The organism is Enterococcus sp. DIV0436a, assembly GCF_051711605.1.
Classification (GTDB): domain Bacteria; phylum Bacillota; class Bacilli; order Lactobacillales; family Enterococcaceae; genus Enterococcus_B; species Enterococcus_B faecium.
In genome coordinates, this window is sequence record NZ_JBIONA010000001.1 from 2,138,186 (window position 1) to 2,195,856 (window position 57,671).

Annotated in this window: 58 protein-coding genes, 1 pseudogene and 1 other annotated feature (2 of these 60 running past the window's edge); of the genes and pseudogenes, 11 read left to right on the plus strand and 48 right to left on the minus strand. The window is 38.7% G+C overall.

Features of this window, described 5'->3' with window-relative positions; genetic code table 11:
* The 9 genes from rsmI to dnaX all read right to left on the minus strand — a co-directional run.
* Positions 1 to 681, minus strand: partial view of a 16S rRNA (cytidine(1402)-2'-O)-methyltransferase gene (gene rsmI, locus IGL15_RS10565; RefSeq protein ID WP_002298874.1) — the 5' portion only. Its footprint begins 192 nt before the window's first position; 681 of the gene's 873 nt are visible here — the first part of the coding sequence; its start codon is at positions 679 to 681; its stop codon lies off the left edge, out of view.
* Positions 682 to 749: 68 nt separating this feature from the next.
* Complete coding sequence (locus tag IGL15_RS10570) at positions 750 to 1,097, minus strand: DNA replication initiation control protein YabA (RefSeq protein WP_002288076.1); 348 nt, start codon at positions 1,095 to 1,097, stop codon at positions 750 to 752.
* Positions 1,090 to 1,914 (minus strand): PSP1 domain-containing protein, encoded by an 825-nt coding sequence (locus IGL15_RS10575; protein WP_002298875.1) that lies wholly within the window; start codon positions 1,912 to 1,914, stop codon positions 1,090 to 1,092. The genes IGL15_RS10570 and IGL15_RS10575 overlap by 8 nt, the downstream gene beginning before the upstream one ends.
* 35 nt (positions 1,915 to 1,949) lie before the next feature.
* On the minus strand, positions 1,950 to 2,888 hold the full coding sequence (gene holB / locus IGL15_RS10580; RefSeq protein WP_104765214.1) for a DNA polymerase III subunit delta': 939 nt from the start codon (positions 2,886 to 2,888) through the stop codon (positions 1,950 to 1,952).
* Positions 2,889 to 2,901: 13 nt separating this feature from the next.
* Positions 2,902 to 3,231: a cyclic-di-AMP receptor gene (locus tag IGL15_RS10585; protein WP_002292340.1), complete on the minus strand. Its 330-nt coding sequence runs from the start codon at positions 3,229 to 3,231 to the stop codon at positions 2,902 to 2,904.
* A gap of 14 nt (positions 3,232 to 3,245) precedes the next feature.
* Positions 3,246 to 3,890: a dTMP kinase gene (gene tmk / locus IGL15_RS10590; protein WP_002294039.1), complete on the minus strand. Its 645-nt coding sequence runs from the start codon at positions 3,888 to 3,890 to the stop codon at positions 3,246 to 3,248.
* Positions 3,891 to 3,953: 63 nt separating this feature from the next.
* Complete coding sequence (gene recR / locus IGL15_RS10595; protein WP_002296223.1) at positions 3,954 to 4,550, minus strand: recombination mediator RecR; 597 nt, start codon at positions 4,548 to 4,550, stop codon at positions 3,954 to 3,956.
* A gap of 24 nt (positions 4,551 to 4,574) precedes the next feature.
* Positions 4,575 to 4,889: a YbaB/EbfC family nucleoid-associated protein gene (locus IGL15_RS10600; RefSeq protein WP_002292337.1), complete on the minus strand. Its 315-nt coding sequence runs from the start codon at positions 4,887 to 4,889 to the stop codon at positions 4,575 to 4,577.
* 19 nt (positions 4,890 to 4,908) lie between these two features.
* The gene (gene dnaX, locus IGL15_RS10605) at positions 4,909 to 6,654 is read right to left on the minus strand and encodes a DNA polymerase III subunit gamma/tau (protein WP_002294042.1); all 1,746 of its coding nucleotides are present in this window, start codon (positions 6,652 to 6,654) and stop codon (positions 4,909 to 4,911) included.
* A gap of 214 nt (positions 6,655 to 6,868) precedes the next feature.
* Here dnaX and IGL15_RS10610 point away from each other — a divergent pair, with 214 nt between their 5' ends.
* The 3 genes from IGL15_RS10610 to IGL15_RS10620 are packed head-to-tail and all read left to right on the plus strand — an operon-like array spanning position 6,869 to position 10,119.
* The gene (locus IGL15_RS10610) at positions 6,869 to 8,116 is read left to right on the plus strand and encodes an SPFH domain-containing protein (protein WP_002294044.1); all 1,248 of its coding nucleotides are present in this window, start codon (positions 6,869 to 6,871) and stop codon (positions 8,114 to 8,116) included.
* Positions 8,117 to 8,140: 24 nt separating this feature from the next.
* On the plus strand, positions 8,141 to 9,325 hold the full coding sequence (locus IGL15_RS10615) for a hypothetical protein (protein WP_002298878.1): 1,185 nt from the start codon (positions 8,141 to 8,143) through the stop codon (positions 9,323 to 9,325).
* Positions 9,322 to 10,119 carry a TPM domain-containing protein gene (locus tag IGL15_RS10620; protein ID WP_002289232.1) on the plus strand — a complete coding sequence of 266 codons (798 nt, stop codon included), beginning with the start codon at positions 9,322 to 9,324 and terminating at the stop codon, positions 10,117 to 10,119. Before IGL15_RS10615 ends, IGL15_RS10620 begins: the two co-directional genes overlap by 4 nt.
* 443 nt (positions 10,120 to 10,562) lie before the next feature.
* Here IGL15_RS10620 and IGL15_RS10625 read toward each other — a convergent pair whose 3' ends face one another.
* Positions 10,563 to 11,219 (minus strand): Crp/Fnr family transcriptional regulator, encoded by a 657-nt coding sequence (locus IGL15_RS10625; protein ID WP_002289231.1) that lies wholly within the window; start codon positions 11,217 to 11,219, stop codon positions 10,563 to 10,565.
* 192 nt (positions 11,220 to 11,411) lie between these two features.
* On the opposite strand from IGL15_RS10625, the gene IGL15_RS10630 reads away from it, so the two are divergent.
* Both IGL15_RS10630 and IGL15_RS10635 read left to right on the plus strand, forming a co-directional pair.
* Positions 11,412 to 11,690: a hypothetical protein gene (locus IGL15_RS10630; RefSeq protein WP_002289230.1), complete on the plus strand. Its 279-nt coding sequence runs from the start codon at positions 11,412 to 11,414 to the stop codon at positions 11,688 to 11,690.
* 18 nt (positions 11,691 to 11,708) lie between these two features.
* Positions 11,709 to 12,917, plus strand: coding sequence for an MFS transporter (locus tag IGL15_RS10635; RefSeq protein WP_002294047.1), 1,209 nt, complete (start codon positions 11,709 to 11,711; stop codon positions 12,915 to 12,917).
* Between the two features lie 147 nt (positions 12,918 to 13,064).
* On the opposite strand, the gene IGL15_RS10640 is transcribed toward IGL15_RS10635, so the two are convergent.
* The 12 genes from IGL15_RS10640 to vanR form a co-directional block, all read right to left on the minus strand.
* Complete coding sequence (locus tag IGL15_RS10640; protein ID WP_002289228.1) at positions 13,065 to 13,430, minus strand: DUF2512 family protein; 366 nt, start codon at positions 13,428 to 13,430, stop codon at positions 13,065 to 13,067.
* A 146-nt stretch (positions 13,431 to 13,576) separates the two neighbouring features.
* Positions 13,577 to 14,350 carry a DeoR/GlpR family DNA-binding transcription regulator gene (locus IGL15_RS10645; RefSeq protein WP_002299683.1) on the minus strand — a complete coding sequence of 258 codons (774 nt, stop codon included), beginning with the start codon at positions 14,348 to 14,350 and terminating at the stop codon, positions 13,577 to 13,579.
* 173 nt (positions 14,351 to 14,523) lie between these two features.
* Positions 14,524 to 15,384: a ketose-bisphosphate aldolase gene (locus tag IGL15_RS10650; protein ID WP_002299682.1), complete on the minus strand. Its 861-nt coding sequence runs from the start codon at positions 15,382 to 15,384 to the stop codon at positions 14,524 to 14,526.
* A complete protein-coding gene (locus tag IGL15_RS10655) occupies positions 15,384 to 16,802 on the minus strand; it encodes a PTS fructose transporter subunit IIC (protein ID WP_104765215.1) in 1,419 nt (472 codons plus the stop codon). Before IGL15_RS10655 ends, IGL15_RS10650 begins: the two co-directional genes overlap by 1 nt.
* Before the next feature lie 56 nt (positions 16,803 to 16,858).
* Positions 16,859 to 17,308, minus strand: a complete 450-nt coding sequence (locus IGL15_RS10660) for a PTS sugar transporter subunit IIA (protein ID WP_002296225.1) — start codon at positions 17,306 to 17,308, stop codon at positions 16,859 to 16,861.
* Positions 17,309 to 17,754: 446 nt separating this feature from the next.
* A complete protein-coding gene (locus IGL15_RS10665) occupies positions 17,755 to 18,018 on the minus strand; it encodes a type B 50S ribosomal protein L31 (protein WP_002290330.1) in 264 nt (87 codons plus the stop codon).
* A 98-nt stretch (positions 18,019 to 18,116) separates the two neighbouring features.
* On the minus strand, positions 18,117 to 19,412 hold the full coding sequence (gene rho, locus IGL15_RS10670; protein ID WP_002290332.1) for a transcription termination factor Rho: 1,296 nt from the start codon (positions 19,410 to 19,412) through the stop codon (positions 18,117 to 18,119).
* Positions 19,409 to 20,680 (minus strand): UDP-N-acetylglucosamine 1-carboxyvinyltransferase, encoded by a 1,272-nt coding sequence (locus IGL15_RS10675; protein ID WP_002299679.1) that lies wholly within the window; start codon positions 20,678 to 20,680, stop codon positions 19,409 to 19,411. Before IGL15_RS10675 ends, rho begins: the two co-directional genes overlap by 4 nt.
* Positions 20,681 to 20,831: 151 nt before the next feature.
* A complete protein-coding gene (ddcY, locus tag IGL15_RS10680; RefSeq protein ID WP_002301484.1) occupies positions 20,832 to 21,494 on the minus strand; it encodes a D-alanyl-D-alanine carboxypeptidase DdcY in 663 nt (220 codons plus the stop codon).
* Positions 21,495 to 21,597: 103 nt separating this feature from the next.
* A complete protein-coding gene (locus IGL15_RS10685; RefSeq protein ID WP_370570027.1) occupies positions 21,598 to 22,470 on the minus strand; it encodes a sensor histidine kinase in 873 nt (290 codons plus the stop codon).
* 47 nt (positions 22,471 to 22,517) lie between these two features.
* The gene (locus tag IGL15_RS10690; RefSeq protein ID WP_002301489.1) at positions 22,518 to 22,712 is read right to left on the minus strand and encodes a hypothetical protein; all 195 of its coding nucleotides are present in this window, start codon (positions 22,710 to 22,712) and stop codon (positions 22,518 to 22,520) included.
* Positions 22,705 to 23,406 (minus strand): VanR-ABDEGLN family response regulator transcription factor, encoded by a 702-nt coding sequence (gene vanR, locus IGL15_RS10695; protein ID WP_002299676.1) that lies wholly within the window; start codon positions 23,404 to 23,406, stop codon positions 22,705 to 22,707. Before vanR ends, IGL15_RS10690 begins: the two co-directional genes overlap by 8 nt.
* Before the next feature lie 333 nt (positions 23,407 to 23,739).
* Here vanR and IGL15_RS10700 point away from each other — a divergent pair, with 333 nt between their 5' ends.
* Positions 23,740 to 24,912 carry an IS256-like element IS1542 family transposase gene (locus IGL15_RS10700; protein ID WP_010726261.1) on the plus strand — a complete coding sequence of 391 codons (1,173 nt, stop codon included), beginning with the start codon at positions 23,740 to 23,742 and terminating at the stop codon, positions 24,910 to 24,912.
* A gap of 294 nt (positions 24,913 to 25,206) precedes the next feature.
* On the opposite strand, the gene IGL15_RS10705 is transcribed toward IGL15_RS10700, so the two are convergent.
* Positions 25,207 to 26,076, minus strand: coding sequence for a class II fructose-bisphosphate aldolase (locus IGL15_RS10705; protein WP_002294057.1), 870 nt, complete (start codon positions 26,074 to 26,076; stop codon positions 25,207 to 25,209).
* A 102-nt stretch (positions 26,077 to 26,178) separates the two neighbouring features.
* Here IGL15_RS10705 and IGL15_RS10710 point away from each other — a divergent pair, with 102 nt between their 5' ends.
* Positions 26,179 to 26,391 carry a hypothetical protein gene (locus IGL15_RS10710; protein WP_002294058.1) on the plus strand — a complete coding sequence of 71 codons (213 nt, stop codon included), beginning with the start codon at positions 26,179 to 26,181 and terminating at the stop codon, positions 26,389 to 26,391.
* On the opposite strand, the gene IGL15_RS10715 is transcribed toward IGL15_RS10710, so the two are convergent.
* The 8 genes from IGL15_RS10715 to IGL15_RS10750 form a co-directional block, all read right to left on the minus strand.
* Positions 26,368 to 27,978, minus strand: a complete 1,611-nt coding sequence (locus IGL15_RS10715) for a CTP synthase (RefSeq protein WP_002286999.1) — start codon at positions 27,976 to 27,978, stop codon at positions 26,368 to 26,370. The two genes, IGL15_RS10710 and IGL15_RS10715, sit on opposite strands and share 24 nt — an antisense overlap.
* A gap of 221 nt (positions 27,979 to 28,199) precedes the next feature.
* Complete coding sequence (locus IGL15_RS10720) at positions 28,200 to 28,445, minus strand: hypothetical protein (protein ID WP_002326505.1); 246 nt, start codon at positions 28,443 to 28,445, stop codon at positions 28,200 to 28,202.
* 725 nt (positions 28,446 to 29,170) lie between these two features.
* The gene (glnA, locus tag IGL15_RS10725; RefSeq protein ID WP_104765587.1) at positions 29,171 to 30,511 is read right to left on the minus strand and encodes a type I glutamate--ammonia ligase; all 1,341 of its coding nucleotides are present in this window, start codon (positions 30,509 to 30,511) and stop codon (positions 29,171 to 29,173) included.
* Positions 30,512 to 30,538: 27 nt separating this feature from the next.
* Entirely contained in the window at positions 30,539 to 30,931 is a 393-nt protein-coding gene (locus tag IGL15_RS10730; RefSeq protein WP_002299672.1) for a MerR family transcriptional regulator, read from the minus strand.
* Positions 30,932 to 31,160: 229 nt separating this feature from the next.
* Positions 31,161 to 32,390 (minus strand): GTPase HflX, encoded by a 1,230-nt coding sequence (gene hflX / locus IGL15_RS10735; RefSeq protein ID WP_104765588.1) that lies wholly within the window; start codon positions 32,388 to 32,390, stop codon positions 31,161 to 31,163.
* A 1-nt stretch (position 32,391) separates the two neighbouring features.
* The gene (gene miaA, locus IGL15_RS10740; RefSeq protein WP_002324581.1) at positions 32,392 to 33,309 is read right to left on the minus strand and encodes a tRNA (adenosine(37)-N6)-dimethylallyltransferase MiaA; all 918 of its coding nucleotides are present in this window, start codon (positions 33,307 to 33,309) and stop codon (positions 32,392 to 32,394) included.
* 3 nt (positions 33,310 to 33,312) lie between these two features.
* The gene (locus IGL15_RS10745; RefSeq protein WP_086324953.1) at positions 33,313 to 34,050 is read right to left on the minus strand and encodes a glycerophosphodiester phosphodiesterase; all 738 of its coding nucleotides are present in this window, start codon (positions 34,048 to 34,050) and stop codon (positions 33,313 to 33,315) included.
* Between the two features lie 90 nt (positions 34,051 to 34,140).
* Complete coding sequence (locus tag IGL15_RS10750) at positions 34,141 to 34,668, minus strand: hypothetical protein (RefSeq protein ID WP_002289403.1); 528 nt, start codon at positions 34,666 to 34,668, stop codon at positions 34,141 to 34,143.
* A gap of 179 nt (positions 34,669 to 34,847) precedes the next feature.
* Here IGL15_RS10750 and clpP point away from each other — a divergent pair, with 179 nt between their 5' ends.
* Positions 34,848 to 35,441 carry an ATP-dependent Clp endopeptidase proteolytic subunit ClpP gene (gene clpP / locus IGL15_RS10755; protein WP_002289402.1) on the plus strand — a complete coding sequence of 198 codons (594 nt, stop codon included), beginning with the start codon at positions 34,848 to 34,850 and terminating at the stop codon, positions 35,439 to 35,441.
* A gap of 103 nt (positions 35,442 to 35,544) precedes the next feature.
* Here clpP and IGL15_RS10760 read toward each other — a convergent pair whose 3' ends face one another.
* The 4 genes from IGL15_RS10760 to efrA form a co-directional block, all read right to left on the minus strand.
* Positions 35,545 to 36,030: a gamma carbonic anhydrase family protein gene (locus tag IGL15_RS10760; protein WP_002319637.1), complete on the minus strand. Its 486-nt coding sequence runs from the start codon at positions 36,028 to 36,030 to the stop codon at positions 35,545 to 35,547.
* A 151-nt stretch (positions 36,031 to 36,181) separates the two neighbouring features.
* Positions 36,182 to 36,379: a hypothetical protein gene (locus tag IGL15_RS10765; protein ID WP_002296291.1), complete on the minus strand. Its 198-nt coding sequence runs from the start codon at positions 36,377 to 36,379 to the stop codon at positions 36,182 to 36,184.
* Positions 36,380 to 36,473: 94 nt separating this feature from the next.
* Positions 36,474 to 38,234, minus strand: coding sequence for a multidrug efflux ABC transporter subunit EfrB (efrB, locus tag IGL15_RS10770; protein ID WP_002299665.1), 1,761 nt, complete (start codon positions 38,232 to 38,234; stop codon positions 36,474 to 36,476).
* Entirely contained in the window at positions 38,231 to 39,961 is a 1,731-nt protein-coding gene (efrA, locus tag IGL15_RS10775) for a multidrug efflux ABC transporter subunit EfrA (RefSeq protein WP_002299664.1), read from the minus strand. The genes efrB and efrA overlap by 4 nt, the downstream gene beginning before the upstream one ends.
* A gap of 392 nt (positions 39,962 to 40,353) precedes the next feature.
* Here efrA and IGL15_RS10780 point away from each other — a divergent pair, with 392 nt between their 5' ends.
* Complete coding sequence (locus IGL15_RS10780) at positions 40,354 to 40,566, plus strand: DNA-directed RNA polymerase subunit epsilon (RefSeq protein ID WP_002287947.1); 213 nt, start codon at positions 40,354 to 40,356, stop codon at positions 40,564 to 40,566.
* Between the two features lies 1 nt (position 40,567).
* Complete coding sequence (rnjA, locus tag IGL15_RS10785) at positions 40,568 to 42,247, plus strand: ribonuclease J1 (RefSeq protein ID WP_002287948.1); 1,680 nt, start codon at positions 40,568 to 40,570, stop codon at positions 42,245 to 42,247.
* Positions 42,248 to 42,500: 253 nt separating this feature from the next.
* Here the strand turns inward: rnjA and IGL15_RS10790 are convergent, their stop codons facing one another.
* The 10 genes and pseudogenes from IGL15_RS10790 to IGL15_RS10835 all read right to left on the minus strand — a co-directional run.
* Positions 42,501 to 42,701 (minus strand): cold-shock protein, encoded by a 201-nt coding sequence (locus tag IGL15_RS10790; protein WP_002294067.1) that lies wholly within the window; start codon positions 42,699 to 42,701, stop codon positions 42,501 to 42,503.
* A gap of 149 nt (positions 42,702 to 42,850) precedes the next feature.
* Positions 42,851 to 43,543 carry a RadC family protein gene (radC, locus tag IGL15_RS10795; RefSeq protein WP_104765671.1) on the minus strand — a complete coding sequence of 231 codons (693 nt, stop codon included), beginning with the start codon at positions 43,541 to 43,543 and terminating at the stop codon, positions 42,851 to 42,853.
* Between the two features lie 54 nt (positions 43,544 to 43,597).
* Positions 43,598 to 44,251: an HAD family hydrolase gene (locus tag IGL15_RS10800; protein ID WP_002287951.1), complete on the minus strand. Its 654-nt coding sequence runs from the start codon at positions 44,249 to 44,251 to the stop codon at positions 43,598 to 43,600.
* On the minus strand, positions 44,241 to 45,554 hold the full coding sequence (locus tag IGL15_RS10805; RefSeq protein ID WP_002294071.1) for a bifunctional folylpolyglutamate synthase/dihydrofolate synthase: 1,314 nt from the start codon (positions 45,552 to 45,554) through the stop codon (positions 44,241 to 44,243). The genes IGL15_RS10800 and IGL15_RS10805 overlap by 11 nt, the downstream gene beginning before the upstream one ends.
* Before the next feature lie 309 nt (positions 45,555 to 45,863).
* Complete coding sequence (locus IGL15_RS10810; RefSeq protein ID WP_002298863.1) at positions 45,864 to 48,509, minus strand: valine--tRNA ligase; 2,646 nt, start codon at positions 48,507 to 48,509, stop codon at positions 45,864 to 45,866.
* A 47-nt stretch (positions 48,510 to 48,556) separates the two neighbouring features.
* Positions 48,557 to 48,773 (minus strand) — a binding site (T-box leader).
* Between the two features lie 128 nt (positions 48,774 to 48,901).
* Entirely contained in the window at positions 48,902 to 49,549 is a 648-nt protein-coding gene (locus IGL15_RS10815; RefSeq protein ID WP_002287954.1) for a redox-sensing transcriptional repressor Rex, read from the minus strand.
* Positions 49,550 to 50,044: 495 nt separating this feature from the next.
* Positions 50,045 to 51,256: a tRNA uracil 4-sulfurtransferase ThiI gene (gene thiI, locus IGL15_RS10820; RefSeq protein WP_002287955.1), complete on the minus strand. Its 1,212-nt coding sequence runs from the start codon at positions 51,254 to 51,256 to the stop codon at positions 50,045 to 50,047.
* Between the two features lie 15 nt (positions 51,257 to 51,271).
* Positions 51,272 to 52,414, minus strand: coding sequence for a cysteine desulfurase family protein (locus IGL15_RS10825; RefSeq protein WP_002294077.1), 1,143 nt, complete (start codon positions 52,412 to 52,414; stop codon positions 51,272 to 51,274).
* Positions 52,415 to 52,579: 165 nt separating this feature from the next.
* Positions 52,580 to 54,301, minus strand: a complete 1,722-nt coding sequence (locus IGL15_RS10830; RefSeq protein ID WP_002287957.1) for a septation ring formation regulator EzrA — start codon at positions 54,299 to 54,301, stop codon at positions 52,580 to 52,582.
* 198 nt (positions 54,302 to 54,499) lie between these two features.
* Positions 54,500 to 54,649 (minus strand): annotated as a pseudogene (locus IGL15_RS10835) (HAD family hydrolase); the annotation flags it as partial.
* 96 nt (positions 54,650 to 54,745) lie between these two features.
* Here IGL15_RS10835 and IGL15_RS10840 point away from each other — a divergent pair.
* Positions 54,746 to 55,918, plus strand: a complete 1,173-nt coding sequence (locus IGL15_RS10840; RefSeq protein ID WP_000195429.1) for an IS256-like element IS256 family transposase — start codon at positions 54,746 to 54,748, stop codon at positions 55,916 to 55,918.
* Here IGL15_RS10840 and IGL15_RS10845 read toward each other — a convergent pair.
* The 3 genes in view from IGL15_RS10845 to IGL15_RS10855 are tightly spaced (at most 33 nt apart) and all read right to left on the minus strand, a layout consistent with a single transcriptional unit that may run on beyond the window.
* Positions 55,889 to 56,392, minus strand: coding sequence for an HAD family hydrolase (locus IGL15_RS10845; protein WP_438767600.1), 504 nt, complete (start codon positions 56,390 to 56,392; stop codon positions 55,889 to 55,891). The genes IGL15_RS10840 and IGL15_RS10845 overlap by 30 nt on opposite strands.
* Before the next feature lie 25 nt (positions 56,393 to 56,417).
* On the minus strand, positions 56,418 to 57,257 hold the full coding sequence (locus tag IGL15_RS10850; RefSeq protein WP_104765560.1) for a Cof-type HAD-IIB family hydrolase: 840 nt from the start codon (positions 57,255 to 57,257) through the stop codon (positions 56,418 to 56,420).
* A 33-nt stretch (positions 57,258 to 57,290) separates the two neighbouring features.
* On the minus strand, positions 57,291 to 57,671 hold the 3' portion of the coding sequence (locus IGL15_RS10855) for a DUF72 domain-containing protein (protein ID WP_002287960.1). 453 nt of this gene lie beyond the right edge of the window; only the last 381 of its 834 coding nucleotides appear in the window; its start codon lies off the right edge, out of view; it ends in the stop codon at positions 57,291 to 57,293.

Here is a 57,671-nt window from a genome sequence, read left to right on the forward strand (position 1 = left end):
ACATTCACCCTTTACTGGATGTTCTTCGATATAAGCGAGTAGCTCTTCCGTACTTCCTCTAAGGTATTCTTCATGGACCTTTGTCAATTCCCGACACAAAACGACTTGGCGATTTCCAAAAATTTCTAAGAAATTCGTCAATGTAGCAGTGATCCGATAAGGTGACTCATAAAAAATCAGCGTAGCTGTCTGTTCTTTTAGCTTTTTCAATGTTTCTTTCTGTTCTTTTTTCTTACGTGGAAGGAAGCCATAAAATAAAAATGGTTGAGGCATTAGCCCTGAAGCAATCAAAGCCGTCATCCCAGCTGTAGGTCCTGGGATAGAGATCACAGAAATCCCTTCTTTTATGCAGGCTAAAACTAGCTCATGTCCAGGATCGCTGATGGAAGGCATTCCTGCGTCACTGACTTGAGCAATCGTTTTTCCTTCTTTTAACAAAGCAATCAATTGAGGGACACGTTCTTTATAATTATGTTCATGTAAACTTTTTTGGGGTGTATGGATTTCAAAATGATTCAATAACTTTTGTGTATTACGCGTATCCTCACTTGCGATAAGATCGGATTCTTGCAGCATACGAACACTTCTGTAGCTCATATCTTCTAAATTTCCAATTGGCGTCGGTACAAGATATAAATCCCCATATACCGGATTTCCCTTGAAACTTTTTTGATTATACATCTGTCACAATCTCCTTAATAAAAAGACTGGAGCAGTATTTCTCCGCTCCAGTCTCCTCTTGTTATTGGTCATCGACCGCTTTCGCGATAGATCACTTCTAGACAAAACGCACAAGGCTCGTCATTGTCCCTTCTTGATCCATATAAATCGTAGCAGACATGGAATCCTTCTTCATAAATTTTTTCAAGATTCATACGAGACTTAGAAAGTTCCTGCTTCACATTTTCAGCTGGAGCTTGTGCAACTTGGTTCAATTCCCGCAGGTGTTCCCGCAGACGTTGATTTTCCATCTCCAAAGTTGTATTTTTTTCTACGATCTCATGCAAAGCATGCTTCATTTCAACAAGTTCTGTTAATGTATTTCTCAACTCTGATTCTAATTGATTCAATCCGTCGTATAATGATCTCTTATCCATTCATCTCACCTACTTGGATAAATTCTTTCAATTCATCCCATTCATATTCGACAGGATTTTCCCGTCCAGTCAGCCGAATACTAACGATACGGCTAAGCAGATTCAACCCTACGACTTTCCCTTTACCATCAGGTGTAGCAATTACTTTTCCAAAGTCAGGGAGTTCTTTTTTCGCTGTCTCGTATTCTTCGCTCTCATATTGCAGACAGCACATCAAGCGTCCGCATAAACCGGAAATTTTTGTTGGATTCAAAGATAAACTTTGATCTTTTGCCATTTTGATTGATACAGGCACGAAATCGCCTAAAAAAGAAGAACAGCATAATGGACGCCCACATGGACCAATTCCGCCTATTATCTTTGCTTCATCGCGGACACCAATTTGTCGAAGCTCAATACGAGTACGAAATACAGCGGCCAGATCTTTTACCAATTCTCTAAAGTCAATTCGCCCGTCCGCCGTGAAAGAAAAAATCAATTTATTTCGATCAAATGTGTATTCAGCTTTGACCATTTTCATTTCCAACTCACGCAACTGCACTTTTTCTTTTGCGATTTTCAATGCATCATGAGCATCTTTTTTGTTTTTTTTGTCTTTTTCTAATTCAGCTTGTGACGCTTTATGCAAGATCGGACGGATAGCTTCAGGAAGGTCATTGGGATCAATCTCTTTTTTAGGAAGGACAACAGTAGCAATATGTAAGGATTGCTGAGATTCGACTAATACCTTGTCATTATAAACATATTCAGAGTCTCCTGGTGCAAAATAATAGATATGACCTGCATCTCTATATCGGACACCTACTACTTCTACCATTTCCATCCTCCTTGATCATCATCCTTTGCGGCAAGCTAAAAAATCGTATGCAAAACGAACTGTTCCGCAACAGCCTGAAAACTGACATTGCTGCGTATTTTCTGCTCTGCGATCAATATCCGTTCAATTATCTGGTTTATCTGTTTCACTTTGCCATATTCGCCGTTTGCTACTGCTTGACGCTGTGCTTCCTGATAATAAAACATCAAGACAGATAATCCTGTAAACTGTTGTGTTTTTTCTTTAAATGATTTTATCAATTTTTTTTGGACATAGATAAAGGCTTGAGTATCTTGCTTTTGCAAGTAAACGAACCATTGATAAATCAAGTCCTTAGCATCATTAAACCATTCATCTTGAGAGATTTCAACTGCTTTTCCTAAACTGTTTGTTAAGAAAGCCAAAAGTTTTGCTTTTTCCAATGGAATCTGCTCTTCTTGCAATCGATGGATCAGTGCTTCTTTCGAAAGTTCTTGAAAATGCAGAACTTGACAACGAGATTGAATAGTAGGGAGAATTCTTCCTACTGCATCTGTTTCTAACACCGCTAAAAAATCTCCAGGGGGCTCTTCCAAGAATTTCAACAAACTGTTTGCCGCACTGCTATTCATTTTTTCAGCTTCTTTGATCAAAAAAACTTTTTTTCTTGATTCGTAACCGCTGCGACTGAATTCCGTCTGCAAACGTCTGATCTGATCGACTTTGATGGTTTGTCCTTCCGGTTCAATAACCAAAACATCTGGATGTTCTTTCTTTTCGATCCGCTGACAATTGTTGCATTTTCCACAAGGCAGATTGTCTTTCATTTGGGTACAGAACAGGTGCTGTGCAAGCCATATACCTACTTCATGTTTTCCTGTTCCTTTCTCCCCTTCAAAAAGATAAGCATGAGCGATACGCCCATGCTCAAAACTCCGTTGAAGCTGCTGATACACGATCGGTTGCATTTGAGCCAAGTTTATTTCTTGATTCATAGCTCAGCTCCTCCTAAAATTGATGGAATCCTTCAACAGGTAAGACGAAGACTGTGGCACCGCCTACTTCTACTTCTACTGGATAAGGGACGCCCCCATCCATCGAAATATCCAGTGTAACAGGTGTAGATACAAATTGCTTTCTTGATTCACACGTTTTTTTGATGATTTCCAATGCTTCTTCTACACGGTCATCTTCAATACCCACGATAAACGTACTGTTTCCAGCCTTAAGGAAGCCGCCTGTCGATGATAGTTTTGTGGCACGGATATTTGCATCAATCAATTCATTTGATAAACGGTTGCTGTCTTTGTCTTGGATAATCGCTAAAATAATTTTCATAAACGTTCACCTTCCTAGTTTTCAAAAAATTGCGGATACTGTTCAATAATTGTATGATAACTTGTTTGCAGCACTTCTTCAAAGCTTTTTCTTGCATCAACTTTGTGGATTCTTTCCGGATTCTCTTCTGCCAGCTTTAAGTAAGCATGACGTACACGCTGGTGGAATTCCAAACCTTCCGAATCTAAACGGTCGATTTGATTTTGTCTGTTTTTCTTGATTCTTCTTAATCCGGTGTCTGAATCTACGTCAAGATAAAGGGTAAAATCCGGCGTAGTACCTTCTGTAGCAAACTCATTCAACCGAGCAATCTCGGTAACGCCGATGCGTCGGCCTGCACCTTGATAAGCAAGAGAACTGTCGACAAATCTATCGCATAAAACGATTTTCCCTTTTGCCAGAGCAGGCAGAACCTTTTCGACTAGATGTTGTCTTCTTGCTGCTGCATAAAGCAGTGCTTCCGTACGTTCATCCATCCGATCATTTTTTGGATCAAGGATCACTGCTCGGATCTCTTCAGCAATCGGAATGCCTCCTGGTTCTCTTGTTTGAATGATTTCTGTTTTTGCTACTTCTTTCAAAAGAGGGTAAAGTTCATTCAAGATGCTGGTTTTTCCTGCACCATCAGGCCCCTCGATTGTAATAAATAGTCCGTTCACATTGTTGCCCCCATCTCTTGTGCTGCTTTTATATTGTATCTGAAAAAACACTTAATTAGAAATTTATAACTCACGTCTTCCTTCGACAGCTTTCAATAAAGTAACTTCATCTGCATACTCGATATCAGAGCCTACAGACAGACCATGTGCTAGACGAGTCACTTTGATACCTGCGGGTTTGATCAGACGTGAGAGATACATAGCTGTTGCTTCTCCCTCTGTTGTTGCATTTGTTGCGATAATCACTTCTTTTACATCTGCATCATGCAGCCGCTGCAACAGAGAAGAAATATTGATGTCTTCTGGACCTGTCCCTTCCATCGGTGATAACACACCATGGAGAACATGATAAAGTCCGTGATATTCTCGCATTTTTTCCATTGCCATTACATCTTTCGGCTCTTCGACCACTAGGATAACGCTTCGATCACGTGAAGGATTTCTACATATTTCGCAGGGATCTTCTTCTGTGATGTTTCCGCAGATACTACAAAAATGCAAATCGCGTTTTACACTTAACAAAGATTTAGCAAATTCATTTACTACTTCATCTTTCATATCGATCGTATAAAAGGCGAGTCTTGTCGCTGTTTTCTGACCGATTCCTGGAAGTTTCATGTAGCTGTCGATCAGTTTCGCAATTGGTTCTGGATATTGCATATTCATTACTCCTTCAGTTTAAAACTAAAATCCTGGCAAACCTTTTGCGTATTTCCCTAATTTTTTCTCAGTTTCCACATCAATTTGTGCGATCGCATCATTGACTGCCATTACGACAAGATCCTGAAGCATCTCGATATCATCAGGATCAACGACTTCTTCATTGATTTGGATATCTTTCATGCGACGATCGCCTGTAAAAACCGCTTTGACCAATTCATTGGTGGCTTTACCTGTAAACTCTGTTTTATTTAGCAGCTCTTGTGCTTCTGCCATTTCTTTTTGCATTTTTTGTACTTGTTTCATCATGCCTTGCATATTGCCCATTCCACGCATCATAATTATCTACTCCTTTTTATTAATCATCTACCACTGTAACAGCTTCGGAGCCAAACAGTTCCTCTGCTTTTACTACAAGTGTTTCTTCTGGTACTTCTTGTTCTTGAGGAAGCAACTCGATTTCTCCTTCTGAGTCTTCAGAAGCAAAAGAGTTTTCTGTTCCCTCTTCTTGTGCCTGCGTCAAATAATTTCTTCGAAGTTCTGGCCAGCTTTCTCTTGTAATATAAACAGGATCAGGCGCATAATCTTTGATCATTCGGCTTAAGTTGTTGTGTACCGAAAGCTGCAATTCTTCGTCATTTGCTGCTCTTTGACAAACAATCTCATAATCAAACGCAATCACTAGTCCTGTAGGTCCAGCTGCAACTGGTTCGCTTGCTTTAAGCATTGCTCGCTGAGTGACAGATAGACTCATCAGCAAGTCTTCCCATACTTCTTTTACTTGGTTCAGATGCTGTCTTGTCGCTTCCCGCAGAACTTTATATACTCGTTCCGTCGGTACACGATAGGTACTTGTCTGTTTTTTATGATTTGTTTGCTGTACCGGCTGTACTTTTGTATTCTCAATTCCTGTATTACTGCGTAGTTCCTTGATTTCGTTTCTTAGTTCCTTAATCTCTTGTTGTAGCTGTTTTACTATCTGATCATCTGCAAATGCTACATCTGCTGAAGGAACAGAAGCAGACGGTAGCTGTGCAAGTTTGACTGTAGCGACTTCCAAATAAATAGCGGCACTATTGGTAAAACGAATTTCATTTTGAGTATCGCTCAAAATCTTTATCATTGAAAACAGCTGATCCGCTGAAACAGTTTGTGCCAATTCTGTAAATGTACTTCTGATCGTACTCGATTGTTCCTCAACTAGGTTAGGTGCTTGCTGATACATCAGCAAGTCACGGCAGTATTGTAACATATCCTCTAGAAAGCGACGTGATTCTTTGCCGGCTGCGAGAATTTGGTTCAATGTTTCCAATGCTTCTGGTACTTCTTTTTTCACGCAAGCACTCAAGTAACTGTCCATCATTTCGTCAGTTAAGCTACCTGTCACTTGCATGGCATCATCTAAAGTAATTGTTCCTTCACTAAACGAGATTGCCTGATCAAGAATACTCAATGCATCCCGCATCCCGCCTTCTGCAGAACGGGCAATCACATTCAATGCAGCTGGTTCATAGCTGATAGTCGATTCTTTCAAGATAAATTCAAGATGTTCGACAATATCTGCCGTATTGATCCGTTTAAAATCAAATCGCTGAGTCCGTGAAATGATCGTAGCTGGTATTTTGTGAGGTTCGGTCGTTGCTAAGATGAATATGACACTTTCTTTTGGCTCTTCCAATGTTTTCAACAAGGCATTGAAAGCTCCTGTTGAAAGCATATGTACCTCATCAATAATGTACACTTTGTACGCTGCCTTTGTAGGCGCATAATTTGCCCGATCACGGATAAATCGGATTTCTTCGACTCCGTTATTGCTGGCAGCATCGATTTCGATCACATCTTCTTGCGTACCAGCAGTAATTGATCGACACATTTCGCATTCGTTGCATGGCTCACCGTCTTTACTGTTCGGACAGTTGATTGCTTTTGCGAAAATCTTTGCTGCACTCGTCTTTCCGGTTCCTCTGGGTCCTGTAAACAAGTAGGCATGTGAGGTTTTGTGGGAAACAATAGCATTTTTTAGTGTCTGTGTCACAGCTTTTTGTCCAACGATGTCTTCGAAACGCTGCGAACGCCAGACTCGATAAAGTGCTTGATATGCCATAAGGATCCCCCTTTTTTAAAAAATTCACTATCTCTTATTATACGTGATATTAGGTAAAAAAACTACTATCCTTCTCGGCTTTTTCAGGTATTTAAACAATACGCAATTTTCCATTTCAATTCCGTCTCTAGTCCGAGAAGTTTCACATCTTCCTATGGTATAATAAATAAACAATAATTGTTTGGCATTAGCTGAATCAGAGGAGGAATTTTTTATGGGTCTTATCAAAGCAGCAACAAGTATGGTTGGCGGCGGTCTGGCAGATCAATGGCTAGAAGTCATCGAACCAGACAATATGAGTGATACAACGGTCATGACAAAAGGTGTCAAAGTCCGCAAAGATGACAAACGTGGCTCCAATCGTAAAGGAACAGAAGATGTTTTAACAGACGGAACAGTCGTCCATGTCTATCCAAACATGATGATGCTTTTGGTCGATGGTGGAAAAATCATCGATTATACCGCTGAGGAAGGTTATTACACCATTAAAAATGACGCAGCTCCTTCCATGTTCAACGGAACACTGAAAGAAGCAATTGCTGAAACTTTTGACCGATTTAAATTTGGCGGCGTCACACCGCAGAAACAACAAGTTTTTTATATCAATCTCCAAGAAATAAAGGGAATCAAATTCGGTACAAGCGCGCCGTTGAACTACTTTGACAATTTCTATAACGCAGAATTATTCTTACGGGCACATGGCACTTATTCTATTCATGTCGTTGACCCGATTTTATTTTATACAAACGCAATCCCTAAAAACAAAACACAAGTGGAAATCAATGATATCAATGAGCAGTATTTAGCTGAATTCCTAACAGCGCTGCAATCAGCAATCAATCAGATGTCTGCAGATGGTCAACGGATTTCTTATGTACCATCTAAGAGTTTGGAATTAAGCAAATACATGGATACTGCATTGGATGATTCTTGGCGTGAATTACGTGGGATGGAGATTGTTTCTGTGGCTGTAGCCAGCATTTCTTACACCGATGATTCTGTGAAACTGATCAATATGCGTAACGAAGGGGCGATGCTAGGTGATCCTAGCGTACGTGAAGGATACGTGCAAGGTTCCATTGCACGTGGTATGGAAGCAGCCGGAAAAAATGAAGCAGGAGCAATGACCGGCTTTATGGGTGTAGGTATGGGAATGAATGCAAATGGTTCTTATCTTTCTCAAGCAGCTCAAAATAACCAAGAACAAATCAAACAACAAGCAGAAAAACAAAATCAACAAACTGCACAAGGAAATGCGGATACTTGGACATGTCCAGTTTGCGGGACAGAAAATTCCGGAAAATTCTGTTCCAACTGCGGAGCTGCCAAACCTGTAGAAAACGTTCAGCCTAAGCTACAAATGCGATGCAGTGAATGCAATGAGATCGTGGATCTTTCCAACGGCATCCCTAAATTCTGTCCAAACTGTGGTAAACCGTTTAAAGGAATCCCCGTTGATTAATTTATTTAGAAAGGTGTGCAGCTGATGGATGTTCTTACACATAAATGTCCTAATTGCGGCGGTCCGTTGACTTTTGATCCCAAAGACCAAAAATTTCATTGCGAATACTGCCTGAATATCTATACAGAAGAAGAAGTCAGCCAATATGAGCAAAAGCAAAAAGAAGCGCGTATGGCTGGCGAAGAAAGCAAAGAAGAACCTTCACCTACCGAAGATTTTACTTTTACAGCCCAAGAACAGCTTGCCGATATGAATGAAGCCGAGCGCAAAGCGGTTGACGAGGCAGGCGGTTTTTCAGATACAGCGGACGAATCTGCAGATAATACCGCAGCGATGGATCTTTTTCTTTGTCCCAACTGTGGTGCAGAGATCGTGACTGATGCGACAACTGCTGCGACTTATTGTTACTACTGCCATAATCCCGTCGTACTATCGGGACGTTTAAGCGGAGAATTCTTGCCAAATAAAGTACTTCCTTTTGCTGTCGAGAAAGAAGAAGCAATCAACAGATTTCTCGCTTGGACCAAGAAAAAATGGTTTGTTCCCAAAGCTTTTTTCAATAAGGATCAAATCGATAAGTTGACAGGTGTGTATTTCCCTTATTGGGCTACAGATGCTGAAGTAGATGGTGCCATGCAGGCGAATGGTACAGTTATCCGCATATGGCGGATAGGTGACATCGAATACACAGAAACGAAGCAATTTGCTGTTTCAAGAGCAGGCAAGCTTTCTTTTAAAGAACTAGTAAAAAATGCCTTATCAAAAAATACGCAACAAAAGATGGTCGAAGGCGTGCAACCTTTCCCGTTAGATAAAGCAATTGATTTTAAAAGCCAGTATTTAGCCGGGTTCCAAGCAGAAAAAAGAGATATCGAATATGAGGCAATCAAATCACAGATTCAATCTGAATTAAAAGACTATTCAGAGAAGCTGTTAAAAGATACCGCAAATGGATATACAACATTGACCGGTGTGCGAACTTCTGCTTCAATCACAAACGAAGTAAATAATTACGTATTACTGCCGGTATGGCTTGTTACTTATCGAAGCAATGACTCAAGTAAAAAAGTCTACTACTACGCAATGAATGGACAAACAGGAAAGGTCAGCGGTGTCCTGCCGATCAGCCAGAAAAAATTGGGACTGACCGCTCTTGGGATTTTCGCTGGGCTAGCGATCCTCTTTCTGATCGGAGGTTACTTGATATGATGAAAAAATTTTTTTTATTCTTTCTTTTGCTAGTAAGTGTTGGCTGGCCGGTGGCTACTCATGCAGATACAGCTACGGTAAATGATGAGGCTGGGTTATTCACAACAGATCAAATCCAATCTTTGGAACAACAGGCAGAAAAGCTGAATGAAAAAATCAAAGGACGAGTCTTGATCGTAACGACTACATCTAATTCAGAAGAACCAAGAGACTTTGCTGATAATTACTTAAGAGACGCAGTCGGAAATGATCAAAATGGCTCAGTATTGCTATTAGATATGGGACAGCGTGAAATCTACATTTCGACTTCTGGTAATATGATCGATTATTTGACTGACAGCAGAATCGATTCGATCTTAGATGATGTTTATGATCAGATGACAAATGCTGCCTATTACAATGCTGCAAAAGCTTACCTGTCTAAATCAGCAACATATGTGGAAGACGGAGTTCCAGGAGGACATTATCGTGTAGACGAAGAAACTGGCAAAATTACACGCTATAAGGTTTTGACGACAGTAGAAATCATCATTGCTGTTGTTTTGGCTCTTATCCTTAGTCTTGTCTTTTATTTTGTGACTGTTTCGCGTTATCAATTGAAATCAGGCATCTACAAATATCCATTCCGAGAAAAATCCAGTATCAAATTAACTGAAAAAACCGATCGTCTGACAAATTCTTTTGTCACGACAAGAAGAATCCCCAAAAGCCCACCTCCTGGAAGCGGCGGTGGCGGAAGTACTACCCATTCTAGCGGTGGCGGGACTTTTGGCGGTGGCGGCAGAAGTTTCTAAAAATTGCTAAATGAATGTTCGCAAAAAAAGGGCTGTGACAAAAATCGTGTCACAGCCCCTTTTGTTGCAAATAAACGGCGTTCAAAAGCTTACATCTACGGTGATAAGTCCAGCCAAGTTAAAAACATAAGAGACTGTTTTTACTTGGCTCTTCTTATTACTTGATGCAGAACAGCTTTTTCACAACCTCTTCCTTAAACGGTGTTCTCCTACCAACTCCTCGGTCACAAGTCACAATATTCATCAAACATGAAAAGCTGTTTTTTTGAAATTGTTCCTTGTGACTCAGAGTTAAACGGCAGGCTCACAACCTCTTGGTAAACGGTGTTCAATCAGCTGACCCTCGGTATTAGCTCAAAAAAAGGCAAAATATGAGGAACTATTTTCCCGTTTGTTTCTCTAATACTCAGGTCAAAACGCTGATTTCATAACCTCTTTGTTCATCAAAAGATAATATTGTCTTCTAACAAGTCCATATTCAAAATAACGATATGATGGTCTTTAACGGTGATAATACCATCTTTTTTCAGTTGTTTTAAAATTCTGTTCACACTGCTAGCAGTTGAGATGCCACAAAATTTGGCGATTTCTTCATTCGTGATCGAAAAATCGATCAGCATCCCTTCTTCTGTCCGCACACCGAATAAATCATATAATTCGTAAAGTTGCGTACAAACAGCTCCCAGCTTTCCGTTTAATAGCATTTGCTGCATTTTTTTCATCGAATAAAGCAGACGATAGCGGTAATACTCTTTTACATAGTGTTGTAGCTTTGGGTCTTGGTTGATATTTTGCCAAAAGCGCACACGATTGATTCGATAAAACTCTGCATATTCTGATTCAACTCGAATATTATACGGCGAATCGATGAATTGTGAATATTCGTCTTTTAAAAGAGAGACGATTTCAAGATCTTTGATATAGCGAAGGTTAAATTCTCTCCCATCATTTGAAATAACACTTGCTTTTACCGTTCCCTCTTTCAAGATATACGTATGGGAATCTTCCATCCCTTCGAATGTCAAATATTTATGATATCCTTTGCGTATAATCGGAAAATCATTTTTATCCAAATATTCCTTTAAGACTCTACTATCCAATGATGCTCCCCCATCCAAACTTTCATCTAAAAAGATCATACAGTACTTTAAAACTTTTTAAAGTCCAAAGGTATTTTACTAATGATATTAACATTTGTTAAGTACCTTTTTCCATCACTTATGCGATTTTTTTCCTTTTTTTTATTCGTTATACTGCAGAAGTAAAATTTTTTAAGAATAGAGGGAAAAAACATGAATTACTGGATGAACACAATCATTAATCGATTAGAAACAGCATATCAAACAAGATTTGATATGAAAGCTTCTTTAGTCTTTTTAAATGATGCGTATCAAAACTCGATCGAATTGATCAAAGCAGTGGATGAGAATCCAACAAACGAATGCGAAGAATTTTTAAATCTGTTTATGTCTACAAGAGATTTATTTATTCGCCAACTTGTTGATCGCTATCCATCCAATTATCACGATGTAGAAGTTCAAATACAAAAATTAAAAGCATATTCAGCTTAAGGGGAATGTATAACATACATGGAAAAGAAATTATTTAATAAATATTTTATCGGAATCACATTGATCAATTTTATTGTCTACCTGATTTATTATCTGTTGATGGTCATCATGGCAGTCATTGCGCAAGACACCTTACACGCCAGCTTGAGCCAAGCAGGTTTTGCTTCTGGGATCTATATCATCGGAACATTGCTGGCACGCTTATTCATGGGGAAACAGTTAGAACTATTTGGTCGGAAGTTTACCTTAAGAGGCGGCGCGATCTTCTATCTCCTTTCAACATTAGCATATCTTTATACGCCAACTATCGGGGCATTGTATTTAGTTCGATTCTTGAATGGATTCGGCTACGGTACAGTTTCTACAGCTACAAATGCTATCGTTACTGCATATATCCCTGCATCTAAAAAAGGGGAAGGCATCAATTATTATGGATTAAGTACTAGTTTAGCTGCCGCTGTTGGGCCATTTTTAGGAATGATTTTGCTGAATATGACTGATTTTCGTTTCATTATCTGGTTTTCAATTGTACTGGTCTTCTTTGTTACGATTGCCTGCCTTGTCTTTCCTGTAAAAAATATTCCATTATCTGAAGAACAAAAAATATCTCTTCGCTCATGGAATATCAATAGTTTTATTGAAAAGAAAGCACTTTTCATTACAGGAATTGCCTTTTTGATGGGTCTTTCTTATTCAAGTGTTTTATCATTTTTATCTTCTTATACAAAAGTAATCCACTTAGTTGCTGCTGGGTCATTTTTCTTCGTCGTATATGCTTTGGTCATCACATTTACACGTCCATTGACTGGAAGGATTTTCGATGTCAAAGGAGAACAATACGTGATGTATCCTAGCTATTTATTCTTAACAGCAGGATTATTTTTACTGAGTGTAACGACGAATAGTGTGACATTGCTTATCTCTGGAGCATTAGTCGGCCTAGGTTATGGTACGTTTATGTCAAATGGACAGGCTGTTTGTTTAAAAATCGTCCGCGAACATCGAATCAGTATTGCTTTATCTACCTACTTTATTGGTTTAGACCTAGGCTTAGGCGTTGGTCCTTATTTGATGGGGATGCTAAAATCTCTTACTTCATTTAGAGGATTGTATGTGATTGCCGGAGTCATTCCATTGATATGTACAGCACTCTATCTTGTTAATGGCCGAAAACATAGTCATGAAGCAGAGGGCGAATTGATTGAATCATTGAAAAATGAAATTTGATCTTGATGAATAGATAAAAAAAACCGTTCAGATCTGAAAATGATCTGAGCGGTTTTTTGAGTAAAAATAGTTTATGATTATTCTTAATTAAACATCTATTTATTTTTAAAGCTTTCATTTATCGATAAGAATAGTTTAACTGTTGATTTATTCCATTTTCCGTTCATCTGGTACGATGCCTTGACTTAGCAACCACTTGTGGAAGAACCATTCTGCCACACCGATCAATAGAGCAGGAATCAATACTTTCATCCAAATATCGACTGTATCATTCATAAAATATAGATAGAGCCACAAGATAACTGCAGCTGAACCAGCATCTGCGATCGTCGCTGCGATGTTCCCTACTTTACGTAAGATCAACAGATCCCCTAGCACATAGATCATGACTACAATAATTACCCCAACAATTGTTGAATCCATAAAGCTAACACCGTATAAACCTGTCAGCACGACCCACAGAATCGCCCAGATCATGATTGCCTTCACTACCAACGCCTTCACATGTTTCATTTTCTGCACTCCTTTCTCCTGGATAAAAAAGTAAGATTATCTAACAAGATAACCTTTTCATTATTATACCATCGGCTAAGAGAAGCGAGCAAAGATAAGGTCCTATCTAAAAATGAGGAAGCCACTTAGAACATTCACGTAATAATTTATCCATACAGACATTCGATATGGTGTTCCTTTACTTTCGCATACTGTTCTTTTGTCAGTTCTTTACTTGTCACCAGATAATCGATTTCATGAAAAGCAATGGATTGATGCATGAATTTATGTGCAATTTTTTGCTGTGTAACTAAAACGGCAAGCCGGTCTGATTGTTTTCTAAAAGCTTTTTTGACCATTGCCTCTCCTTCATGAGTTTCTGTTACTCCTTGGCTGAAATCTAGCCCGCGACAACTCATTATCGCTAAATCCGCATAATATGACAATGCATCGTTATAGGCTTTTGAACCGTTGATTGTTGCTCGTTTCGGAACAATTGCCCCACCCAATACAGATACTTTTGCCGTTGTGTATTCACTCAACATAGCAGCTGTGACGATGCCATTCGTAATGATCTGCAAACCATCAAATCTTGCTAGGTTTCTGACTAAATGTAAAGAGGTTGTACTGGAATCCAAGAATAAGACCATATCATCTCGAATCAAAGAAGAAGCTGTATCTGCAATCTTACGTTTTTCTGTTTCTTCTTCTAATTTGGTGATCTTCATCAGGTAAGGCACGTCAATTTTTCGATTGTCAACAAGCATGGCGCCACCGCGAACTCTACGGATCAATCCACTTTTTTCCAGAAAAACAAGGTCACGTTTAATCGTGGCTTCGCTATAATTTACTAACTCGATCAAATCGGTGACTCTTGCAAATTGGTTGTTTTTTAGATAATTCACAATCTCCTGCTGTCTATTCTCCACTTCATTCAACATAAAATCACCCCATTTACTTTATATAGTAACAGGAAAAAAGAGGTTGTGACAGAAGTGATTGGCTTCGAGAAATAAGAAGAAATTTTTCGAAAAAACTACTTCTGAACATCGTGTGTGGTTAAGAAGGTATGACAAGACTATTGTCATACCCTCTTGATCATACATTTTTATTTTTAGTATAAGCTAGCCTTGCCTACTGTGTTCAAAATTTCCATTTTATGTTTGACTACTTCTTGTACCTTTTTATTAGCTGCTGGATAAATTTCATTCGGCTCGTACATCGATGGATTTTCACTCAATATTTCTCTCAAAGCATTGAAAAAGACGCTTTTAAGATCTGAGCTCAAATTCACTTTGGCAACTCCGTATTTTACAGCTTCGCTGACTTCTGCGTCCGGATTACCTGAACCGCCATGTAAAACAAATGGAAGATCGATTTGTTGGTTCAATTCTTTCAGTAAGTCGATATTTAATTTTGGAGTTCTGTTTTTCGGATACAAGCCATGCGCTGTTCCAATTGCTACAGCAAGTGTATCGATTCCTGTTTCTTTCACAAAAATCTTCGCTTGATCAGGATCTGTATAAATGATTGTTTCAGCACCTCCTTCAGCAGAACCATTATTCCCAATCGTTCCAAGCTCAGCCTCCACTGAGACATTTACCGCATGAGCTAACGCAACCACTTTTTTCGTAATCTGTACATTGTCGTCGAATGATTTCAAAGACGCATCGATCATCACGGAAGAATAGCCGTTTCGAATCGCCCGTAAGACATCTTCTATCGTACCGCCATGATCCAAGTGGATAACGATCGGCAGTTTACTTGTATAAGCATAGGCTCTTACTGCCGCAACAAACTCAACACTTAAATAGGCGATTTCATCAGGATGAATTTCTAAGATTACTGGTGCTTCTAATCTCTCTGCTTCTTCGATGATTGCTTTCATCATATCATAGCTGCAAATATTGAAGGCTGGTACTGCAAATTGATTCTCTTTAGCCACTTTCAATAACTCTTTCATTGTATATAACATTACGCTTCCACCTCATTTGTTAGATTTTCATTTTTCGTCCACTTGTCTTGTTTTTTCTCTTTCACTGTTTTTTTCAATAGTCCAAGCATAAAGGCTGTAGTGACTGTACCTGATGCAATTGCCAAGACATACATAGGTAAATTGTTCATAACATTTGGAATTAGCATCACCCAAATCCCTCCATGAGGTGCCATTGAAGTAACTCCTACTGCCATGGAAATCCCTGCAGCGACTGCTGAACCTGTCATCAAACTAGGTATCACGCGGATCGGGTCAGATACCGCAAACGGTATAGCACCTTCTGTAATATACGAAGCGCCTAAAATCCAGCATGATTGACCTGAAGTCCGTTCTTCTTTGGTAAATTTATGTTTGAATAATAAAGTGGCTAAAGCAATACCTAGGGGAGGTGTCATTCCTGCAGCCATACAAGCAGCAATCGGTGCATTTACTCCAGCTGACATCAAACCGATCGAGAAAGTCGAAATCGATTTATTGATCGGCCCACCCATATCAGCTGCCATCATGATCCCGATAAGTAATCCGAACAATAGCCCGGATGTATTTCCCAAGCTATTCAGCCAATTTGTCAAAGCATCCAACACCCATGTGATCGGTTGTTCAATCACAAATACCATCAAAAGCCCAATAATTAAGATCGATAAAAGGGGGACGACAATCAGCTGATAAATAGCAGAAAATTCTTTTTTTACGCTGATTTTATTTGCCAGAAAATCACAGATATACCCTGCTAGCACGCCACCAATCATTCCGCCAAGAAAACCTGAACCACCTGTAGAGGCCAGTAATCCGGCAACAATTCCTGGGGCAAAACCTGCTTTTCCAGCAATCGATGTAGCAATCCCCGCGCCTAACGCAGGAACCATCATGGCAAACGCTGTATCTCCTCCGATCCTTGAAAATGCAGCTGCTAACACATTATAGTCTGCTGAGTTGGGATCAGCCGCTGTAATCCCAAAGGCAAAACTCAGTGCGATGATGATTCCGCCTGCGATCACAAATGGAAGCATGTAATTCACACCATTCATGAAATAATTATAGATTGTCGGCTTTTTCTCATTTGCAGCTGGTTCTTTTTCATTAGACACAACGAATACGCCAATATCTCTCAATGCTTCGTCTATTACTACTTGCGGTTCTTTGATTGCTCGGCTTGTAGAGACACGCTTTACTTTTTTCCCGGCAAATCGGTCCAATTCGATTTCTTTATCTACTGCAAGAATGATTGCATCTGCCTCTTTGATTTTTTGTTCAGATAACTGATTTTCTGTTTTTACACCTTGTGTTTCGAATTTTGCTTGATGGTTTAGATTTCTTGCTGTTACTTCTAATTTTTCTGCCGACATATAAGTATGAGCAATTCCAGTTGGACAAGCAGTTACACCAACGATTTTCATGGTTGTTTTCCTCCTTTTTCTTTACTATCGCTACTCGGACAAAGACTCTACTATTTTCATTCTTGACTAATCTGTCTGATGATATCTGCTGGCGTAGTGGCTTCTTTTATTCCCTTTCTAAAATCTGCATTCATCAATCGTCTGGAGAGTGTGCTGAGAATCTCTAGATGCATATCTGCTGATTTTTCAGGAACTACGATGGCAAAAATATATTCAATTGGCATTTCATCTATCCCGCTATAGTCCGTTAATTTGGCTGTATGAAAAAAACACAGTGCTGGTTTTGTCACATATTTGCTTTTTGCATGGGGAATCCCAAATCCATCTTCTATTCCTGTGGAGATCTCCTCCTCTCGTTTGAATAGTGCCTTAACGACTTTTTGAACATTTCTTACCTTATTTGTTTTTTTCAACACATCCCCTATTCGCTCAAATAATGATCCTTTTGAATCTATCGATGGATCGAAAACAATCAGTTCTTCTGCTATCAATTGATCAAACCTCATAAAAAACCTCTCCCCCACAAAAAAAATGTTAACGTTTTCTTGGAACTGAGGTCAGTATAGCATCGCTAGCTGTACCGTTCAATATTATGAATGAACAGAGGAAAAAGACCCATCATCCGCGTGTATAAGTCATTAAAATGAACGATCTAGCTCACAAACAATCGCAAGTCTATAACAAAACAAAAAGCCTTCCTTGAAAGGAAAGCTTAGCTTCTAATTTTAGGTAAATGGTTTTTTACTTCGAAATAACCCCTCTTCATTTCGTTAATATAAGGTGTTTTTATCAAGTGGATAATTAAAACTATATACTAGTTTTTCATTGTTTTGTGCATTATGATCCTACGACTTTTTCAGCATCAAACAAAGTTTTAAATTGGCAAAAAACATAAAAAAACAGACTATCCCTATCAGATAGTCTGCTAAACGTTGAGTTATCAGCGTTTTTATTATTCCGCAGCGTTTGCGTCTTTGAGACCGTATTTTTTGTTGAAACGGTCCACACGTCCGTCTGCTTGTGTGAATTTTTGACGTCCAGTGTAGAATGGATGTGAGTCAGAAGTTACTTCGACACGGATGACTGGGTATGTATTACCGTCTTCCCATTCAACTGTTTCTTGTGAAGTTTTTGTTGAACCTGACAAGAATTTGAAACCAGTTGTTGAATCCATGAATACTACTGGGTGGTAATCTGGATGGATGTTTTCTTTCATGATTTTTTCGCTCCTTTGCCCTGCTCCATTTGCTGAACCAGAGTTGATTTGTCGATTTACAACATTAACATCTTAACATGTTTCAGTCAAGGTTGCAATTATCTTTTCAGATTTCTGGTCGGATTTTTTTTACCAAAGGAGACATCTTGAAATTCTTTGAAAAATTGCTGATTGTTTTTTGTTTTACGCAAAAAGCGGATCAGTTGTTCCGTATATTCTAATGAATCTCCAGTCATATTTTTTCGAAGTTTCCAAATTTCTTCTAATTCTTCACTTGGCATCAATAATTCTTCTTTTCGGGTACCTGATTTTTTGATATCGATGGCTGGGAAGATCCGACGCTCGGATAACTCGCGTGAAAGTTGTAATTCTAGATTTCCAGTTCCCTTGAATTCTTCATAGATCACGTCATCCATACGGCTTCCTGTATCGACTAAAGCGGTCGCTAAAATCGTCAAACTGCCACCTTCTTCGATGTTTCTTGCTGCCCCGAAAAATTTCTTAGGTTTATACAATGCGGCTGGGTCAATCCCGCCACTCAATGTACGTCCGCTTGGTGGAACAACTAAGTTATAAGCTCGAGCAAGTCTAGTAATGCTATCCATCAAGATAACGACATCTCGTTTATCTTCGACTAAACGCATAGCACGCTCCAATACTAATTCAGAAACTCGAGTATGGTTTTGCGGCTGCAGATCAAATGTTGAAGATACCACGTCGCCTTTCACGCTTCGTTCTAAGTCAGTTACTTCTTCCGGTCGTTCATCAATCAGTAGAACGATCAATTCTACTTCCGGATAGTTTTCTGTGATGCCATTCGCGATTTCTTTTAATACAGAAGTTTTCCCTGCTTTTGGCGGTGCGACGATCAATCCACGCTGACCAAAACCGATTGGAGAAAAGATATCGATCATTCGGGTAGATAGTCTTTGCGGTGTTGTTTCCAGTTGAAGCTGTCTTTGCGGATAAAGAGGTGTTAAGGCTGGAAAATGCGGACGTTCTTTTGCTTCTTCCGGATCTTTTCCATTAACGCTTTCCACGTGCATCAAACCATAATAACGTTCCGATTCTTTAGGTGGACGGGCTTTTCCTGCCACTTTGTCCCCATTTCTCAAACTGAATCGTCTGATTTGTGAGGCAGAAATATAGATATCTTCTGCACTTGGTCCATAATTGATTGGCCGTAAAAAACCGTAACCATCTTGACCAACGATATCCAATATTCCTTCCATATAATAAAATCCTTGTTTCTCTGCTTGTGCACGAATCACAGCTAGAGATAATTCCTTTTTGTTCATCTTACTGTAATAAGGAATTTTAAATTCTTTGGCATAACTATAAACTTCTTTTAACGTTTTGTTCTCTAGTTCTGCCATTGTCAAATAATCGCTCATTCAGCTCCCACTTCCTCTATCATTTCAATTGATGCCCCTAAGGCTGTTAGTTTCTCGATAATATGATCATAACCGCGTAAGATATAATCTACATTGTAAATCGTCGTTGTCCCTTCTGCCAATAGTCCAGCAATCACTAAACAAGCACCTGCCCGAAGATCAGAAGCCACGACTTCTGTGCCGTGAAGTTTATTTGGACCATTCACGATGATCATATTTCCTTCCACGGTAATATCAGCGCCCATTCGTGCTAGTTCCGGCACATGATTCACACGTTTCGCATAGATCGTATCGATGATTTCTGAAGTGCCTGTAGTCATCAATAGTAACGCAGTAAGTGGCTGCTGCAGATCTGTGGCAAATCCTGGATAAGGATAGGTCATGATGTTTGCGGGTTTTAATTCTTTCGAGGGGTAAACTTCGATTTCATCTTCGCTGATTTTCATATGGACACCAATTTCCTGCAATTTTGCTATAAAGCTTTCCAAATGTTCAAAGATCACATTTTTCACTTTGATACCATTTCCTACTGCAGCTGCTAATGCTAGATAGGTTCCTGCTTCGATGCGGTCAGGAATCATGAAATGCCGACAGCCATGTAATGTTTCGACTCCTTCGATACGGATCACATCTGTGCCCGCTCCTCGAACTTTTGCCCCCATATTATTCAGTAAAGTTGCCACATCTATGATTTCCGGTTCTCGTGCAGCGTTTTCAATTACTGTCTGTCCTTTTGCTTTTACAGCAGCTAACATCACATTGATCGTTGCTCCGACTGAAACCACGTCCATGAAAATCCGATTGCCACGCAATCCTTTATTTTCTGTCCGTAAATACATGGCACCATGTTCATTTGTCACTTCAGCACCTAGAGCTTCAAATCCTTTGACGTGTAGATCAATCGGTCTAGGGCCTAAATAACAGCCACCTGGCAGGCCTACTACCGCTTCGCCAAATTTACCAAGCAGTGTTCCCATAAAATAATAAGAAGCACGCAAACTATTGATTTTTCCGTGCGGCATCGGAATCGATACGATTTCTCGAGGATCGATTTCTAGTATGTTGTTGGAAAAATGGACAGTTGCGCCCATGATCTCTAAAATTTCAATTAATGAATGAACATCTTGTATGTCCGGCACACCTTCCAAGATCACTGGGGAATCAGCTAAGATTGCAGCTGGAATCAATGCGACTGCACTATTTTTTGCACCGCTGATCGTTACTTCACCAGCTAAAGGTCGGTTTCCTTTGATTACGATTTTTTTCATCTGTTTCCACCTTGTTTATTAATCTTTTTTCATGGATATGCTTGTATTTTATCATAGATAAAAAAAAGAAACGAGCATGGTCTGCCGTTTAAGTAAAAAAAAGATCCCCGACTGAAGCAGATGGATCCGAGATCTTTTCAAAGCGAGGTACTTATTCTGTTTTCCCTAAATATTCTTCCAATGTTATCCCTGCCTCGGTTATTTTTTTTGCTGCTTTTTTACCAACGTATCGATAATGCCATGGTTCGTAACCAACACCCGTAATATGCACTTTGTTTGATGGATAGCGTAAGATAAAACCATATTGATACGCGTTATCTGCTAACCATTCATACACTTCTTTGTCTGTAGAAATACTTGACTCAGCGTTGATATCTACTGCTAATCCTAATTCATGTTCACTTGTGCCTGGTGCAGCTACCCATTTTGCTGCTTCTTCTTTTGCTTTTTGATTGGAATAGCCTTTTTCTTGAAAGGCGGCAATTTTATCTTCCATGATTTTTTCTTGATCTTCTGTCGTTCGAAAACTTGAAACGATTTTCGGATAAATTCCTTCTGCTCTTGCTGCATCAAGCATCAGCTGTAAGTCAGGATATATACGCTTGTCTACTGCTTGATCGTTGGATAGCTTTTGTAACTCCACTGTGTATCCTTGAGGTATTTTATGTTTTGCATTGACTAGTAGTAGATTCCATGAATCCCGTTCTTCTCCACATACTTGGATTTTTTGTGGTGTCTTTCTAAAAAATAGACCTATACTTGCTAATAAGACGATTAATAGGATTACAGCTACTGTCTTATACGATCTTTTCATTATTCTTGTCCTCCAACTAAAAAATCTTTGCTTTTCTTAGTAAGTTTACCAAGTAAAACAAAGACAATTTTCTGTTATTTAACAAGAATCTCTTACGATTTTCCTACGAAAGCGGCAAATCAATTGTGAAGCTTGTCTCTTCATCTTTACTTTGTGCAGTCAATTGGCCAGCATGAAGTTCAATGATTTGTTTGGCAATTGCTAATCCCAGTCCAGCTCCTCCTCGATTTGTTTGTCGTGCGGTGTCTAATCGGAAAAATTGTTCAAAAATCCTAGATAGTTTTTCAGGTGGAATAGTTGGACCTTGATTAGAGAAAATAATCTTAACCCGTTTCTTGTCTTGATCTGTTTTTGCCGAGAGTTTGATCACTGCTCCTTCATAGCTGTAGTTGATTGCGTTTTGTAAGAGATTATCAAAAACGCGCTGCATTTTATCGACATCAAAACGAATCGAAAGATCAGCTTCTAACTCACTTTCTAGAGTCAGCTGCTTGGAAGACAAAAGAGGCAAAAATTCATAACTTAGCTGTTCTAACATCATCTTCAGATGGACTTTTGTCGGCATCAATTCGATATTTGATAAATTGAACCGAGCAATTTCAAAGAACTCGTTGATCAGTTCTTCTAGTCTTTCTGCCTTATCTAAGGAAATTGATAGATAATGTTTTCTTAGTTCAGAAGAAATTTCCTGTTCATCTCGTAACAGTGTAAGATAGCCTATCACTGAAGTCAAAGGCGTCTTCAAGTCATGAGCTAAATAAACGATTAAGTCGTTTTTTCGTTGCTCCGCTTCTTTGGCTTGATGCTGACTCAAAACTACTTCCTGACGAATTTGATTCAATTCCCATTCAAACTCCTGTAGATCTTCAGAAAGTTTGAGAGGTTCTATTTGATTTTGATAAAGTTTCCTTGAAGCTTCAAGTACTTCATCCAACTGTGCCATACTTCTTGACCATGTTCTAAGTAAAATAACCAATCCTCCAGCTAGTAACGCAATCAAAACGACAAAAATATAATTTCTTTCTAGGTTTTTCGCAAATTGATAGAATCTATCCGACCATTCCCACGTATAGAGCCCGAATAAAAAGCGACTAACAAAAAAAACATCATAAAAGCACTGATTGTTGCTACAGTAAAAATACTTAATTGTGTAGCTAATCGTTTCAGCAAGCGTTTTTTTAAACGTGAAGAATTTTTGGCATCACCTGTTTTATTCAACTTTATAGCCCACTCCCCAAACAGTTTTTATAAATTTTGGTTTGCGTGTTGGTTCTTTGAGTTTTTCACGCAAGCGTCCGATATGTGCCATGACTGTATTATTGTTGTCGAGAAATTTTTCTCCCCAAACGGCTTCAAACAGCTGTTCTGCTGGAACGACCTCGCCCTTTCGTTCGGCCAAATACCATAGGATAGCAAACTCCAAGGGTGTTAGAGAGATTGTTTCCCCATAAAGTGTACACGTATGTAGCGTTTGGTTAATGATTAGTCCGTGTATATCAATTTCTTTTATCGATTCTTCTGTCGAATAATCAACTTGAATGTTATATTTCTGAAAACGTCTTAACTGTGTTTTGATTCGCGCAACGACTTCTAAAGGATTGAAAGGCTTTGTGATATAATCATCTGCACCTAAAGTCAGACCAGTTATTTTATCTATGTCTTCTATTTTTGCTGTCAGCATAATCACAGGAAAAAAATGATTTTCTCTGATTTTTTGGACGATTTTAAATCCATCAATGTCTGGAAGCATCACATCTAATACAGCTAAATCAAATGATTCTCTTTCTATGTAGTCCAACGCTTCTTGTCCAAGATAAAATTTCTGTACTTCATATCCGTCATTTTTCAGGTAGACTTCGATCAAATCAGCAATTTCCTGTTCATCGTCTACCAATAATATTTTATCTGGCATCGTATTGTTTCACCACCACTAACAAATTTTCTAAATTATATCATATCCATGTCGACTATTATTAAAAACATTGTGCTATTTAATGTACTTGCCTTCGTATTTTCGTTATGTAATTGTCAATATTCTTTCATTATGTATCTATCTACTCATACGAATTCAGTTATCAATATTTATTTTAACTCATAAACTATAAGTAATCTTCATTTTTCCCTCAAAATTTTCTGATGATTTTCGATAAAGTCCATATAATTGTGTAAAAGATAAAAGGCCATGTAACAGCCCTTTTACGGTACAATGTTTTTAACCACAAAAACATACCCAGGAGGACGTTACATGACCCAAGTACATTTTACACTGAACAACGAAGAGGTTCAAAGTATTATTGAACATTCGGTAAAAGATGATGTTTCTAAAAATATTTTAACCACTGTTTTCAACCAATTGATGGAAAATCAACGAACAGAATATATTCAAGCCGATGACTATGAACGTTCAGAAAGTCGTCAGAGTCAAAGAAATGGCTATTATGAGCGAGACTTTACGACTCGTGTGGGTACACTCGAATTAAAAGTGCCTAGAACACGTGATGGTGAATTTTCACCGACGGTGTTTGAGCGTTATCAGCGAAATGAAAAGGCACTGCTCGCTTCAATGCTTGAGATGTATGTTTCGGGCGTTTCGACACGTAAAGTTTCAAAGATTGTTGAAGAGCTATGTGGAAAATCTGTATCGAAATCTTTTGTTTCTAGCCTGACTGAGCAGTTAGACCCGATGGTCAACGAATGGCAGAACCGTTCACTCTCAGGTACGAATTATCCTTATCTGATGACTGATGTTCTCTACATAAAAGTCCGTGAGGACCATCGAGTGCTTTCTAAAAGCTGCCATATTGCGATCGGGATAACAGAAGGTGGCGACCGTGAAATCATTGGCTTCATGATTCAAAATGAAGAAAGTGATGACACATGGTCCATCTTCTTTGAATACTTAAAAGAACGCGGCCTAAAGGGGACAGAACTCATCATTTCTGATGCCCATAAAGGCCTAGTGTCTGCGATTCGTAAGTCATTTACCAACGCAAGTTGGCAGAAATGCCAGGTCCATTTTTTAAGAAACATCTTCAGTTCCATTCCAAAAAAGAATTCAAAACCGTTTAGAGAAGCAGTAAAAGCGATCTTTAAGTTTACGGATATTGAACTCGCTCGAACAGCTAAGAATGCCTTAGTCGGTGAATATATCGACCAGCCTAAATATACAAAAGCCTGCGAAATATTGGATAATGGCTTCGAAGATGCCTTTCAATACACGGTTATCGGAAATAGTCATAATCGGCTAAAAAGCACCAACCTTCTTGAACGACTGAACCAGGAAGTCCGCAGAAGAGAAAAGATTATTCGGATTTTTCCCAACCGAACGTCTGCCAATCGATTAATTGGAGCTGTCCTTATGGACCTTCATGACGAATGGCTCAGTTCTACAAGAAAATATATTAAGTTTGATCAATGAGAGACCGGTAAAACATTGTATAGTATTTTACACAGGATTATGGACTTGACTTGATTTTCCTACAGATGTTTTTTAACAAAGATTCCTTTTATAAAAGGTTTCTATAACCTTGGAATAATAACTCTCTTATTAATAATTATAACTTTGCCTTTCTAAGGCGAATACCATCTACTAGAAAAAAACCAAATAAATATGTTATTTAAAAACATAAAAAGAACGGGACAAAAATGTCCCGTTCTTTTTCTCACAACCGAATAAACAGTATTTGAGGGCTATTGATGCAGCTAAAACGAATTACGCTTTGTTAGCTGAACCGAACCAGTCGATATGAGATTTAGCATCTTCAACGATTGCTGCTTTACCTGGAGCTAATAATTTACGAGGGTCGAATCCTTTACCTTCTTTATCTTTACCAGCTTCGATATATTTACGAGTAGCTGCAGCAAATGATAATTGGAATTCAGTGTTAACATTTACTTTTGAGATACCCATTGAGATAGCTTTTTCGATTTGATCTTGAGGAATACCTGATCCGCCATGTAATACTAAAGGCATGTCTGGACCTACAGCATCAGCAATTGCTTGTAAGTGGTCAAAAGCTAATCCTTTCCAGTTTTCTGGATATTGACCATGGATGTTACCGATACCGCAAGCTAAGTAGTCGATACCTGTAGCAACCATTTGTTTGCATTCTTCAATATCAGCTAATTCGCCGTTACCGATGATTCCGTCTTCTTCTCCGCCGATTGAACCAACTTCACATTCAACTGAGATACCTTTTGCATGTGCTTTTTCAACAACGTCTTTAGCTAATTTCAAGTTTTCTTCAAATGGTAGATGTGAACCATCGAACATTACTGAAGTATAGCCTAATTCGATACATTCCAAAGCAGCTTCGTAGTCACCATGGTCTAAGTGGATAGCAACTGGAACAGTGATGTTCATTGCTTCAACTAAATCAGTGATTAAATCTTTACAGATTTTGTAACCACCCATGTATTTAGCTGCACCCATTGATGTTTGGATAAGTACTGGTGCTTGTTTTGCTTCAGCCGCTTCAAGGATTGCTTGAGTCCATTCCAAGTTGTTTGTGTTGAATCCGCCGACAGCGTAACCGCCTTTACGAGCAGCTTTTAAAAATTCAGCTCCTGATACTACTGGCATAATAAAATTCCTCCTAAGTTTTGTAAAACTAAATTTGTTAAGACAATTCTTAACCAACGACCCTATTTTACCAAACATTTCGGTAGTTTTCTACTAAAATCAATGAAAATGAAAATTTTCAAGAAGTTTTTTGCAAAAAATAAAATCTCCAATAGCGCTTTAATCGAAAAAAGTCTTTTGCTTTCTATCTTTTTTCCTACAAATAATAACAAATCAGAAAAAGAGAAAAGTGACAAGAAAATTGCTTATCCCCTTCTCTTGCTACTTTTCTCTTTCTATCAAGTTCAAAAATTATTTTGTTTCGTGATCTGCTAATGATGCTCCGACAAATGCTTTGATTAATTTTTGCGGGCGATTTGGACGAGAAATCAATTCTGGGTGGAATTGGCATCCCACAAAGAATTTTTTCTCTGGCAGCTCTACGATTTCTACTAAACGGTTATCTGGTGAGACACCTGAAAAGACTAGCCCTTGTTCTTCAAACAATTGACGATATTTGTTGTTGAACTCATAGCGGTGACGGTGACGTTCTTGCACAACATCGGCTCCATCATATGCTTCAGCCGTCTTCGTTCCTTTTTTGATTTTACATGGGTATAATCCAAGGCGTAAAGTTCCACCCAAATTCTCGATGTTTTCCTGATCAGCCATTAAATCAATAATATTGTTTGCTGTATCTGGATTCGTTTCAGCTGATGACGCATCTTCTAATCCAACGACGTTACGTGCAAATTCGACACAAGCCATCTGCATACCAAGACAAATACCTAAAAACGGAACGTCATTTTCGCGAGCATAACGAATCGCTTCGATTTTCCCTTCTACTCCGCGATCACCAAATCCACCAGGAACCAAGATTCCATCTGCGTCTTTCAAACGTTCTTCTACATTTTCTCTCGTTAATTCTTGTGCTTTGATCCAATCGATCTCGATGTCTGAATTATAGGCGAAACCAGAATGTTTCAATGCTTCAACTACTGAGATATATGCATCTGGTAACTCGACATATTTACCGACAAGCGCAATCCGTACTTTTTTCTTCAAGTTCAAGACACGTTCTTCTAATTCTTTCCATTCTGTCATGTCTGCTTCTGGTGTATCTAGTTTTAAATGGTCGCAAACAATTTGATCCATTCCTTGTGCTTGTAAAACTAATGGGATGGAGTAAAGTGTATCTACATCTGGCGACTCGATAACTGCTTCTGGTTCGACATCACAAAATTGTGCCAATTTATTTTTCACGCTTTGAGAAACAGGTTGCTCTGTACGTACCACCAAAATATTCGGTTGGATACCTAAACCACGTAGCTCTTTTACACTGTGCTGCGTTGGTTTAGTTTTCATTTCTCCAGCAGCTTTCAAGTAAGGAATCAATGTTGTATGGATATACATAACATTATCTGTACCGACATCTGCTTTCATTTGACGAAGTGCTTCAAGGAATGGCAAAGATTCTATATCCCCTACTGTTCCCCCTACTTCTGTAATGATCACATCTGAGTCAGTCATTTTAGCTGCTCGCATGATTTTTTCTTTGATCTCATTTGTAATATGAGGAATAACTTGAACAGTTGCTCCCAAGTATTCGCCCTTACGTTCTTTACGCAAAACTTCAGAATAGATTTTTCCTGTCGTCACGTTGGAGTATTTGTTCAAATTGATGTCAATAAAACGTTCGTAGTGGCCCAGATCCAAATCTGTTTCAGCACCATCATCTGTTACGAATACTTCTCCGTGCTGATATGGGCTCATCGTCCCCGGATCCACGTTGATGTATGGATCAAATTTTTGGATAGTTACTTTTAAGCCGCGGTTTTTCAATAAGCGTCCTAAAGAAGCTGCAACAATCCCTTTTCCGATTGATGAAACGACACCGCCGGTCACAAAAATATATTTTGTCATAAGTTCAAAAACTCCTTTTTAATTTATGTGCAGGAAAAGTCTCAGAAAATAAACAAAGCTCCCTATTCTTCAATAAGAATAGGGAGCCGAAATTTCTGTAAACTTCTGACCCTCTAAAAGGGTGCCCAAGGTGTATAATACAAGCTGACTAAGGGAAAGTCAAGTACTCAAATGAATACTATCCGCTTACAATTTTTTCTTTTTCGATATCCTTTGAGAAATTATTTCTTAAGTCCTTTATGAGTGCAAAAAAAATTTAACCCACATAATAAGCTTGATATAAACATAGCTAACGTTAAACCTAAGCAAATCAGAAAATCGTTACTGAAAAATTTTAAGTGAAACAATAGATAAAAAAATAAAACAAACATTATGATAGATAATATCCCACCTAACAAAGAACTACTTTTTCCTACTTGCAGCAACAGTTTATATAGCTTATCGTAGAAACAATCTTTTTCTTTCACCCTTATTTACCTCCTTTACGTAAAAAACGTAGTCCACAGTTCTCGGATTTTTGGCATATCTTTTCTATTAAATAATATCAAAAACAAAACAGTTCCACTAATTTTTTCAAAGATGACCTTTTTTTCAACAAAAGTGCCTTGTAGGGATTCATTGAAGGTAACGAATCACATAAGTAAAAAATAAGGAGATGCGACAAAAGTCGTGCCTCCTTATTTCTAAATAAACGGTGTTCTCCTGCCAACTCCTCGGTCACAAGTCACAATATCCATCAAACATGAGAAGCTGTTTTTGAAATTGCTCCTTGTGACTCAGAGTTAAACGGCAGGCTTACGACCTCTTGATAAACGGTGTTCAAAAGCCAGTTTCTCGGTATTAAGCCAAATTTATGCAAAAATGTAGAAAGCCATTTTCACAAAATTTTTCTTAATACTCGAAACTAAACGTCTTTTTCAAAACCTCTTGGTAAACGGTGTTCAAAAGCTTGCATCTGCGGTAATAAGTTCAGCCAATTCAAAAACAAGAAAAGCTGTTTTTGCTTGGCTATTCTTATTACTTGTTGCAGGGCAGCTTTTTCACAACCTCTCCACTAAACGGTGTTCAATCAGCTGACCCTCGGTATTAGCTCAAAAAACGGCAAAATATGAGGAACTATTTTTCCGTTAGTTTCTCTAATACTCAGGTCAAAACGCTGATTTCACAACCTCTAATTCACGGTATTCCTGTTTTAATAAAGTTCTAGATATTGTTCTCTTTCCCACTCGGAAACAGTTTGTCTGAATGCCGCCCATTCGAGACGTTTTGCTTCAACAAAATTTGAGAAGATATGTTGTCCTAATGCGTCAATCATTACATTATCCTTACGCAATTCTTTGATAGCATTATGGATAGTTGAAGGTAAGTCCTGGATATGTGCAGCTTCTCTTTCTTCCTCATCCATTACATAAATGTTACGGTCAACAGCTGCTGGCGGTGTGATCTGATTACGGATACCGTCTAGTCCTGCTTGCAACAATACTGCCATTGCCAAGTATGGGTTTGCAGATGGATCAACTGACCGCAATTCCAAACGTGTGGATAAACCGCGAGATTCTGGTACACGTACTAATGGCGAACGATTACGGCCACTCCATGCGACATAAACAGGCGCTTCATAACCTGGAACGAGACGTTTATAAGAATTGACTGTTGGATTGCAAACGGCTGTGTAGGCACGAGCATGTTTCAGCAAACCACCTAAGAAATGATAAGCTGTTTCACTTAGTTCCAATTCACCGCCTTTATCATAGAAAACATTTCCTTCATCATTGAACAAAGACATATTGCAATGCATACCAGAACCATTGATCCCAAATAACGGTTTCGGCATGAAAGTCGCGTGAAGTCCATGCTTGCGTGCAATCGTTTTGACAACGAGCTTGAAGGTTTGGATATTATCACAAGCATCTACCACATCTGCATATTTAAAGTCAATTTCATGCTGTCCTGGCGCTACTTCATGATGTGAAGCTTCCACTTCAAAGCCTAGACTTTCTAATTCCAACACGATGTCACGGCGGCAATTTTCACCTAAATCTGTTGGTGCAAAATCAAAATAACCACCTTTATCATTCAAGGTCGTTGTGATCCCACCGTCTTCGTCTAATTTAAATAAGAAGAATTCTGGTTCAGGTCCTAAATTGAAAGAGGTAAAACCAAGGTCGCGCATATCTTTCAATGCTCGTTTCAAATTCCCGCGAGGATCGCCGGCAAATGGTGTCCCATCCGGATTATAGATATCACAAATTAAACGAGCAACTTTTCCATGAGCACTTTCCCACGGGAAGATCATCCAAGTGGAGAGATCTGGATACAAATACATATCGCTTTCTTCAATTCGTACAAATCCTTCAATCGAAGAACCGTCAAACATCATTTTATTTTCTAATACTTTGTCGATCTGGCTCACTGGAACTTCTACATTTTTGATCGTACCTAAGATGTCTGTGAACATCAATCGTAAAAATCGTACGTTTTCTTCCTCAATGATTCGTTTGATTTCTTCACCTGTTATCTGTTTCTTTACCATGGTATCCCTCTTCCTTTTTTAATTTATTCAGTCAAAGAATTGTCTTTGCAATCCTTGCGACTGATAATGACCTGTTTTGCTTAACCCACCTTGCGCCAAAATCTCATCACGAAAAATTTGTCGAACGTCATGATCTGTCAACGGCTTCTTGTTTTTTGCTTCTTGTTTTTTCGCCTGTGCCATTTCGTATACACGTTTGATCCCAGCCATATTCAATCCATCTGAAAGATAGTCTTTAATCTCAAGCAACATATCAATATCATTCAGCGAATACATACGTCGGTTTCCTTCGCTTCGTTCCGGATGAACTAAATCTTGTTCTTCATAATAGCGAATTTGCCGAGCAGACAAATCAGTCAGCTTCATAACTGTACCAATTGGAAATACGGACATAGATCGGCGCAATTCCTTTTCTCCCATCAGACGTCCCCTTTCGTTTTATAAGTTGGCTAAAGTGTACCAATTAAAAAAAATATTGTCAACTGCATATGTTAGGTTTTCTAACATGAGATCTCTATTTTTTTATAAAATAACAAAAAATAAGAAAACAAAAAAGGTATCTAGTTGATTTTCGTACCAGATACCTTTTATTTTTTTATTATACTGTACTATCCTTTATTAGTGTTTTTATTGTTAAAAAAACAAAATTTTATTGGTTTTTTCTTAACCATTTTGAATTGGTTTTTGCAAACCCTTTAACTTCATATTCGTTTGTTTCTTCCATGTACGCTTCGTCCAAAACCATTGTTTGTCTTCTCAACTCGCTTAATTTCTGTCCTTCGTTGCTTGGCACAGAAAGTGTATAAGGGGTCATTAGTTCCATCAGCTGACGTTTGATTGCTTCGATCAACGCCATCTTACCTTCTTTCGTCTGAGTAGAAATCAATACATTTGGGAATAGCGTAGGCGTGAACATCGCTGGGTCGATCTGGTCTGCCTTATTGTAAACAGTCAGTATCGGCATTTCTTTCATATTCAGTTCATCCATCAATTTTAGGACAGTCTGCTCCTGTAAAATACGATCTGAAGAACTAGCATCGACTACATGTAGCAAAAGATCCATATTTTGACTTTCTTCTAATGTAGAATGGAAAGCATCGATCAGTTGCGTAGGCAGGTCTTGGATGAACCCGACGGTATCCGTTACAGTAATCTCAAATCCTTCAGCAAAACGCCATCTCTTAGTCAATGGATCTAACGTTGCAAACAATTGATCTTTCGAATAAGTATCCGCTTGTGTCAATAGATTCAAGATAGTTGACTTCCCGGCATTCGTGTAGCCAATAAGTCCAATCTGAAAAATCTCGCTATTTTTTCTTTTTTGGCGATTGCGCTCTCGATGAGCTTCTACTTCTTTCAATTCTTTCTTAACAGCAAAAATTTTATTCCGTATATGTCGGCGGTCTGTTTCTAACTTTGTTTCACCTGGCCCTCTTGTTCCGATCCCACCGCCAAGACGAGATAATGTTTTCCCTTGCCCTACTAAACGAGGCAGCAGGTATTCTAACTGAGCAAGTTCAACCTGCAGCTTCCCTTCTTTCGAACGAGCACGCATCGCAAAAATATCTAAGATCAGCTGCACGCGATCAATCACCGGAAGACCAACAGCATCGGTAATCAGTTGGCTCTGTCTCGGAGTTAGCTCATGATTAAAGATGATCAAATCCGCTTCATGCGCATCCGCTTGTTGAACTAATTCTTGTAATTTCCCTTTACCGATAATCGTTTGCCGATCCACTTGTGGTCTCTTTTGTGTAATTGTGAATACGACTTCTCCTGATGCGGTATTCGTCAGCTGAACTAGCTCTTCCATTGACTCTGAAAAGTAACGCTGGTTTACTTCGGTTTCTACCCCTACGATGATCACTTTTTCTTCCATTTTATTCCGCCTCCAGCCATTTTTTGATTGTTTGCTCAATCTGACTCTTTTGATTTGGCTCACTTATAAGATCAAACCACTGTGCATCCAAACGGTTACGAAACCACGTCAACTGACGTTTCGCGTATCTTCTCGAATGTAGTTTGACTTGTTCTGTTGCTTCTTCCAATGTTTCTTTCCCTTCAAAATAAGGGAAAAATTCTTTATATCCAATACCTTGACTGGCCTGGACTTCTCCAAGCTCATACACCTTACGCGCTTCTGCTACTAAACCTTCTGCTAGCATCAAATCGACTCTTTGATTGATTCGTTCATAAAGAATACTACGCTTCGTATCTAATCCAATCATGAGGTAATCATACAATTGCTTTGGCTCTTCTTTAGGTGCCGTGATACTATGTCCTGTCGTCTCTAAAACTTCCAGAGCTCTTATCACCTTTCGTTGATTGTTCCAGTGGATTTTCTCAGCAGCTGCCGGGTCTTTTTCTTTCAACTGATTCCATAATGCTTGGGAACCAATTGTTTCAGCTAACGTTTCGTATTTTTTTCTAATCTCAGGATTCGCTTCTTCTGTCGCTCCTAACTGATAATCATATAGAAGGGATTGGATATACAGACCCGTACCACCAGCTATGATAGGTAGGTGCCCTCGGTTCGCAATTTCAGTAATCAATTGTCGACCTGAATGCTGAAAATCAGCGGCTGAGTAACGTTGAGTAGGTTCAATCACATCAATCAAATGATGCGGAACATCATTCATCTCTTCTTCTTTGATTTTTGCTGTACCGATATCCAGATTTTTATAGATTTGCAGTGAATCACCACTGATGATCTCTCCTCCAAATAGTTGTGCGAGTTCCACACTTAGCGCTGTTTTACCGACTGCTGTCGGACCGACGATCACTAATACTTTTTCCATATTTTACCTACTTTTCGTTGATTGTTTCCACCGAAGAGCTTTCTCCGGAAAATCAGTTATTATTCCATCTATTTTGAGTTCTTGACATTTGGCCATTTCTTCTTCATCGTTGATCGTCCATGCACGAATTGCTTTTGGAAAATCAGCTGCCTGGCCTGGATGTTCGAACAACCAAGTATTTTTTGGATGTACTCCTTCTATATAAGGGGTTTCTGCTGCTAGTTGGACCTTTTTATCAGAAGTACTCATCAATAAGTCCAGCTGTATCTCCGGTTCCAGTAACGCGATTTTTTCCAAAGAATCCAAATGAAAGCTGCAATATGCATGTTGAAAAGGCCAATCTCTACTTTTTAATGTTTCGGCTAATTTTTCTTCGATACCGGGATATTCATACTGATCAGTTTTAATTTCAATCATTAGCATCCCTCGGTAATTTTTTTGGAGAAGCAGTCCTAACACTTCTCTCAATTCAGGAACTTTAGCTGCTGGAAATTCTTTGCTGAATTTTCCTCCTGCATTCAATTTTTTGAGTTCTTCCAATGTTTTTTCTCGAATCAGCCCTTTACCGTTAGTCGTCCGGTCCACTTCTTCATCGTGCATAACGATCAAATAACCATCTTTGCTTAGATGGACATCTAGTTCGATACCATCTGCACCTACTCGTACAGCTTCTGCAAATGCAGGAAGCGTATTTTCTGGGTGGGTGCCGCTGCTTCCGCGATGGGCATAGATTTGTAACATCTTTCTTCACTCCGTTCAGTTCTATTGTATCATTAAGAAAAAAAGAAAGCATTACCACGCTCTCATGTGCAACGGCAATGCTTCAAAATATCAGCTCCAAACATCATCTTTCGAGAAGAAACCAATCGGCTGGCGCGTCATAGTCTTCAACTGAGCTTTTTTTTCATTGATCATTTCAGTCAGACTATCCGTAAAATTCTCTAAAATCACGCGTCCGCCTTTATAAGCATATCCACCAATCTTCATTGTTTCATCTGGAGATAAAATCACTTTTCGATGGGAGATATTCTTAAATAGCTCGTCTAAAATATAATTTGGCAAATAAAAACTATTTTGCGCTGAAAATGATTGGAGATACGCAAAATCGTCAATCGTGATATAACAATCATCAAATGCATCAAAGCTGACATATTCTTCCATCAGCGTTGTCCGTTTCTGCAAGATCTCGTTGATCTTTTTATTTAATTGATTCAGCGTCTCGATTTCTTTGACTTTCAATTCCAATTCACGTCTACGCTGTTCTTTATTTTCCAAGTGACGCATTTGCAGTATCATGCCGATATAGACAACTACAGCACCTGTCAGCACTCCGATAAGACCAGTAATACCAACTATCAATCTGTTGTTCCTCCTTGTTTTGTTTCTCTGCTTATCATACCATAAAGCGGGTTTATGCGACTAATTTGCCTAAGTTTTTTATTTGACCTTTTTTGACCAAAAATGTATACTACATTTTAGGTATTAGAAACTAAATTATGGTACACTATTTCTAAACGAAATCAAGGAGGAACTCTATTATGAATTTAATTCCTACAGTCATTGAACAATCTTCACGAGGTGAAAGAGCTTACGATATCTACTCACGTTTATTGAAAGACCGTATCATCATGTTAAGCGGCCAAGTAACAGATGATCTTGCTAATTCGATCATCGCCCAATTGCTTTTCTTAGACGCTCAAGATTCTGAAAAAGATATCTATCTTTATATCAATTCTCCTGGTGGTTCAGTTACAGCAGGTATGGCTATTTACGACACAATGAACTTTGTCAAAGCAGATGTCCAAACAATTGTTATGGGTATGGCTGCTTCAATGGGAAGCTTCTTGCTGACAGCTGGTACAAAAGGTAAACGATTTGCTTTACCAAATGCTGAGATCATGATCCATCAACCTCTTGGCGGCGCTCAAGGGCAAGCAACTGAAATCGAAATTGCGGCACGCCATATTTTGCAAACACGCGAACGCTTAAACAAAATTTTAGCTGAACGCACTGGACAACCGCTTGAAGTGATTGAAAAAGATACAGATCGTGACAACTATATGACAGCTGAACAAGCAAAAGCATATGGATTGATCGATGAAGTCATGGAAAACAGTTCTTCATTAAATTAATCTGTTTCAAAGGAAGCTTTTTTAAGCTCTCTTATCTAAACCAAATAAAAAAGGATGGTCAACTCAAACTGACCATCCTTTTTTATTTTATGGATGCTACTGCCTATCTTTGCTCCTTGAATTTTCCTTGCGCATGCATCCGACCTATCTCGACATAATGCTGGATGTTTTCTTTGTTTTTTTGTATTTCTTCTTTTGTCAAAGGACGGATCACTTTAGCTGGGCGACCAAAAGCCAAGACATTAGGAGGAATAACTTTTCCTTCTGTTACTAATGATCCAGCACCAATCAAACTATTCTCACCAATAACCGCATGATTCAATATCGTGGTCCCCATCCCGATCAGCGCCCCTTTTTCGATTGTACAGCCATGTAGCATGCACTGATGTCCTACCGTCACATTCTCCGCAATATCTACAGGTGCATCATGATCGACATGGATGATTGTACCATCTTGGATATTCGTTCTTTGTCCTACTTTTATCCAATTACTGTCCCCGCGTAAAACAGCTTGATACCAGATCGTCACATCTTCTGACAATGTCACGTCACCAATCACTGTGGCATTTGATGCTATAAACCGTTCCATATTTATTTTTCTCCTTTCATTTTTTGTAGAAACTAATCCTATTGAATAAAGATATCATAGCATATATTTATTTCATAAGAAAAAAACAGGTAAAACCTGCTCAGGCCAGATGTCTATTTACAGTATCTGGTAACTGACGTTTTACCTGTTTTTATTGTACATCTATATTTTCTTCTATTACTTTTTTTAAAATTAATTCGTACACTTCTATTTGTGCTGCCAAGCGTTCGATTTGAAACTCATTTTCAAAAAAATCAGCTGAATCAAAAGGCTTCGTCTGACAGACGTGCGTTAAACGATCAACTTCTCTTTTGGCTTCAGTAATTTTTTCATTTAAAAACTGTTCCATCTCCGTGTCCTCACTTTTCTTGATAACTTTACTTTACCATTATCAAGAATAGAGAACAAAAAATAAGTTTTAAACTGTTTTATTCTTATATGACTTATTCTGCTTCCTCAGCAAATTGGCTGTTATACAGTTTTTCATAAAATCCACCTTGTGCCAATAAACTCTCATGCGTTCCTTTTTCAATGATCTGACCTTGATCCATCACTAGAATCAGATCTGCATCACGGATTGTCGATAAACGGTGAGCGATGACGAAACTTGTCCGTCCCTCCATCACGCGATCCATTGCTTTTTGAATCAACGCTTCTAAACGGGTGTCTACTGAACTTGTTGCTTCATCTAAAATCAAGATTTTAGGATCGGAGACCACTGCTCGGGCAATCGTCAGCAACTGTTTTTGTCCTAAAGACACATTGTCTCCCTCAGAATTGATGGCCATATCATATCCATCTGGCATTGTTCGGATAAAATGATCTACGTTTGCTGTTTTCGCAGCATCAACTACTTCATAATCTGTTGCATCAAGCTTTCCGAAGCGGATATTATCTGCAATCGTTCCTTGATAAAGCCATGCATCTTGCAAGACCATACCAAATAGCGAACGCACATCACTGCGACTCATTGATTTGGTGTCGATTCCATCAATCCTTATTGCTCCTTTGTCTACGTCATAAAAACGCATCAATAGATTGATCAATGTCGTCTTGCCGGCACCGGTCGGACCGACCACAGCTACGGTTTGACCAGCTTTCACTTCAAAATTCAAATCTTGGATTAATGGTTTCTTCGGATCATATGCAAAATCGACATGATCGAATGTCACATCTCCTAAAATCGTTTCTGGCAGTGAAGCATCTACTTTGTTTTCTTTTTCTTCTGGCTCATCTAAAATCTCGAATACACGTTTCGTTGCCGCTGATGCACTTTGCAAAACTGAAGACAATTGTGTCACGTTCCCCATTGGCTGACTGATTTGCCAAATATATTGGATGAATGCTTGTAGTTGACCGACAACGATCGCCCCAGTAATAACATAAAAGCTTCCTAGAACAGCCATACCAATATAAGTAGCATAGGCAGTTAATTGAACTAGAGGCATCATCAAGCCAGAAATGAATGCTGCACGAAACCCAAAGTATTTCAAGCTGTGATTAACTTTTTTGAATCCTTCCAATGTTTCTTTTTCGCGTCCATATACTTTCAATACACTAAAACCTGTCATATTTTCTTGGACGTAGCCGTTTAGCTCACCAAGAGAATTCTGCATGCTTTGAAAATATTTCTGCGAAGCATTGATCACTCGTTTTGAGATCCAGATCGATGTTGGGATCATGATCATAGAGATCAGCGCCATCATCGGCTGGATATAAAACATCATTGCTGCAGCCAACGTAATTCCCAATATCGCATTTACGATACCAATAAAAGCTTGTTGTAAAGCACCGCTGACTGCATCTACATCATTCGTCACACGAGACAAAATATTTCCTTGCTGGTTTTTATCGAAATATGAAACCGGAAGACGATTGATTTTTTCTTCTATGTCTCTTCTCAAATCATGCATGGCACTTTGAACGACATTTGTCATCAAAACACCAGAAAGTAATTGCGAAATACAATACCCTATTCCAACAACTGTGATCCAAATGAGACATTTGAATATATAAGAAAAATTGATTGATTCGCCATTGGCAATATTACGGCTGATTTCTGTAGTAGGAAGTCCTGTAACATATGGCAAAGCCACGTTGAAAGCCACTGTCAGAACTGTAAATAGGATCACTAAAAGAAAAGTCCCACGATACGGTCTGATATATCGAGCTAAACGTTTTAAGGAAGAAAAGGTTTTTTTCATGCTAATTCCTCCTTTGATAATTGAGAAGCGGCAATATCATAATAAATCGGGCATTTTTCCAACAACTCCCGATGCGTCCCCATACCGACGACTTCTCCTTCATTTAATACGATGATCTTATCTGCATGCATGATCGTTCCCACACGTTGTGCTACGATCAATACAGTAGATTCTGTCGTTTCTTTTTTCAGACGAGCACGTAACTTCGCATCCGTTTGATAATCTAATGCAGAAAAGCTGTCATCAAAAATATAGATTTCCGGACGGCGTATGATGGCTCTGGCTATTGCCAATCGTTGTTTTTGCCCACCTGAAAAATTGGAACCACCTTCTGATAAATGTTCATTAAATCCATCTGGTTTTCGAGAAATGAATTCTGAAGCTTGAGCAATCTCAGCTGCACGTTCCATTTCTTCTTGCGTAGCATCTTCTTTCCCGTATCGCAAATTATCTGCAATCGTTCCAGTAAATAGCAACGCTTTTTGCGGAATAAACCCAATCTTATCTCGCAACTTGCTTAGCCGATAATCTCTCACGTCTACTCCATCGATCAAGATCTTTCCTTCACTCACATCATAAAAGCGAGGAATCAATTGGATCAACGTAGATTTTCCGCTACCGGTACTTCCAATAAAAGCAACGGTTTCTCCTGGAGAGGCTGTAAAACTGACATTTCGAATCACTGGTTCTTGCGAATGGCCTGGATAAGCAAATGTTACATTTTGAAATTCGATATACCCTTTAGTTTTTGTATCAGATATACCCTTTGGATCTTCTACAATCGAAGGTTTGGCATCTAGGGCTTCTTGGATACGTCCAGCTGAAACAGCTGCTCTTGGATACATCATGAACACACTGGCAAATAACATGAATGAGAACAAGGCATGGAATATATACTCGATAAACGCAATCAAATCTCCTACACGAAGCTCGCCTGCATCGATTTGCACTGCCCCGCTCCAGATGATCAATACCATTACGATATTAAATAAGAAATAAAAACCCGGTTGTGCAACAGCCATCAAACGGAATAAGCTTTTTGAACTAGAAGCATAATTCTCATTGACTACAGCAAAACGTTTTTCTTCAAACTTTTCATTGACGAATGCACGAATCACACGCAATCCTGAAAGATTTTCCCGCAAGATACTGTTGATTTTATCTAAGTTTTTTTGTTGCTTTTTAGATAACGGTTCAGACACCTTAGCAATCGCTACGACTGCCAATAATAGTAAAGGTAATGCACCTACTACATACAAACTGAGTGTCACACTTGTACGCATGACCATGTACAAACTGACAATGAACATCATTGGTGCCATAAAACCGATACGTAAAATATTTTGCAGGAACAACATGATCTGATAAGCATCGTTTGTTGTACGAGTGATCAATGAAGATACGCCTAGATTTTCGTATTCCTGATGCGAATAACTTTGGATCTTTTCGAACAAATCATCTCGAATATCTGCTACGATATTAGTCGTAATCCTCGAACCAAAATAACCTAACAAGATATTCAAAATAATACCGATTACAGTAATAACGATCATAAATATCCCTTGTTGCTTCACATAATCAAAATCATCATTGCGGATTCCTACATCGATCATACGTGCTAAAATCGTAGGAAGTCCTAATTCAATCAAAATAAAACCAAATACGCATATGAAATTGAAAAACAAGAATTTCTTATAACGCATGGTATAATGCCACATTAGTTTCACTTTCTCATCTCCTTTTAATCTTTTGTTACATTTTCATTACTAAAAATGATAGCACAACGAGCCTATTAATAGAACACTTCTCTCATAAAAAAGTCATTATGATTATAGCGGGATGATAAACATTGATTTTTTCTTTCAATCTAGTTGATTTCTATACTTATTTGCTGTTTTATGCTAGAATAACAATTAATTGTTGTATATTTTTTATACAGAAGGTACGGTTGAAAAAATATCCGAACAGATAAGCAAAAACGAGGCTTGTCTCTTTGACTCGAATCCAGTATTCTAGTCAAAGCATATGAAAAACCAGGTGGCTTGTCCCCTCGTTTTGTGTTGTCTAAAAAAATCAACTAGCTAAATCACTGCTTTACGCAGATAAAGGAGACAAAACAATGATCTATAAAGTTTATTATCAAGAAACAAAAGTACGCAACCCTAAACGGGAAGAAACAAAATCTCTTTACATTGAGGCAAAAAGCGATGTAGACGCTCGCCAACGTGTGGAAGAAAATACCCCATACAATATTGAATTCGTTCAACTTCTAGAAGGAAGTCATCTAGAGTACGAAAAAGAAAATGCTGATTTCTCATTAGTGGAGTTTTAATATGAAACTTTCCATCAAAAATAACGAGACAGGCGTCTTTGCTATTGGTGGATTAGGTGAAATCGGGAAAAATACGTATGGGGTACAATTCCAAGATGAAATCATTTTGATTGATGCCGGGATCAAATTCCCGGAAGACGATTTACTTGGAATTGACTATGTCATTCCCGACTACAGCTACATCATACAAAACTTACACAAAGTAAAAGCCTTGGTGATTACTCACGGGCACGAAGACCACATCGGCGGAATACCCTACTTGCTGAAACAAGCAAATATTCCTATCTATGCTGGTCCTCTCGCATTAGCGTTGATCACAAACAAATTAGATGAGCATGGCTTGCTTCGAGATGCAGAGCTCCATGAGATCAATGAAGATACGATCATCCGTTTTAGAAAGACTTCTGTCAGCTTTTTCAGAACGACCCATAGTATCCCAGATGCATTAGGGATCGTGGTGAAAACACCTTCTGGAAATATCGTAGCGACCGGAGACTTCAAATTCGATTTCACTCCTGTTGGCGAACCAGCAAACTTGCATAAAATGGCTCGTATCGGGGAAGAAGGAGTCTTGTGCCTTTTATCTGATAGTACAAATGCTGAGATTCCAACATTTACTAAATCAGAAAAAACGATTGGGCATTCTATTTTGAAGATCTTTTCAAAAATCGAAGGACGTATCATTTTTGCCAGCTTTGCTTCTAACATCTTCCGTTTGCAGCAAGCAGCAGATGCCGCTGTGGCAACTGGTCGTAAAATCGCTGTTTTCGGACGAAGCATGGAAAATGCCATCGTCAACGGTCAACGTTTAGGATATATCAAAGTTCCAGACGGCACATTTGTAGATGCACACGAAATCAATCGCTTGCCTGCCAATGAAACGATGATCCTATGTACAGGTTCTCAAGGAGAAGCGATGGCCGCGTTGAGCCGCATCGCGAATGGTACTCACCGTCAAATCCAAATCCAGCCAGACGATACAGTGATCTTTTCAAGTTCACCTATTCCTGGTAATACAACAAGTGTCAATCATTTGATCAATTTGCTGTCTGAAGCTGGTGCAGAAGTGATTCACGGAAAAATCAATAACATCCATACTTCCGGTCACGGTGGACAAGAAGAACAAAAATTAATGCTTCGTTTGATGAAGCCAAAATATTTTATTCCTGTCCACGGAGAATTCCGCATGTTGAAAGTACATGCTTCTCTAGCACAAGATGTAGGTGTTCCTGCAGAAAACTGCTTCATCATGGAAAATGGCGATGTTTTAGCGTTAACTAGCGATTCTGCGCGTCCTGCTGGGCATTTTGTGGCTGGAGATGTGTATATCGATGGTAGCGGGATCGGTGATATTGGTAATGTCGTTTTACGTGACCGTCACCTGCTTTCAGAAGAAGGTCTTGTATTAGCTGTCGCGACAGTGGATATCAAGAAAAAAGAAATCTTGGCTGGTCCAGATATTCTCTCTCGTGGATTTGTCTACATGCGAGAATCAGGAGAAATGATCAATGAAGCTCAGCGAATCTTATTCCACGCTTTAAGAGAATGTTTGAATGGACCTGACTGTTCAGAATATAAATTGAAAGAAGCGATGACTGGCGCGCTTCAGCCTTTCTTATTCGAACGTACAGAAAGACATCCAATGATTTTGCCAATGGTAATGACACCAGATGAAGAATAAATAAGAGATTATGAAATCAGCACCTTGTCCTTAATATGAGAGAAAACAAATGAAAAACATGAGAAGCCATTTTTGTTTGTTCTTATTCCTTGATACAAGGTGGCTCTTTCATAGCCTCTTAAATTTATTTACTTTTTCATACAAAAAAATACCTGCCACAAGAGAAATTGTCTCTTGTGGCAGGTATTTTTGTTACTCGCTTTGTTCTCTCGTAAAAATTGATGTCTACCATCAATTTGATTTACAGATAAAATTAAGCTTTTACAACGTTTGCAGCTTGTGGGCCGCGGTCTGATTCTTCAACGTCGAAAGTCACTGCTTGACCTTCTTCTAATGTTTTGAATCCGTCACCTTGGATAGCTGAGAAGTGAACGAATACGTCGCTTCCATCTTCACGTGAGATAAATCCAAATCCTTTTTCAGCGTTGAACCATTTTACTGTTCCGTTTTCCATAATAATATCCTCCTCGTGCCAAAAGCACTAATTTAAATTGTAACATTGCTCGTGTACGATAGAGGTGCAACAGATGTTTCAACTTCTATTCCCAAACAAAATTACAATATAATTGTACACTTGCTTCATTTTTTTTGCAAGAAAGCAACTTACTTCTCTTCCATCATTCCTTCTTCTCTCAAACTAAAATATCGTTTGCGTCCGATGATCAAGTGGTCCAGTACAGTGATCCCCATCATTTCTCCACACTTTTGTATCCTTTTGGTAAAATTCATATCCTGCTGCGATGGAATAACATTACCAGAAGGATGATTATGCGCTAAAACGATCCTTGCTGCACAATAACGTACAGCATAATGGAAAATTTCTCTAGGATGAGCGACTGACTGATTCAGCGAACCGATGAACACTGTTTTTTTTAAGATCACTTGATTCTTCGTGTCCAAATAAATACAAACCAAATGTTCTTGTTTGTGATCTTTCATTTCCAGAATCAATTGCTGGGCCAATTCGTAGCTGGTACGAACCGGTGGAGCCGCTCTTTCATGATCCGTCTGAATTCGTCGACCTAATTCGATCAAGGCTTTGATTTCGATTGCTTTCACGCGTCCTATCCCTCGAATCTCTTCTAACTCATGCAAAGTAGCCTGTCGTAAAGAGGCCAGTCCTCCAAACGTTTTTAACAGATTTCCAGCAATCGACATCACACTATAAGGGTGTTGACCGGTACGCAGTAAGACTGCCAAAAGCTCCTGATCCGATAAAGCTTCCGCGCCATAAATTTCCATACGTTCCCTTGGTAAAGAGCTAGTAGGTACTTCTTTGATCAATCGTTTTCCCAAAAAAACATCTCCTTTCTATCTTATCTAAAATAAGATACGAAAAGAGATGGATTTTTATTTTAACAATGCAGGGATTTCATGTAAAGAAGAAACAACCCCAGCTGTTTTTTTGATCAATTCTTGAGATGGTGGAAGCAGATCTGGTACCATGACTACCGGGATCTCAGCCGCAGAAGCTGCTAAAATACCATTTTGTGAATCTTCTAAAATCAATGTTTCTTTCTTCGCTGTACCTAGCTTCTGATTAGCTAACAAGAAAATTTCTGGGTCTGGTTTTGCTCGTTGAACATTTTCTGCAGAAACAATCGTCTCAAATCGTTCAAACAGATTGTTCTTCTTCAATAAAAGTTCAATGACTGCTCGTTGGTTACTGGAAGCGACAACTTTGGGAATCTGATGTTCTTCTAAAAAAGAGAGGAGTTCCAACACACCGGGCTTCATTTGTACCGCTCCTTGCGAAAAACGTTCAAGCGTTTCCTGGTATGAATCATCTATGAATCTTTGTACACTTGTTTTGCCAAATTCCGAGAAAATCATATGATAATTCGCCCATACTTCTTCATCTGAAACACCTAAGAATTTTAAATACAGGTCTTTATCATAAGGAAAACCCATCTTGTCTGCTACTACTTGTGTGGCTTCGTAATACACTAACTCTGTGTCGAACAGCAAACCATCCATGTCAAAAATCACTGCATTATACTTCATGATCTCCTCCTAATTGTATTAATAAATGGCGAACTTCTGAAATGAAATAAAGTGAACCGGTCACAACTAATACGTCTTCATTTGTCATCTTTTCCAATATGTCTGCTAATCCGAATTGCCACAATGAAACGATTGATACTCTCTCACTTGCTAAATCTGATACTTCACTTAATTCGATGGCTTTTGGATGTTCAAAGGTCGTCAAATAAATATGGACATTTGGTACTTGCTGCAATCGTTCTAGCATTTCTCTAACATTTTTAGTTCGTAAGGCGGAAAACAAAATGTTGATTTGATATCCTTTGAATTCTTTTTTCAAATTCTCAACAAGCCGGTTCATTGCATGCGTATTATGGGCACCATCTAAAACAACTAATGGCTCGTTACTCAAACGCTCCATTCTTCCTGGCCATCGAGATTTCTTCAATCCCTTCAAAACATCTTTTTCTCGGAAAGGCAGCTTTTCCAATTGACAGTAAACAAAATACAATTCGATGGCTACTCCTGCATTTTCAGCTTGATGTTGCCCTAAAAGCGGAGTGGTTAATTGAGGGATCTTTCCTATTTCATTAAAAAATTCAAATACTTCTCCCCACATCTCATCAGGATGCAGATAGTTTATTTTATAATTTTCCCCGTATACATAAAGCGGTGCATTTTTTGCTTTAGCTGTTTGTTGGATGACAGTAAAAGCTTCTGGGGCAATATTTCCTGTTACTACTGGAACGCCTTGTTTGATGATTCCAGCTTTTTGTGCAGCGATTTCTTCAATTGTATCTCCAAGTATTTCGGTATGATCAAGTCCAATCGTTGTTATTCCCGTCAGCATTGGTACAGCTACATTGGTAGAATCCAATAAGCCGCCTAAGCCAACTTCGATAATCGCTACGTCCACTTTCTTCATCAAAAAATAATCAAATGCCATTGCTGTTAATGTCTCGAATTCAGTAATACCAGCTACTGCTTCAAATTGATCAAGTTGTTTGATCAGTGGCTGATATTTTTTTACAAGCTGGATCAAATCATTGTCTGGGATGCTTTTGCCATTGATTGCGATCCGTTCATTGAACGTTTCGATATAAGGTGAAGTAAATGTACCTACTGTCAGCCCAGCCTCTTCTAATAGGCTTCTCAAATAAGCTACAGTAGAACCTTTTCCGTTTGTTCCAGCGATATGGATCGTTTTTACTTTTCTCTCTGGATGCCCTACCACTTCTAATAAAGCTTCGACTCGGTCAAGGCCAGGACGTGAACCAAATGGTAATCGACTATGGATCCATTCTATTGCTTCTTCAATCGTCATCAACAATTCCCCCATTTCTCTTTTATTATAACAAATAGAACACATAAGAAAAATAAAAGTATGACAAAGAGAAAAGAAACAGAGAGAGGAACGATTTTATCAACTACTTTATTGACTCTTGATACATGATCCATCTCCCTCCTTCTCCTACATAATAAGAGTAGACTAAAAAAGAGATGTGACAAAATTTATGTCACATCTCCTTATGAATCGAAGCTAAGAGTGAGGCTCAAACTCTTTCCTGTAACGATGTTCAATCAGCTAGCTTTTAGTAATAGCTAGCTGATTGAACACTCTCTTTTTCTATTCTTATTGAATAGTACGCAAACTTTCGATTCGTTCTTTGACAGCCGTTTGCTTCTCTAAATAATCTTTTTCTTTTGCACGCTCTGCCTCTACTACTTCTTCCGGCGCGTTAGAAACAAAACGTTCATTAGAAAGTTTTCCTTGGACACGTTTTACTTCGCTTGTCCACTTTTCCAGTTCTTTTTCTAATCGTTTGATTTCTTCTTCAATATTGATCAATCCTGCTAACGGCAAGAAGATTTCTGCACCTGTCAGAACAGCTGACATCGCTAGATCTGGCGCAGTGATCTCACTTGATATCGTCAACTCTTCGGGATTACAGAAGCGTTCGATATAGCTTGTATTTTCAACTAAAAATTGATCGATTTTAGCATCGTTTGTTTTAATTAGCAACGTAATTGGTTTAGACAATGGTGTATTCACTTCTGAACGAATATTTCGAACGGCTCGAATCAATTCTTTCAATACTTCCATCCCTTTAGAAGCTGTTTCATCATCAAACTCTGGACGTACAACAGGATATTCTGCCACTACTAGAGAATTTCCCTGATGAGGAATATGTTCCCATATTTCTTCTGTAACGAATGGCATGATTGGATGCAATAAACGTAGGATCTGATCAAGTGTATGAACTAAGATGCTACGGGTGGTTTGTTTTGAAACAGCATCATCTCCATAAAGTACTTCTTTACTCATTTCGATGTACCAGTCACAAAAATCATCCCAGATAAAGTTATACAGTTGTCGACCTGCTTCACCAAATTCAAAACGATCAAATAGCTCAGTTACTCGTTCGATCGTTTCATTCAAACGAGTAAGGATCCACCGGTCAGCCACTGATTTTTCTCCAGATAAATCGATCTCTTCTACGGTCATTCCTTCGATATTCATGATAACGAAACGTGAAGCATTCCAGATTTTGTTGATAAAGTTCCAAGAAGCATCCATTTTTTCATAGCTGAAGCGGACATCTTGTCCTGGTGCAGAACCATTCGATAAGAACCAGCGGAGAGCATCTGCTCCATACTTTTCGATTACTTCCATCGGATCGATTCCATTACCTAATGATTTACTCATCTTCCGCCCTTGTTCGTCACGGATCAATCCATGAATCAAGACATTCTCAAATGGACGTTCGCCAGTAAATTCCAAGCTTTGGAAAATCATTCTGCTTACCCAGAAGAAAATGATGTCATAACCGGTTACTAAAGTGCTAGTAGGGAAGTATCGCTTATAATCTTCGCTTTCCGTATCTGGCCAGCCCATTGTTGAGAAAGGCCACAAAGCTGAACTAAACCAAGTGTCTAAAACATCAGGATCTTGTACCCAGTTTTCACTATCCGCTGGTGCTTCCATCCCTACATACATTTCACCTGTTTCTTTGTGATACCATGCAGGAATTTGATGTCCCCACCATAATTGTCGTGAGATTACCCAATCATGGACATTTTCCATCCAACGTAAAAACGTTTGATTGAATCTTGGAGGGAAGAATTCCACTGCTTGATCTGTTTCTTGGTTATCAATGGCTTTTTTCGCTAACGGCGCCATTTTTACAAACCATTGAGTAGACAGCCGAGGTTCAACAACGACACCTGTCCGCTCGGAATGACCCACACTGTGGATCATCGTATCGATTTTAATCAATCGACCGATTTCTTTCAGATCTTGCACGATTGCTTTACGAGCAGCAAAACGATCCATTCCAGCATATTTTCCTGCTAGTTCATTCATCGTACCATCATCATCCATAACATTTACGCGTGGAAGATCATGACGATTACCTACCTCAAAGTCGTTTGGATCATGTGCTGGAGTGATTTTTACTACACCTGTCCCGAATTCCATATCTACATATTCATCTGCAATGATTGGGATTTCTTTATTGACTAAAGGTAGAATCACTTTTTTGCCGATGAGCGCTTGATAACGCTCGTCTTCTGGATGAACAGCAATCGCCGTATCTCCCAACATCGTTTCTGGACGGGTTGTCGCAATTTCTACTACGCCTGATCCATCTGCTAGTTCATAGCTCATATGATAAAAGGCGCCTTCGATATCTTTATGAATAACTTCGATATCAGATAGAGCTGTTCGTGCTTGAGGATCCCAGTTGATGATATATTCACCACGATAAATCAAACCTTTTTCGTATAAGGTAACAAAAACTTTACGTACTGCTTCAGATAATCCATCATCTAATGTAAAACGTTCCCTACTGTAATCTAAAGATAAGCCCATTTTAGCCCACTGTTCGCGGATGTGGCTCGCATACTCTTCTTTCCATTCCCACACTTGATCGATGAACTTTTCACGACCTAGATCATAACGAGAAATCCCTTGCTCTCTAAGCTTCGCTTCTACTTTTGCTTGTGTCGCGATTCCTGCATGGTCCATACCAGGCAGCCATAAAGTATCATATCCTTGCATTCTCTTTTGACGAATCAGCATATCTTGCAAGGTCGTATCCCAAGCATGCCCTAAATGAAGTTTTCCAGTAACATTTGGGGGCGGGATTACGATTGAATAAGGTTTTGCTTTTTTATCTCCGCTCGGTTTAAACAAATCTTGTTCTAACCAATGCTGATAACGTCCAGCTTCAACTTCTTGCGGATTATATTTTGTTGATAGGTTATTTTCTTCCGTCATGCTGTTTTCCTCCTTTAAACTAAAAAACGTCCTAAAATACTTTCGTATTCTAGGACGTATGATTTACGCGGTACCACCTAAATTGCAATAATCAATCATTATTGCCTCTCAAGTGAGTTAACGATCACGACTCGTCTATCTCTACTCCATTCAAGACAGAAACTCCCAAGCTACCTTCACTGGTTGTCATTGAGAACCTTTCAGCAGATAGTTCTCTCTCTAAGAATGAATGTGCCAGTTACTCCTCTTGTTCAGCGTTATGCTTCATTCTACAATGGTTTTTTTTTTTAGTCAACAAGTGGTCGTGAAAAAACCACTTCATTTAGTACTAAAAAATTTTTGAAAGAATTACGACGAGTTCTCGCAAGATCAATAAGCCTACTCAAATTTTCCTAAGAAAAAACTTCTGAGTAATTCTCATCAAAGTAAATAAGCGTCTGCAACTCGGTTGTCAAATCAATGTATTGAACATTGACATAAGCTGGGACAGTTACTCTGTCAGGCGCAAAATTAAGTATAGCGGTTACATTTCCTTTGACAATTTCATCAATAGCAGATTGTGAATATTTACTTGGTACCGTAGAGATTGCTACTGTCACATTTTTTGCTTTGGCTATCTCCGCGAAACGATCAATCGGATAGATCATTTCTCCATCAATTACTCGATTGATCAGTGCTGGATCATTATCAAAGACGCACACGATATTTAGATTTTCATTTCTTCTAAAATTGTTGTGTTTCAATGCTTTGCCAAGATTTCCATATCCTACTAATGCGATTCGTTTTTCTTCTTTAGTATTAAGGATATTATTGAATACATCGATAAGGAAAGGGACATCATAGCCATATCCGCTTCTGCCTAGCTCGCCTAATTGCGAGAAGTCTCTGCGGATCGTTGCAGAAGGAATTTGGGTGATTTCGCTAAACTCATTTGATTTGATTCTACTTATGCCTGAGTCATCCAGCATCTTCAAGTAGCGTAAATATAAAGGTAATCTTTTCGCAGTTGCTTTTGGCAGTGTATCTGTTTTTTCTCGCATAACGACGCTCCTTGTTAATAATTTCACATATTTAGTGTAACATGTTTCTAACCCGGGAGCAAGGTTACAAGTAGGAAGGAAAAGGGTGTGAGACAAATAAAACGGAACTGTGACAAAAGTCTTGTCGCAGTTCCGTTTTCCGAATAAACGGTGTTCCAGAAGTAACTTCTTCGGAAATAAGCCGAAATTTCACAAAAATTTGAAAAGCAATTTTCGTAAATTCCTTCTTATTTCTTGAAGCTGCCCACTTCTGTCACAACCTCGCTATTTCATGGGAAATTCTCTTTTTTATATCATTTATCAACTGTAGCTTGATCTCTAAATAAAATTTTATTTTTCAGTTAGTAAAAAAGAACCGGCTTTTCCATAACTTCTTGATAAATGGTATTCAATCAGCTAATCTTCGACATTAGTTCAAAAACGGTAAAATACATGGAGCTATTTTTTCGTTTTGTTTCTCTAATACTCTGGTCAAAACACTATTTTCATAACCTCTTATAGCAATTCTGAAAATTCTTCAGTTTTTTCATTAGACGATTCTGCTTGTATCTCTTCCATCTTCAAGCCAGCTAGTGCTCGTTGGATCATTTCATCTATTGCTAAACGCTCTTCATATTGATGGACCTTTTCCAGTTGAGGGCGTGTTTTTGGCTGTGGAGGAGCAAAAATCGTACAGCAATCTTCAAAAGGCTGGATAGAAAGATTAAATGTATCGATCTGTTCTGCTACTTCAATGATTTCAAGTTTATCCATTGTCGCTACAGGCCGAATGATTGGCGTATTCGTTACTTCATTGATAGCCACCATACTTTGCAAAGTTTGTGAAGCCACTTGACCTAATGATTCACCATTCAAAATGACTAAACCATGACGAATACGGCGAATTTCATCGGTCAAACGCAACATCATTCGACGAGTAATTGTCATCCAATATCCTTGTGGCACTGACTTTTTGATTTCTTCTTGAATCTCGGTAAATGGCACTTCGATAAAATGGATCGTTCCCACATAAGGTGCTAGTTTGGCTGTTAGATCTTTTGCTTTTTGCAGTGCTTGTTCACTTGTATACGGCGGACTAGCAAAATGAACAGCTTCAATTTCCACTCCCCGCTTCATGGCAAAGTACCCTGCTACAGGAGAATCAATCCCCCCAGAAAGCATAAGCATTCCTTTTCCGCTTGTTCCTACGGGCAATCCTCCAGCTCCCTTGATCGTTTCATACGATAGATAAGCGCCATCACGCCGAATCTCTACACGTAATGGAATATCTGGTTGACGCATTTGAACTTGGATATGCGGGAAAATATCAAAAACAGCATTACCTAATGTTTGATTCAATTCATTACTTGTCAATTCAAATTGGTGATCGCTTCTTTTAGCGATAATTTTAAATGTTTCTTTCCCAGTATAAATTTCTTTCATGATGTCTTGAACAGCTTGTTTTAAAACTTCGACATCTTTTTCTACACGAATACTTGGAGAAAAATTTTGGATCCCAAATATTTTTGCTAGTTTTGGAATAACTAGCTGCCCGTCTGCGCCATTCAATAAAAGATGCATCCGGTCCCGATCAGCATGGATTTTGATTTCTGGAAAGTCTTTCAAAGCTTGTCTGACATTTTGTGCTAGTTGCATGATAAAGCTTTTTCGATTCTTTCCTTTTGTCGAAAGTTCCCCATAACGGACCATAATTTCACTGTATTTCACAAGAACACTCCTCTTTTAATTGATTGCAGAAAATTTCTTATAAAGCTGCTTGAAAATAATCATAAATTGCTCGACTTCTGCAAGCGAATTGTTTTCATCTAAGCTGATTCGAACAGCAGATGTAGCCAGATCATTTGGTACATGCATTGCGTGCAATGTACTGCTTGCCATATGTTTACGTGAGGAGCAGGCACTAGTAGTAGAAACAAATATTTGTTTTTCTTCTAAGGCATGGACGAGAACTTCGCCGCGAATTCCTTTTAGAGCAAAACATAAAATATGCGGTGCATAGTCAGTTCCTTCTGAAAAAATCGTCACTTTCTCATACGTCTTCAACGCATTGATTAGAGCTACTTTTAAGCGTTGTGTCTGCTCAGGTTTTTGTTCCTTTATCTCTAATGATAAACGTAAAGCTTTAGCCATAGCCACAATACCTGGAACATTTTCTGTCCCACTTCGCTGATTTCTTTCTTGCCCTCCACCTGTCAGTAATGGTGCTAAACGACGACCCTTTTTCCAATAAATGAAACCAGTTCCCCGTGGGCCATGGAATTTATGAGCTGAAAATGTTGCAAAATCAACTCTTTCTGTCAACCATTGCGAGAATGGTACTTTTCCAATCGCCTGAACAGCATCTACATGGAAATGAATTTTAGGAAAATCATCCAAAAGATCACTGATTTCCTGGATGGGCTGAATCGATCCTACTTCATTATTCACAGCCATAACAGAGACTAATACTGTCTCTTTTCTTATTAATTCTTTCAATTCGTCGACACGTACAAATCCGCGTTTATCCACTGGGGCGATACTTACTTCGATTCCTAATTCTTTTAATTGTTCTGCTGTCTCGCTGACGGCCGGATGTTCGACTCCTGAAATGATCATATGATTCCCATACTCTCTTTTTTCGATCATCGTTCCTTTTAATACCCAGTTATCTCCTTCTGTTCCGCCTGAAGTAAAATAGATTTCTTCTGGTTCTACATGGATCAAATCAGCGATCTGCTTTCTTGCTTGCTGCAACAACCGGTTAGCTTGATTGCCTAAATCATGCAAGCTTGATGGATTCCCAATAATCCGCTGACTGGTTTTTACATATGCATCTAAGCTTTGCGGAAAGATTGGGGTTGTTGCACTGTTATCAAAATATATCATAAGAAACCCCTCTTTTTTGAAATTCTTTTCTATTATAACGGTTGTCCAAGGTGCTTTCAAGAGCAGGTGAAATTTTCACTTGTTTCAATTTTCAAATATACAAAAAAAGACAAGAACAAGACAATAATCCGTCTTGCTCTTGCTGGTTTACTAACTTTTTTTGCTTTATACTAAGTCTGGATGATTGAAATAAAAATCTTCGATGCGTTTGAAAGCACCTGGTTCTACTCGCTCTAATGCTGTACCGATTTCGTCTAATGCTTCTTGATAGTGATATTCTTTATTGAATAAATAGTAGCTTTTATCAATTGCTTCTCTCACTTCTTCGTGTGTATGACGATAACGATTTGCATATTGGAGCATTTGCTCCGTTAATGCTGCTGCATCTACTAAATCATGTGTCTTCTTATCTAATAATTCTAGATCTTCTTCACATAGAGCAACTAAACGATTGACCTCTTCCATGTTTACTCGAATTTTATTCAAGACAACACTTAGTTCTTCAATACGGTCAGTAGCAACAAAAAAGAATTCTAGGTAATCATTCGGCAAGCCAGGCAAACGTTGTTTTTCTACAAAACGTTTCAAACTGCGCAATTTGAATTCGAATGTATCGATCTTTTCTTGCGCTTCTTTTTCGCCTTTTCTCAATTCATGTAATGAGTCGTCGATCTCTACTTGTTGCTTTTCGATATCTTCTAAGACTTTGAAGACTGTTTTATAGAACGTGCGCACTTCTGAATAAGGAATTTCGTGTTGACGGATCTGTGGAATCATCTGTTCATTTTGACGTTCCATTTCTTCCACTTCGGTTTGGAAACCTCGTACACGGCCAATTTCATTGTGGTTCAATGTATAGCTTTGAGATGTGTGATCCAGCTCAATCAATAATTGACGGTTATTCTTTGTTGTATGTTTGATATACTCTGCAATCGTTGATTGGTTAGTTTTTACATATCTCTGAGCTTCCATTTCCCGTTCTAAGATATCATATAACGAATCAATCAAATCAGCTGTTTCACGGTTTTCAAATTCGACCGTTTCAACTTCTGTTTTTTCAAGATTGGCTAATGAATTTTCAATTCTTCGACTTACTTTTGCGATATCTTCAGCAAGATCTTCTTCTGGGAATACATATTGTTCTTCCATCAATTTCTCGTAAGTATCACTGATTTCTTCAAGTTGTTCAGGGAAAGTGGTATGGAGCTCCTCATACAGCGGTGGAATTTTTTTCATCAGAGCTTCCACTTCATACGTATGTTTTTCTGCTTTATCCAAAACCTCGCGGGCTTCAACAGGGTCTCCAGAAGTGTTTAAAGTCACAAACTGCGTAAATTCTTTTTCGATCACTTTGATCTGTTTTTGCAATTCAAAAAGAGCTGGTCCGTATTCATGCTCGTCTTCTCTGACTTTTTCTTTCAGTTCTTCATAGACGTCAAGTGCCTGCTGAACAGCTAGTGAGTTGCGTTCTTCCGTTTCCCGCAATTCCTTTAGACCTTCACGGATTTCCGTCACTTGTTTCTCCATTTGGTCCATTGTAGCTTCTGCTTCAACAACTGCTTTTTTTCCTTTTAAGAACCGAAAACTTTCATTGAGGTTTTCCACTTCGAAAATTTGACTTTCTAGTTCAGCGAACGAGGAAGTAGATATGTCATTCCATTTTTGACTCCATTCACGAAAGGTATTTTGGCTTTGCCCAACCAGATGCATTTTTTTAACATCATCGACTTCTTCAATCACTGGCAAGTCAAATAATTCTTCCTTGCGTTTTTCTAAGGCATCCAATCGATCTTGGTTTTTTTTCTTCATCAAGTAACTAACCAAAAAGACGACAATGGCGACTATAATGATTGCAATGACGATTCCGATGATAACATTATTTCCCATTTATGGTTCCTCCGTTTTCAGTATGCATCTTTTATGCAACAGATGGCGTTCTGCTTGGCATAAATCCAAATAATACGTCTCTCGTGCAAAAGACATCTATTCTAGATTATAGCATACTATTTTCATGCATTCACTAACTTAAACGAAAATCTTTTGTTTTTCCATCGTATAAAGATAACAAAAATAGTGAAACTCTGATCACTCTTTTTCATTTGTGCACATGCCTATATCAGCGGATTTCTTCTTAGCAATCGCTTCTTGAATCTGACGTTGGATTTCTGCCGCGATTTTAGGTTCTGGAGCATATTCCATCTGCCAGTTTTCAGGTTTCAACACTTTATTTGATAAAGTCCGTATAATTGTGTAAAAGTAAAAAGGCCATATAACAGTCCTTTTACGGTACAATGTTTTTAACGACAAAAACATACCCAGGAGGACTTTTACATGACCCAAGTACATTTTACACTGAAAAGCGAAGAGATTCAAAGCATTATTGAATATTCTGTAAAGGATGACGTTTCTAAAAATATTTTAACAACGGTATTTAATCAACTAATGGAAAATCAACGAACAGAATATATTCAAGCAAAAGAATATGAACGAACAGAAAACCGACAAAGTCAACGAAATGGCTATTATGAGCGCAGCTTTACGACACGTGTAGGCACGCTAGAATTAAAAGTACCCAGAACACGTGATGGCCATTTTTCACCCACAGTGTTTGAACGTTATCAACGAAACGAAAAAGCCCTCATGGCTTCAATGTTGGAAATGTATGTATCAGGCGTTTCAACTCGTAAAGTATCAAAAATTGTGGAAGAACTTTGTGGTAAATCCGTCTCTAAGTCCTTCGTTTCTAGCTTAACAGAACAGCTAGAACCTATGGTTAACGAGTGGCAGAATCGTTTATTATCAGAAAAAAATTATCCTTACTTAATGACCGATGTACTCTATATAAAAGTACGAGAAGAAAATCGAGTACTCTCAAAAAGCTGTCATATAGCGATTGGAATAACCAAAGATGGCGACCGTGAAATTATCGGCTTCATGATTCAAAGTGGCGAAAGCGAAGAGACCTGGACAACATTTTTTGAATACCTAAAAGAACGCGGTTTACAAGGTACGGAACTCGTTATTTCTGATGCGCACAAAGGATTAGTCTCTGCCATTAGAAAATCCTTCACCAACGTAAGTTGGCAAAGATGCCAAGTTCACTTCCTAAGAAATATCTTTACCACCATTCCTAAAAAAAATTCAAAATCTTTCAGAGAAGCTGTTAAAGGAATTTTTAAGTTCACAGATATTAACTTAGCGCGTGAGGCTAAAAATCGATTGATTCATGATTATATCGATCAACCAAAATATTCAAAAGCTTGCGCATCATTGGATGATGGATTCGAAGACGCCTTTCAATATACCGTACAAGGAAATTCCCACAATCGACTAAAGAGTACCAATCTAATTGAACGACTGAATCAAGAAGTACGCAGAAGAGAAAAGATTATTCGCATCTTCCCCAATCAAACATCAGCCAATCGCTTAATTGGAGCCGTTCTTATGGACCTACATGATGAATGGATTTATTCTTCAAGAAAATACATCAATTTTGATAAGTAGAAATGGTAAAAACATTGTATAGCATTTTACACAGGAGTCTGGACTTGACTCTTTATTTGTTACAGGGTCATAATGAGGTTTTCCATCTGGAAATAATTTCCCCATATTTGCCTGATGGACGATTTCGAATATTCGATCAGGCACTATTCCTAGTAATGAAAAAGAACCATAAGTAAAGTAAAGGATATCTGTCAGTGCATCTACTTGTTCAACCAGCGGATCACTTCCCCACTGTGTTTTACCAAGTATTTTTTCTTCTGCTTTATCTAATGCTTCGTGCAGCAGCATAACAGCTTCATGCAGTTGTTCTTTATTAGGTGAAGTAGCTGCAACAAATTCAACAAGTTCTTCTATTTTGAACGCAGCACGTGTATGAGCTTCATTTTCTGTAAAAGCCGTGGGTATCTCTGGTCTTCTTGGATCAAAAGTTTTGTGGAATGTTTCTACTTTTTGAAAAGGTGTCTCTGCTTCCATACTGATTTTTTCCTTCTTTCATTGACTAATAAATCAGACCGAAGTGTTTCAGTCCTTCGTATATCCCATCTTCTTCATTTGATTGAGTCACAAAGTCTGCAGCATGTTTTACTTCGATCTGAGCATTCCCCATGGCCACTCCAATTCCTACACCTTTCAGCATCTCGATATCATTGTAATGATCGCCGAATGCCATAATTTCTTCCATTTCAATTCCGACAGCATTTGCGAAAGCTTGGATGCCTAGTAATTTTGAACCACCTTTTGGGATGATATCTACAGTATACGTATTTGAACGCTGAAACGTACACTCGGGAAAGCGATGTTCTAACTTTTTCTGTTCTGACTCCGGACTGAGCAATATACATTGATAAATTGGTTCTTTTAATATCTCTAACGTTTCATAACGATTCTTTTGTCGGTGAGGGCTAAAAACCTGGAGGATTTTTTTCATCAGACGTACCGGGAATTTACGCGGTAAAAAGCTGACTAGTCGCTTGATAAAAATCGATTGTCCTAATAGCATCGTCGTTGATCCATCTAACCGATTTCTCGCACCAAAAACGATTTGTCGATGGTTCTCATCTGCAAATTCAACAATATGTTCCAATACTTTTTGTTCAAAAGGGTGGTCGATAATCGTGCGATCTGCAGTAAAAACCAGTTGACCATTATACACGACATACATATCTAATTCCAATTCATCAATGATTTCTTTGATCTTTACTGGGCTGCGCCCCGTTGCTACACCGCATAAAATGCCGTTTTTCCGAGCATATTCAATTGCTTGTTTTGTTGATTCCAACGCTTTTGAACGATTGGTGACCAATGTTCCGTCAATATCAAAAAAAATAGCTTTGATCATAGACTTCGCCCCTTTCTTGAATAAAATAAGCCCTTAAAACAGATCCATTTGGGTTGGATTGAGTCCATCTGGCTTGATATTTAATATTTTTTGCAGTGCTAATGCATTTTCAGCCGCATCACCACCAGAATTATTATTAAAAATCACACCTACCTCTTTTGTCTTAGAATCAACTACTTTGACTTCATGTGCTAGTTCTTGCAGTTCTTTTTCTGAATAACGATATAACGTTCTTTTTTTACGCCACTCTTTATCATTTGCTTGCCATCCTTGCGCATTCCTACCATGGAATCGAAAAAGAGCAAAGTTCGGATTGGTGACAAATGGATCAAAAGGAATCGTTGTATTCAGCAACTGTGGCTCATCGATGATGGCTAAAGAAAAAGCGGCTCTAGACATAAAGTTTCTTGTACG

Coding starts and splice junctions, on each gene's coding strand:
- IGL15_RS10570 (WP_002288076.1), bottom strand. CDS start 1,097: ATGGATAAGAGATCATTATACGACGGATTGAATCAATTAGAATCAGAG.
- IGL15_RS10575 (WP_002298875.1), bottom strand. CDS start 1,914: ATGGTAGAAGTAGTAGGTGTCCGATATAGAGATGCAGGTCATATCTAT.
- holB (WP_104765214.1), bottom strand. CDS start 2,888: ATGAATCAAGAAATAAACTTGGCTCAAATGCAACCGATCGTGTATCAG.
- IGL15_RS10585 (WP_002292340.1), bottom strand. CDS start 3,231: ATGAAAATTATTTTAGCGATTATCCAAGACAAAGACAGCAACCGTTTA.
- recR (WP_002296223.1), bottom strand. CDS start 4,550: ATGCAATATCCAGAACCAATTGCGAAACTGATCGACAGCTACATGAAA.
- IGL15_RS10600 (WP_002292337.1), bottom strand. CDS start 4,889: ATGATGCGTGGAATGGGCAATATGCAAGGCATGATGAAACAAGTACAA.
- dnaX (WP_002294042.1), bottom strand. CDS start 6,654: ATGGCATATCAAGCACTTTATCGAGTCTGGCGTTCGCAGCGTTTCGAA.
- IGL15_RS10610 (WP_002294044.1), top strand. CDS start 6,869: ATGGGTCTTATCAAAGCAGCAACAAGTATGGTTGGCGGCGGTCTGGCA.
- IGL15_RS10615 (WP_002298878.1), top strand. CDS start 8,141: ATGGATGTTCTTACACATAAATGTCCTAATTGCGGCGGTCCGTTGACT.
- IGL15_RS10620 (WP_002289232.1), top strand. CDS start 9,322: ATGATGAAAAAATTTTTTTTATTCTTTCTTTTGCTAGTAAGTGTTGGC.
- IGL15_RS10630 (WP_002289230.1), top strand. CDS start 11,412: ATGAATTACTGGATGAACACAATCATTAATCGATTAGAAACAGCATAT.
- IGL15_RS10635 (WP_002294047.1), top strand. CDS start 11,709: ATGGAAAAGAAATTATTTAATAAATATTTTATCGGAATCACATTGATC.
- IGL15_RS10640 (WP_002289228.1), bottom strand. CDS start 13,430: ATGAAACATGTGAAGGCGTTGGTAGTGAAGGCAATCATGATCTGGGCG.
- IGL15_RS10645 (WP_002299683.1), bottom strand. CDS start 14,350: ATGTTGAATGAAGTGGAGAATAGACAGCAGGAGATTGTGAATTATCTA.
- IGL15_RS10650 (WP_002299682.1), bottom strand. CDS start 15,384: ATGTTATATACAATGAAAGAGTTATTGAAAGTGGCTAAAGAGAATCAA.
- IGL15_RS10655 (WP_104765215.1), bottom strand. CDS start 16,802: ATGAAAATCGTTGGTGTAACTGCTTGTCCAACTGGAATTGCTCATACT.
- IGL15_RS10660 (WP_002296225.1), bottom strand. CDS start 17,308: ATGAGGTTTGATCAATTGATAGCAGAAGAACTGATTGTTTTCGATCCA.
- IGL15_RS10665 (WP_002290330.1), bottom strand. CDS start 18,018: ATGAAAGAAAACATCCATCCAGATTACCACCCAGTAGTATTCATGGAT.
- rho (WP_002290332.1), bottom strand. CDS start 19,412: ATGAGCGATTATTTGACAATGGCAGAACTAGAGAACAAAACGTTAAAA.
- IGL15_RS10675 (WP_002299679.1), bottom strand. CDS start 20,680: ATGAAAAAAATCGTAATCAAAGGAAACCGACCTTTAGCTGGTGAAGTA.
- ddcY (WP_002301484.1), bottom strand. CDS start 21,494: ATGAAAAGATCGTATAAGACAGTAGCTGTAATCCTATTAATCGTCTTA.
- vanR (WP_002299676.1), bottom strand. CDS start 23,406: ATGCCAGATAAAATATTATTGGTAGACGATGAACAGGAAATTGCTGAT.
- IGL15_RS10700 (WP_010726261.1), top strand. CDS start 23,740: ATGACCCAAGTACATTTTACACTGAACAACGAAGAGGTTCAAAGTATT.
- IGL15_RS10705 (WP_002294057.1), bottom strand. CDS start 26,076: ATGCCAGTAGTATCAGGAGCTGAATTTTTAAAAGCTGCTCGTAAAGGC.
- IGL15_RS10710 (WP_002294058.1), top strand. CDS start 26,179: ATGAAAATGAAAATTTTCAAGAAGTTTTTTGCAAAAAATAAAATCTCC.
- IGL15_RS10715 (WP_002286999.1), bottom strand. CDS start 27,978: ATGACAAAATATATTTTTGTGACCGGCGGTGTCGTTTCATCAATCGGA.
- glnA (WP_104765587.1), bottom strand. CDS start 30,511: ATGGTAAAGAAACAGATAACAGGTGAAGAAATCAAACGAATCATTGAG.
- IGL15_RS10730 (WP_002299672.1), bottom strand. CDS start 30,931: ATGGGAGAAAAGGAATTGCGCCGATCTATGTCCGTATTTCCAATTGGT.
- hflX (WP_104765588.1), bottom strand. CDS start 32,390: ATGGAAGAAAAAGTGATCATCGTAGGGGTAGAAACCGAAGTAAACCAG.
- miaA (WP_002324581.1), bottom strand. CDS start 33,309: ATGGAAAAAGTATTAGTGATCGTCGGTCCGACAGCAGTCGGTAAAACA.
- IGL15_RS10745 (WP_086324953.1), bottom strand. CDS start 34,050: ATGTTACAAATCTATGCCCATCGCGGAAGCAGCGGCACCCACCCAGAA.
- clpP (WP_002289402.1), top strand. CDS start 34,848: ATGAATTTAATTCCTACAGTCATTGAACAATCTTCACGAGGTGAAAGA.
- IGL15_RS10760 (WP_002319637.1), bottom strand. CDS start 36,030: ATGGAACGGTTTATAGCATCAAATGCCACAGTGATTGGTGACGTGACA.
- IGL15_RS10765 (WP_002296291.1), bottom strand. CDS start 36,379: ATGGAACAGTTTTTAAATGAAAAAATTACTGAAGCCAAAAGAGAAGTT.
- efrB (WP_002299665.1), bottom strand. CDS start 38,234: ATGAAAAAAACCTTTTCTTCCTTAAAACGTTTAGCTCGATATATCAGA.
- IGL15_RS10780 (WP_002287947.1), top strand. CDS start 40,354: ATGATCTATAAAGTTTATTATCAAGAAACAAAAGTACGCAACCCTAAA.
- rnjA (WP_002287948.1), top strand. CDS start 40,568: ATGAAACTTTCCATCAAAAATAACGAGACAGGCGTCTTTGCTATTGGT.
- IGL15_RS10790 (WP_002294067.1), bottom strand. CDS start 42,701: ATGGAAAACGGAACAGTAAAATGGTTCAACGCTGAAAAAGGATTTGGA.
- IGL15_RS10800 (WP_002287951.1), bottom strand. CDS start 44,251: ATGAAGTATAATGCAGTGATTTTTGACATGGATGGTTTGCTGTTCGAC.
- IGL15_RS10805 (WP_002294071.1), bottom strand. CDS start 45,554: ATGACGATTGAAGAAGCAATAGAATGGATCCATAGTCGATTACCATTT.
- IGL15_RS10810 (WP_002298863.1), bottom strand. CDS start 48,509: ATGACGGAAGAAAATAACCTATCAACAAAATATAATCCGCAAGAAGTT.
- IGL15_RS10815 (WP_002287954.1), bottom strand. CDS start 49,549: ATGCGAGAAAAAACAGATACACTGCCAAAAGCAACTGCGAAAAGATTA.
- IGL15_RS10825 (WP_002294077.1), bottom strand. CDS start 52,414: ATGATATATTTTGATAACAGTGCAACAACCCCAATCTTTCCGCAAAGC.
- IGL15_RS10830 (WP_002287957.1), bottom strand. CDS start 54,301: ATGGGAAATAATGTTATCATCGGAATCGTCATTGCAATCATTATAGTC.
- IGL15_RS10840 (WP_000195429.1), top strand. CDS start 54,746: ATGACCCAAGTACATTTTACACTGAAAAGCGAAGAGATTCAAAGCATT.
- IGL15_RS10845 (WP_438767600.1), bottom strand. CDS start 56,392: ATGGAAGCAGAGACACCTTTTCAAAAAGTAGAAACATTCCACAAAACT.
- IGL15_RS10850 (WP_104765560.1), bottom strand. CDS start 57,257: ATGATCAAAGCTATTTTTTTTGATATTGACGGAACATTGGTCACCAAT.